The sequence below is a fragment of the Telluria sp. BA11 genome (assembly GCF_056680305.1).
On record NZ_CM155275.1, the window covers coordinates 2,414,246 to 2,471,916 of the forward strand.

The following is a 57,671-nucleotide window of genomic DNA, read 5'->3' on the forward strand; positions in this document are numbered from 1 at the left end:
ATAATTCGGTCCTCTTCGACGCAATGACAAGCGTCAGTAGACATCAACGAGATGGGCGCTTAGCTCAGTTGGTAGAGCGGATCCCTTACACGGATTAGGTCGGGAGTTCGAGCCTCTCAGCGCCCACCAAGCATCTCGACGATGGATCGAAGGCTGATCTTAGTAAAACGGAGTGGTAGTTCAGTTGGTTAGAATACCGGCCTGTCACGCCGGGGGTCGCGGGTTCGAGCCCCGTCCGCTCCGCCAGCATCACTGAAGAAGGGTCCGATTCGTCGGGCCCTTTTTCTTTTTCAGCGCGCGTTTGCGTGACGGCTTGCACACCGCTGCCACGTTATGCCCGCTTGCGCATCAACTCCCCGATTTCCACCCGATCCCGCCCCGCGCGCTTGGCCGCATACAGCGCATGGTCGGCACGCGCCATGGCCCCACCCAGATCTTCGTGCGGATCGAGCACCACCACGCCGATGCTGACCGTCATGCGGTAGGTCGGGCCGCTGGTGATGACCGTCGCTTCCCGGATCGCCCGGCGCAGCCGCTCGGCAGCCTGCACCGCCGCATCGAGATCGGCCCCGGGCAGCAGCAGCGCGAATTCTTCGCCACCCAGGCGGCCGATCGTTTCGTGCTCGCGCAGGAGCTGGCGTACGGTGCGTGCAAACACCACCAGTGCTTCGTCGCCGGAAGCATGGCCCCAGCGGTCATTGATCTGCTTGAAGTGGTCGATGTCGATCATCAGGAGGCCCAGACCGGTGCGCTGGCGCTGGGCCAGCAGGCGCGCGCCGTCGGCCTGTTCGAGAAATGCGTGGCGGTTCGGCAGTCCGGTCAGGCAATCGGTCGTGGCCAGCTTCGCCATCCGGCTGTCGTCCTTCTGCTTGCACAGCAACAAAAAGCCGAAGCCGTTGACGATCATGAGCATGTAGCCCGTCAGGTACGCCACCTGCTGGGCAGCACTGTGGTCGAGCGGCCCCTTGCCCAGCCACGCCGAAGCGACCCAGACGAGGATGGCCGTGGCGAACAGCGCATCGTTGACGCCGATGATCCGCTGCAGCAGCGACGCGCTGCGCCGGCGCAACAGTGCCCACGCCATGGCGGCGGCGAACAAGGCCACGACGGCGCCCACGAGCGCGCTGAGCTGGACGTAATTAACCCCAAGCGCTGCGCCTGCCAGCACGATGGCGGAAGACAGCAGTGTGATCGGCAACAGCACCCGGCCCCAGCGTACGAAGCCGAAGAAGACACAATAGGCCGCCATTTCAAGGGACATGGCGAGAATCCAGACGAGGCCCTCCAGCCCGGGGAAGACCGGCAAGCCCAGCACCGGACTCCCCCACCCGATCAGCTGGCTCACGCCCATGCCGAGTCGCGCCCACATCCACAGGCGCAGCCCGGCACTGGGCGCCGCGCCGTGGGTGTATCCCGCCATCAGAATCGCAAAACCGACGTTGCCGATGCCGAGTGCAAGAAGAAAAGTCTGTATATCAATCACTGCCTGTCCTTGAAAAGGCACTTGCACTCGCCTCGCCTCACCGCACACGCGGCTTTGCAAAAAAACCACTGATGTTGCCATATGGAATTATGTTACACGTTTTTCAAGACAGGTGAGCGCACGCTTGACCTACCTTATGGACGCGCCGCCACACCGCCCTGCGCACGCGACGCTTTTTGATGCGTGGCAGCATCCGATCGCGGATAATCAAACAGACAACAGACCGCACCACCCTGGAGCACGCCTTGATTTTTCGTTTTCTCAAACCCCCGCGCATGTCGCCGCGCCTGCATCGGCTCAAGAGCTCATCGCTGTTTGCAGCGCTCACGCCGCTGGAACTGAAGATCGTCGATGGCTTGCTGCACGAGCGCCGCTATTTAAAAGACGAAATCATGTTCGACGAGGGCGAAGAGGGCCAGGCGCTGTATCTGTTGATGAGCGGCCGGGTACGCATCAGCCGCCTGCATGAGGGCATGACGCAGGTCGTGGCCGAACTCGAGCCGGGCGGCTTCTTCGGCGACCTGGCGCTGCTCGACAATTCGCCCCGCAATGCCCAGGCGCGCGCTCTGGAGCCGTGCGAAGTGGCGGTGTTCTTCCGCGCCGACTTTTTGGGTCTGATGGAAACCGACGCCGTCATCGGCTACAAGATTTCGCTGGCGCTGGCGCGCCACATTGGCCTGCGCCTGCGTGAATGGATGGGCACCGGCCGGCCGCAGCTGGAAGCGCTGTGAGCACCCACCTCGACCCTGCCCACGGCCCCGAGCGCGCCGGCCCGGTCGTCTGGACCGGCATCATCGGCGGCACCTGCCTGCTGCTGCTCGTCGTCCAGAAGCTGCTGTGGCTCGCCCTGCCCTTCATTTTCGGCGCCGTCCTGTATTACATCCTGCTGGGCCCGATGCAGCGCATGGTGCGTTCAGGCTTTGGCCGCAACGCCGCCGCGCTGTGGGTCTGCACGCTGTTCTTTGCCCTGACCGCGCTGGCGCTGACGGCGGCCATGGCCTGGAGCGACGGTCCCGAAGAAGATTCGTGGGAAGCAACGATCAGCCTGTACCTCGACGGCGGCGTCGCCTTCGTGCGCAACTCCATGGGGTTACTGGAAGCGAAATTCCCGCTGCTGGCCGAGATGCGCCTGACCTCGACCGTCAACCGCGCGTTCACCAATTACACGAGCGACTTCGCGCAGAACCATCTGGGCGACATCGTCGTCGGCATCGTGACCTGGGTGCCGTCACTGTTCCTGGCGCCGTTCCTCAGCTTCTTCCTGCTGCGCGACGGTGTGCGCTTCAAGAAGTTCCTGGCGCGCGCGGTGCCGAACGCTTACTTCGAGCCGGCGCTGTACCTGCTGCACGAAGTCGACCAGACCGCGCGCCGCTACTTTGAAGGCCTGCTCAAGCTGACGGTGCTCGACACGATCGTGCTGGCGCTGGGGCTGTGGATCATCGGTGTGTCCTCGCCCCTGCTGCTGGGTCTGATCTCGGCGGTGCTGGCCTGGGTGCCGTTCGTCGGCTCGATCGCCGGCTGCGCGCTGGTCGTCATCGTCGCCTCAACCGATGCGCCGGGCAACCCGCTGATGGCCTACGGCGCCATTGGCGTGTTCGTGCTGGTGCGCCTGCTGGACGACTTCATCTTCATGCCGGCCACGCTGGGCCGCAGCCTGCACATCCATCCACTGGTCACGGTGCTGATGATCTTTGTCGGCGGCATGCTGGCCGGCGTGGTGGGATTGATGCTGGTGCTGCCGCTGCTGGGCGTGGTGATGGTGATCGGCGAGACGCTGGGCGTTCTGGTCACGCACCCGCGCCTGCGGGCGCGCCACCGTTATGCCAATTCGCTGCGCACGCGGCAGGCGAGCATGGACCTGGACATCGCGCGCGAACGGCGCGGGGCGCCAACACCGAATGCGAAATTGAAGACCAAACCGTAACGGACAACAACGCACCATCGAAAAAAAACCGGAGCACTAGGCTCCGGTTTTTTTTGTCCGTTCGAACGCGCTTACTTGCGCACGGTCTTCGGCTTGGCCTTGATGGTCGAGAGGATCGACGGCTTGACCTTCGACGGCGGCGCCATGAACGGCGTCGTTGCCGGCGTGCGGTCGGTGCGGCCGCGTGGTGCGCCGGCGCCCATCGTGCGCTTCGGCGCGCCATCGGCTGGCCGCCCTTTCGGCGCCATGCCCGGCCCGCGGCGCTCTTCGCGCAGCGAACCGCTGGCCATCTCGCCGCCCGGGGCCGGGATCAGGTGCCGGTCGCTGTTACCGATCAGGTCGCCACGACCCATGCGATACAGGCCTTCGCGCAGGATCGGCCAGTTCTCCGGGTCGTAATAGCGCAGGAACGCCTTGTGCAATTTACGCGTCTTGCCGCTCTTTGCCGTCTCGACGATTTCGGAATCCTCGGTCACCTTGGCCAGCGGGTTGCGGCGCGAGTGGTACATCGTCGTGGCCATCGCCATCGGCGTTGGCGTGAACGTCTGCACCTGGTCGAGCTTGAAGTTGTTTTTCTTCAGCCACAGTGCCAGGTTCAGCATGTCTTCGTCGGTCGAGCCCGGGTGGGCCGCGATGAAGTACGGGATCAGGTACTGCTTCTTGCCGGCTTCGAGCGAGTACTTGTCGAACATGCGCTTGAACTCGTCATAGGCGCCAATGCCCGGCTTCATCATCTTCGACAGCGTGCCCGCTTCGGTATGTTCCGGTGCGATCTTCAGCAGGCCGCCCACGTGGTGGGTGACCAGCTCTTTGACGTACTCAGGCGAACGCACGGCCAGGTCGTAGCGCAGACCGGAACCGATCAGGATCTTCTTGATGCCGGGGATCGCGCGTGCCTTGCGGTACAGCGAGATCAGCTTGCTGTGGTCGGTGCCCAGGTTGCTGCAGATCGTCGGGTACACGCACGACAGGCGGCGGCAGCTTTCCTCGATCGTCTTTTCCTTGCACGCCAGGCGGTACATGTTCGCGGTGGGGCCACCCAGGTCGGTGATGGTGCCGGCGAAGTTCTTGGTCGTGTCGCGGATCAGTTCGATTTCGCGCAGGATCGACGGCTCGGAGCGGCTCTGGATGATGCGGCCTTCGTGCTCGGTGATCGAGCAGAAGGTGCAGCCGCCGAAGCAGCCGCGCATGATGTTGACCGAGTAGCGGATCATTTCCCAGGCCGGGATGTGCGCCTTGCCATAGCTCGGGTGCGGCGCGCGGGCGTAGGCCATGTCGTAGACGTTGTCCATCTCGTCCATCGCCAGCGGCAGCGGTGGCGGGTTCAGCCAGACGTCGCGGTCGCCGTGCGCCTGCACCAGCGCGCGCGCATTGCCCGGGTTCGACTCGAGGTGGAACACGCGCGACGTGTGCGCGTACATCACCGGATCGACGCTGACCGTCTCAAAGCTCGGCAGGCGCACGACGGTCTTGGCCGCTTTTTCGCGGGCCGCGGCCTGGCGCTGCTCGCGCGTCATGATCATGATCGGCTTGACCTCGGGCTCGGGCGCGGCGTTGTCGAGCGCACAGGCTTTTGGGTCTTCCAGCGCCATCGCATACGGGTTCGGCTGCTTGTCGATGCGGCCCGGCACGTCCACGCGGGTGGAATTGTGCACGCTCCATTCTTCGTCGGGCAGCCAGCCCAGCGGCACCAGGAACGCCGTGCCGCGCAGGTCGCGGATCGTCTTGATGTTTTCGCCCGCAGCGATGCGGCGCGTCAGGTCGACCAGCGCGCGTTCGGCGTTGCCGAAGATGAGCAGGTCGGCCTTCGATTCGAACAGCACCGAGCGGCGCACCTTATCCGACCAGTAATCGTAGTGGGCGATGCGGCGCAGCGAGGCTTCGATGCTGCCGGCGATCACCGGCACGCCCGGGAACGCTTCACGGGCGCGCTGGCAATACACGGTCACGGCGCGGTCAGGGCGCTTGTTCGGCGCGCCTTCGGGCGTGTAGGCATCGTCGGAGCGGATCTTGCGGTCGGCCGTGTAGCGGTTGACCATCGAATCCATATTGCCGGCGGTAACGCCCCAGTACAGATTGGGTTTGCCCAGTGCGCGGAACGGCTCGACCGAGGTCCAGTCGGGCTGGCTGATGATGCCGACCCGGTACCCCTGCGCTTCGAGCAGCCGGCCGACCAGCGCCATGCCGAAGCTCGGGTGGTCGATGTAGGCGTCACCCGTGATCAGGATGATGTCGCACGAATCCCAGCCCAATGCGTCCATTTCGGCGCGGGACATCGGGAGGAAGGGTGCGGTCGGGGCGCGGCTGGAGCGCTTGGCGACCGTCGCAAAGAGATTGGCAGGGGAGTTCATTGCCCGGCATTGTACCGGAAAACCATTTACGGAGCATGGAAGGCCCCGAAAAATGGCTTAAAATCAATGACTTGTGGCTATTAGCCTACTATTTCAGCAGCGCAGCTCAAATGCCCATGTTCGACAGGATCTGGCCCAGTTCGCGCAAGCCGTGCTCGACGCGCGGGTGGCGGGCGGCAAAACTGGCTGCCAGCTCCTGCGTGCGCGAGCCCAGGCCATAGGTATTCGCATCGAGCTCCTGCTCGGCGCGGCGTTCGAGGACTTTCTCGATATCGCCATCGAGCTGGCGCAGCAGCGTTTCCAGTTCGACATCGGTGTCACCGGTTTCCTGCAGTTCGCGGTGCAGGGCTTTCAGGCGTGCCTTCAGGTCGGCATCGTGTTCGGGTTGCATCGTGGTCTCCGTGGATTGGTCGATTTCATTGTAAGGCATGGGGGGCGTGGGGGAGAACACGGCTGTGTGGAAAACAAAATGAACGGGGCCCCCGCCTGCGCGGGAGCCCCCATTGTCCGGCAGCGCGGAAGCCGTTAGTTACCCGTCAAGCCACGACGCTCCAGCAGCGGCTTGATATCCGCATCCTTGCCGCGGAAATTACGGTACATCTGCATCGCGTCCAGCGTGCCGCCACGCGACAGCAGCGTCTTGCGGAAATGGTCGCCGTTCTTGCGCGTCAGGCCGCCATTGGCCTTGAACCACTCGACCGTGTCGGCGTCGAGCTTCTCGGCCCACAGGTAGCCGTAGTAACCGGCCGAGTAACCGCCCGAGAACGTGTGCGAGAAATACGTGCTGCGATAACGCGGCGGCACCAGGGCAAAGTCAACCCCGGCCTTTTTCAGTGCCTGCGCCTCGAACGCCAGCACATCGGTCGGGATCTGGTTCGGCGCCAGCTGGTGCCAGGCCTGGTCCAGCAGCGCGGCGGCCAGGTACTCGGTGGTACGGAAGCCTTCGTTGAACTGCGACGACGCCTGCACCTTGTCCAGCAGCGCTTTCGGCATCGGCTCGCCGGTCTGGTAGTGCTTGGCGTAGTTGGCCAGCACTTCCGGCCAGGTCATCCACATCTCGTTGACCTGCGACGGGAACTCGACGTAGTCACGCGGCACGCGCGAACCCGAGAAGCGCGGGTACTGCACGTCCGAGAACATGCCGTGCAGCGCGTGGCCGAATTCGTGGAACGTGGTGCGCACTTCGTCGTAGGTCAAGAGCGTCGGCTCGCCGGCGGCCGGCTTCGGAATGTTCAGGTTATTGGCGATGACGGGCTTCGTGCCCAGCAGCTTGCTCTGGCTGGCCCAGGCGTTGGCCCAGGCGCCGCCACGCTTGTTCGAGCGGGCGTACGGGTCGAACGTGAAGATCGCCAGTTGCTTGCCATCGACGTCGAACACGTCGAACATGCGCACGTCTTCGTTGTAGCCCGGCAGGTCCTTGCGTTCCTTGAACGTGATGCCAAATTCCTTGGTGGCGGCAAAGAACACGCCATCGACCAGCACGCGGTTCAGTTCGAAGTACGGGCGCAGCTGGCTGGCGTCAAAGGCGTAACGCTCGGCGCGCACCTTGTCGCTGTAGAAGCTCCAGTCGTGCGCGGCGGCCTTGAAGCCACCCTTCTCCGCATCGATCACCTTCTGGATGTCGGCCGCTTCCTTCTTCGCGTTGTTCACGGCAGGCGTGGCCAGTTCGGCCAGCAGGCTGTTGACGGCGTCCGTGGTCTTGGCGGTCTGCTCTTCCAGGTTGTAGGCGGCGTGGTTCGGGAAGCCCAGCAGCACGGCGCGTTCGGCGCGCAGCTTGGCGATCTGCAGAACGGTGTTGCGGGTGTCGAATTCACCGCCACGGCTGCCGCGTGCCATCGAGGCGGCCAGCAGTTTTTCGCGCGTGGCGCGGTTGGTCAGCACCGACAGCGATGCCTGCTGCGTCGTGTTCACGACCGGCAGGACGAACTTGCCATCCATGCCGCGTTTTTTTGCTTCGGCGGCCGCGCCGTCGATGGCCTTGTCGCTCATGCCCGCCAGTTCGGCGCGCGAATCGACGACCAGCGCCGACGCGTTGGCTTCTTTCAGCGTGTCTTGTGCGAATTTGGTCTGCAGGGCGGCCAGCTGGCTGTTGAAGGCCTTCAGCTTTTCCTTGTCGGCGTCCGACAGCTTGGCGCCAGCGCGCTCGAAGTCATTGTTGTAGCGGTCCAGCAGGTAGGCCGATTCGCTGTCGAGCTTCAGGCTGGCGCGCTTGTCGTACAGCGCCTTGATGCGGGCGTACAGCTTGCCGTTCAGGCGGATTGCATCGCTGTGCTGCGACAGCTTCGGCGCGATGTCGCGACCCAGCGCGATCAGCGTGTCGTTGGTGTAGGAACCCGACAGCGTGCCGAAGGCGGTGCTGACGCGATTGAGCATGCGGCCCGAGCGCTCCATCGCCACGATGGTGTTCTCGAACGTTGGCGCCGCCTTGTTGTTGGCGATCTTCTCGATCTCCGCCGCGTGCTGGCGCATGGCTTCGGCGTAGGCCGGGGCGAAGTGCTCGTTCTTGATCTTGTCCCAGGCCGGGTAGTTGTATTGCAGGCTGCTCTCTTTGGCGAACGGGTTGCTCGCGTCGAACGGCGCAGCGGCGGTCACCGGTGCAGCAGTCGCCGGTGCAGGCGCGGCCAACGCGAAATTGGCAAAGGCGGCGCTGATGGCAGCGGCCAGGATGATATGGGTACGTTTCATGTTCTTGTGCTTTTCACGGTAAGGATAAGGTCCTGCTGACAGCCGGCGCGGGCCGGCTGTCCTGCCATCAATTCAGGCCACGGCGTTCCAGCAGCGGCTCGATGACCGGATCGCGGCCACGGAAGGCGCGGTACATCTCGACCGCATCGACGGTGCCGCCCTTCGACAGGACCATATTGCGGAAACGGTCGCCGTTCTTGCGCTGCAGGCCGCCGTTTTCCTTGAACCACTCGCCGGCATCGGCGTCGAGGCGCTCGGCCCACAGATAGCTGTAATAGCCGGCCGAATAACCGCCGCCCATCGCGTGCGAGAAGTAGGTGCTGCTGTAGCGCGGCGGGACCGGTGCGAAGTCCAGGCCCGCGTCCTTCAGTGCCTGCTGCTCGAACGTCTTCACGTCGGTCGGGATGGCTTTCGAGCCCAGCTGGTGCCAGCGCTGGTCGAGTACGGCAGCAGCCAGGTATTCGGTGGTGCGGTAACCTTCATTGAACTTCTGCGAGGCGCGCAGCTTGTCGAGCAGTTCCTTCGGCATCACGGCGCCGGTCTGGTAATGCTTGGCATAGCTGGCCATTACTTCGGGCCAGGCCATCCACATCTCGTAGACCTGCGATGGCAGCTCGACGTAGTCGCGTGGCACGCTGGTGCCCGAGAAGCGCGGGTACTTGACCTTCGAGAACCAGCCGTGGGTCGCGTGGCCAAATTCATGGAACGTCGTGCGCACTTCGTCCCAGGTCAGCAGGGTCGGCTCGCCTGCGGCCGGCTTGGTCAGGTTCAGGTTGTTGGTGATGACGGGCTTCTTGTCGAGCAGGAAGCTCTGGTCGACCAGCGAACTCATCCATGCGCCGCCGCGCTTGTTCGGGCGCGCATACGGGTCGACCACGAAGATCGCCAGGTGGGCGCCGTTTTCTTCGAACACGTCATACACGCGCACATCGGCGTCGTAGGTCGGCAGGTCGGTGCGGCGCTTGAAGGTGATGCCCCAGAGTTTGGTCGCAGCGAAGAACGTGCCTTTCTCCAGCACGTTGTCGAATTCGAAGTACGGCTTGAGCTGGTTGGCGTCAAACGCGTACTTGGCGGTGCGCACCTTGTCGCTGTAGATCGCCCAGTCCTGCGCGGCCAGCTTGAAGCCGCCCTTCTCTGCATCGATCACGGCCTGGATCTCGGCCGCTTCTTTCTTCGCGTTGCGCACGGCCGGCGCGGTCAGGTCGCCCAGCAGCTTGTTGACCGACGTGGTGTTCTTCGCCGTCTGGTCTTCGAGCGAGTAGGCGGCGTAGTTCTCGTAGCCCAGCAGCTCGGCGCGTTCGGCGCGCAGTTTCGCCAGTTGCAGCACGACGTCGCGGTTGTCGAATTCGCCGCCGCGGCTGCCGCGGATCATCGACGTGGTGAGCAGTTTTTCGCGCGTGGCGCGGTTGGTCAGCACGGCCAGCGGCGCTTGCTGCGTGGTGTTGACGACGGGGATGACGAACTTGCCTTCCAGGCCGCGCTTGGTTGCTTCGGCGGCCGCCGCGTCGATGGCTTTCTCGGGCAGGCCGGCCAGTTCGGCGCGGGTGTCGACGACGAAGGCCGAGGCGTTGACTTCCTTCAGCACGTTCTGGCTGAACTGGGTCTGCAGCGCGGCCAGCTTGCCGTTGTAGTCCTTGAGCTTGACCTTGTCGGCAGCGGACAGGTTGGCGCCGGCGCGCACGAAGTCCTTGTAGTAGCGCTCGAGCAGGAACGACGATTCGGCATCCAGGCCGAGCGTGGCGCGCTTGTCGTGCAGGGTCTTGATGCGGGCGAACAGGGCCGGGTTCAGGCGGATCGCGTCGCTGTGGGCGGCGAATTTCGGCGCCAGGTCCTTGTCCAGTGCCTGCAGCGTGTCGTTGGTGTACGAACCGGTCAGCGTGTAGAACACGGCGCGCACGCGGCCCAGCAGCTGGCCCGAGCGCTCCATCGCCACGATCGTGTTGTCGAACGTCGGCGCAGCCTTGTTGTTGGCGATTTTGGCGATTTCAGCAGCCTGCTCGCGCATGCCTTCGTCGAACGCCGGCGCGAAGTGCTCGTTCTTGATCTTGTCGAAGGCCGGGTAGCCGTACTGCAGGGTGCTCGGCTTGGCGAACGGATTCGAGGCTGGCAGCGCAGCGCTGGCCGACTTGGAAAACGCGAGGGTGGCAAAGGCAACGCCGGCTGCGATCAGCAGCAGTTTTGGACGGTTCATGGTATCTCTTGTGCGATGGGAGAAAAAGGGTAGGTCAATGGCGCAGCGCGCCGCCTGCACCGCTCGTGACGGCGCAGGCGGCGTGCAGGCATCAGTCGTTCGACGGCGTCGCAGTCAGGCCGCGGCGTTCCAGCAGTGGGCCGATCACCGGATCGCGGCCACGGAAGTTGCGGAACAGGTCCATCGCTTCTTGCGTGCCGCCGCGTGACAGCAGCGTCTTGCGGAAATGGTCGCCGTTCTTGCGCGTCAGGCCACCGCTTTCGGTGAACCACTTGACCGTCTCGGCGTCCAGGCGCTCGCTCCACAGGTAGGCGTAGTAACCGGCCGAATAGCCGCCGCCCATCGAGTGCGAGAAGTACGCGCTGCGGTAGCGCGGCGGCACCGGCGCATAGGCGACGCCCGCATCGGCCAGCGCCTTCGCTTCAAAGCTCAGCACGTCGGTGGGCACCTGGTTTGGCGTGATCTGGTGCCAGCGCTGGTCGAGCAGCGCCGCCGCCAGGTAGGCGGTGGTGGTATAGCCCTGGCCGAACTTCTTCGATGCGACGACCTTGTCCAGCAAGTCCTTCGGCATCGGCGCACCGGTCTTGTAATGCTTGGCGTAGTTGGCCAGCACTTCAGGCCAGGTCACCCACATTTCGTTGACCTGCGACGGATACTCGACGAAGTCGCGCGGCACGTTCGTGCCCGAGAATTTCGGGTACTTCACATCTGAGAACATGCCGTGCAGCGCGTGGCCGAATTCGTGGAACGTGGTGACCACTTCGTCGTACGTCAGCAGCGTCGGCTCGCCGGCTGGCGGCTTCGGAATGTTCAGGTGGTTGCCGATGACGGGCTTCTGGCCCAGCAGGTGCGATTGCGAGACGTACTCGTTCATCCAGGCGCCGCCCTGCTTGTTGCTGCGTGCGTACGGGTCAAAGATGAAGATCGTCAGCAGCTTGCCGTCGACGTCGTACACGTCGAAGGTGCGCACATCGGGGTCATACGTCGGCAGGTCCTTGCGTTCCTTGAACGTGATGCCGTATTCCTTGGTCGCGGCGAAGAACACGCCATCGACCAGCACGCGGTTCAGTTCAAAGTACGGGCGCAGCTGGCTGTCGTCGAAATTGAATTTCTCGGCGCGCACCTTGTCGGCGTACAGCGGCCAGTCCCAGCTTGCCACCTCGAATTTGCCGCCGTCTTTATTGATCGCGGCCTGGATCTCGACGGCTTCCTTCTTCGCGTTGTTGACGGCCGGCTTGGCCAGGTCGCCCAGCAGCTTGTTGACGGCGGCCGGATTGCGCGCGGTTTCCAGCTCTTGCGAATAGGCCGCGAAGTTCGGATAGCCCAGCAGCACGGCGCGTTCGGCGCGCAGCTTGGCCAGGCGCAGCACCTGCTTGGTCGTGTCGAATTCGCCGCCCTTGGTGCCGCGCTCGAGCGAGGCTTTCATCAGGCGCTCGCGCGTGGCGCGGTGCGTCAGCACTGACAGGCCAGGCTGAATCGACGTGTTGACGATCGGGATCGCAAACTTGCCCTTCTGGCCGCGCTTGGTTGCTTCAGCAGCGGCGGCATTGATCTCGGCATCGGACAGGCCCGCCAGTTCGGCGCGGGTATTCACGATCAGGGCGGCAGCATTCGCGCCCTTGAGCACGCGCTGCTGGAAGTCCGACTGCAGCGAGGCGATCTCGCCGTTGTAGGCCTTCAGCTTGGCCTGGTTGGCCGCCGACAGGTTGGCGCCGGCGCGCACGAATTCCTTGTAGTAGCGCTCGAGCAGGTGCGTCGATTCGGCGTCCAGGCCCAGCGAAGCGCGCTTGTCGTGCAGCGCCTTGACGCGCGCGAACAGCTTCGCGTTCAGGTGGATTGCATCGGTGTGCGCCGCCAGCTTGGGCGACATCTCGCGATCGACCGCGTCGAGCGTGTCGTTGGTGTTGGCGCCATGCAGATTGCCGAAGGTCGCGTTCACGCGCGCCAGCAACTGGCCGGATTTTTCCAGCGCCACGATCGTGTTGTCGAACGTCGGCGCGGCCTTGTCATTGGCGATCGCCTCGACTTCGCGCAGTTCTTCGCGCATGCCGGCAGCGAATGCAGGCAGGTAGTGCGCATCCTTGATCTTGTCGAACGCCGGGTATTGCAGCGGCAGGCTGCTGGGCTTGGCGAACGGGTTGGATGCGTCGAGGGCGGGTGCGGCAGGCGCTGCGATGGCGGAACACGCCAGCGCGACGCCGGCTGCCACGATGAGCAGTTGAGGACGGATCATGAGGTCTTTCGCTAACACTGAGGAAGGGCGCTGTCGCCAGTGGCTCGACAGCAGTGCGCTGAAGATCATAGCAGGCTTGCATGGCGCTTGTAACAATTAAAAAGTACCGCAATGTATCAATCCGCGGCCCCCGTATTGACGTGCATATGGTGAGCGCCGTGCTAGCATCGAAGCCCTTTTGCGGTCTCTGCGCGGCACCTTTCCATGACCCTTTCTTCCTCTTCCTTTGACGCCATCGTGGTTGGCACCGGCCCTGGCGGCGCCAGCGTCGCGCGTGAACTGGCGCGCGCCGGCAGCCGGGTCCTGCTGCTCGAACAGGGCGGCGCGGCGCCCCTCGCCGGCACGGTCACGCAGATGGCATCGATGGCGGCCGTGCCCGGGCGCGGCGCCTTCATCCACCGCGATGCATCGCTGCTGGTGGGCGGCACGACGCTGGGTGGCAGCTCGGCCGTCAACTTCGCCACTGCGGCAGCGCCGCCGGCGGCCTACTTTGCCGCATACGGTATCGACCTCGCTCCGAGCCTGGCCGAACTGCGCGCGGAATTGCCGCTCGCGCCCCTGCCCGATACGCTGGTCGGGCCCATGGCCACGCGCATCATGGCGGCAGCGCGCGCGGCCGGCATCGACTGGAAAAAGCTCGACAAGATGATCCGGCCGGCGCTGTGCCGCAGCGGCTGCTGGCGCTGCACCTACGGCTGCCCGTTCGGCGCCAAGTGGAGTGCCCGTGATTTCGTCGAGCAGGCGGTCGGATTTGGCGCCGTGCTGCAGGCGGCCAGCCGCGTTACGCGCGTGCTGCTGGAGGGCGGCCGGGCCAGCGGTGTCGAGGTGCGGCATGGTGGCCAGCTGCAGACGATTCACGCGCCGCTGGTGATCCTCAGTGGCGGCGGGATCGGCAGCCCGCGCATCCTGCATGCATCAGGGCTGGGGCCGCGCGATGCGCCGTTCTTCAGCGATCCGGTGGTGGCCGTGATGGGCAGCGTGGCCGATATCGATGGCGGCGCCGAAGTGCCGATGGCGGCCGGCTGGCACGACCCGGAGGCCGGCATCGCGCTGGCCGACCTGACCTTGCCGCGCCCGATGTACCAGGCCTTCGCGACGCAGGTCGGGCGCGTGGACCGCTTGTTCGCACATCGGCGCACCCTGAGCATCATGGTCAAGATTCGCGACACGATCAGCGGGCGGATCGGACCGCGCTGGGCCGACAAGCGCCTGAGCGATGGCGATCGCGCGCGCCTGCAGACGGGTGAGCGGATGGCGCGCACAATCCTGGAGGCAGCCGGCGCACGGCACGTGTTCAAGAGCTGGCATTTCGCGGCGCACCCGGGCGGCAGCGTGCGCATCGGCGCCGGGGTCGACGCCGATCTGCGCACGCGTGCGCCGGGTCTGTATGTGTGCGATGCGTCGGTGATCCCGCAGCCATGGGGCTTGCCGCCGACACTCACGCTGCTGTGCCTGGGCAAGCGCCTGGGGCAGCACCTGGCGCGTCAGGGCTGACGCACTAGTGACTCAGTAGTGCGGGGGACGTTCGTTGAGTGGCGCCTGGCCGGCGTCGCGCAGGGAGCGCAGGTGGTCGGCCAGCTTGCCGACCATTGCCTCGAGCTCGTCGATACGGCGCTCCTGGCGGTAGATGGTCTTGTTCAGCTCATCGAGCAGGTCTTCCTGCTGCGAGAGCTTGATTTCAAGATTGACGAAACGTTCTTCCTGGTCCACGGCGCACTCCGGTAAAGCCGGCATTATGCCAGCATGACCGGGTGCGCCGCGCGCCCGGCAGGTCAGGCGTAAGGAATGAAGTCCAGGCCCTTGCCGACCGTCTCGATGACGAGCGCCTGGTTTTCCGGGCTTTCGCTGAATTCGATCACCAGCTGTTCCCGGCCAAGGCGACCGATCTCCGCCGTCCAGTACAGCAAGCCGCCGGCATCGGGCTCGCGATTGAGCACGTTGTCGTACAGCTTGTAGATGAACTCTTCATTGCTTGGCGCGGCGCCATACAGCGTGTCGAATTCCGGCGCTTCCATGAAGCCGGCAGCGATCGTGGTCAGCAGCGTGCCGTTATCGAGGTGCTTGGTCCAGAAGCCCAGGCCGCCTTCGTCCGACTCGCGGCCCATGATGGCCTGGTAGAGGCGGAAGATCTTGGCCGAATTGTCGTCGATCGCCTTCCAGCCATCGTTGAACTGGATGCGCTCGACGTTGAACAGGCCGTCGACTTCGCCATTGGCGCCCGTCACCGAGTAGCCCCAGGTTTCCTTCTTGACGGCGAAGTCAGCGCGTGCGCCGCCAAACACCACGGTATCGATGCCAACGCCCGCGTCCACGGCGGTGCTACCCGCATTCATGACGATGGTGTCCGCGTTCGCCGTGCCCGCCTGGTAGCCTGGGTGCGAGATCGATACGGCAGCCGTGACCTGGCCGGCGCGGGCATTGCCGGCCAGGTCCAGCGACGTCACGATCACGTTGTAGTTACCGTTTGGCAGCGGTTGCGACGTCAGCGACCATGCGCCATTCGCGCCGACCACGGCGCTGCCGATCTTGGTGAAGTCGCCGTCGCGATACAGTTCGATCGTGGTGCCGGCTTCGCCGCTGCCGCTGAAGACGGGCTTGTTGCCGCCTGCGGGCATGGCAATATTCACGGTCGGGATCGTCGGTGGGGTGGCGTCAATGTGGAACGTGACACCGCTGCTGCCCGTCGAGACGTTGCCGGCCGCATCGGTGGCGGTGGCATAGGCGCGGTAGTTCAGGCCATCGGCCAGCGCCACGGTCGAGCGCGCGCTCCACAGGCCATTCGCGTCCGCCGTGGCGGTGGCGATGACCTGCTCGTTGAGATAGACTTTGACCGTCGCATTGGCTTCCGCCGTGCCGTTCATGCCTGGCTGGCTGCCGCGCGCATACAGGTAGCCATTCTGCGTCACGGCCATCACTGGCGGTGGCGGCGCCACGGTATCGGTTGCCACATTGGCGCGCTCGACACGCATGTCGGCAAACTGCAGCCATTCGACGTTGCGCAGCGTATCGGTGCCATCGGCCCCCGTCACCGCCAGCGCGCCGTCGGCCAGCGTGGAAAATGCATACCCACCGCGATTGCCATTGAAAATTACCGTGTCCGTGCCTGCGCCGCCGTCAATCATGTCGTTCCCTCCGTTGCCCTGCAATGTGTCGTTGAATTGGGTGCCGGTCAGGACATCGTCCTTGTAGCTGCCCGTCAGATAGCGTGCGCCCGTCGTGCTGTTGATGCCAAGCTCACCGCGCAGGCCGTCGCCGCCATACAGCCAGTTCAGTGCCGCGATGTCGTAGGGCCGGTAGGTGCTGTGCCAGCCGCCGGCGCTGGTGTACGACATGATCGTATTGCTCGTGTTGTCTTCGCTGTCGGGCAGCACGGCCAGGTTTTCATCACCGGGTTCCAGGAACGGGTGCTTCAGGCCAAGGGCATGGCCCAGTTCGTGCAGCAGGGTCTCGTAACCCTGGCCACCGACCGTCAGGTCCTGGGTCATCGCGCGCCACTCGGTGTTGTCCAGGTAGACGTAGGCATTGGCGTTGTACGCGGTCAGCGTGGTCTCGGTGCCGCTACGCTGCGACAACCAGCTGTTCAGGCCCGTCGTGTAGGCACCATCCAGGTTCAGATTGGCCAGATGAAACTGGGCGCTCGCGCCGGACGTGGTTTCCTGAAACTGGATCCCCGTCACTTGCTGCAGATAATTGAACGCCGTCCGTGCATTGGCTTGCTGGGAGACGCTGAACGTTTCCTGGCCCGTCCGGCCGCTTTCATTGCCCGAGGTGGTCGAGAACGTGTAGAACAGCACGTTGGCGTTGTTATTGCTGAGGAAGTTCCAGTCGGGTCCCTTGTCCAGCAAGGCGTCGATATGGTTCAGTCCGGTAAGCGGGGTGACGGTGATGTCGGAAGGAGTTGCCATGAATCAGTCAATAATCGTTGCAGCAAGGTAAATGCCGTGGGAATTTAGATATCAAAATCAGCTATTCCGGCAAGTATTTCTTGCTCGACACTTGAAGTCAAATAGCATTTCAATCGTGCGCACGACTTGCCGATCCATCAAGGCTTGCGCACAACGGTTTACTCTGGAACCGGCCTCGGCGTTGCCAACAAGGCTTTCAAACTTGCCAATCTTGCCTTTGGACTCAGGATTTCCGATTCCATCGGCGCGGCCTCGCCAACGTCCAGCGCCATTTCCTTGATGAAGCGCGACGGATCGCAATTGACCAGCTCGCCTGCGCGTTTGCGCCGCTTGCACCAGCTCACGTGCAGCGTGCGCTGGGCGCGCGTGATGCCCACGTACATGAGGCGCCGTTCTTCCTGGATGCGCGCCGAGATCGTTTCGATGGAGGCGTCCGGGTCGCCCTTGTGCGGCAGGATGCCCTCTTCCACGCCGACCAGGTACACGTGCGGATACTCCAGCCCTTTTGACGCGTGCAGCGTCGACATGCGCACGGCATCCTGCTCCTCGTCCTGGCCTTCGAGCATCGACATCAGCGCCACCATCTGCGTCAGTTCGAGCAGGTTCTTTTCTTCGCCATCGCGATCGCGTCCGCCACGGCCGCGGTCCTTGAGCCAGTTGGTAAATTCGAGCACGTTCTGCCACTTGGCCTGAGCTGCACGGTCGTCGAAGCCCTCGTACAGGTAATGCTCGTAATTCATTTCCTTCATCATGTCGTCGAGCACCTCGGCCGCATGGTCGCCGGCGCCCAGCGGGCCGGGCCGCGTCGCGCGGTCTTCCAGCTCGCTGATGAAGTGGCAGAAGTTGCGCACCGATCCCAGTTGCCGTTCGGCCAGCTTGGCTTCGATGCCGCCCTTGCGCGCCGCCTCGAACAGCGAGCAATTCCACTGTTTCGAGAATTCGCCCAGCACTTCCAGCGTGGCCATGCCGACCCCGCGTTTCGGCGTCGTGATGGCGCGGATGAAGGCCGGGTCGTCGTCCTGGTTGGCGATCAGGCGCAGGTAGGCAATGATGTCCTTGATCTCGGCCTTGTCGAAGAAGCTCTGGCCGCCCGACATCGTGTACGGGATGCGCTCCTTGCGCAGCGCCTGCTCCATCACGCGCGCCTGGTGGTTGCCGCGGTACAGGATGGCGAAATCGGACCAGTTGTTCTTGCGCTGAAAGTGCTCGGACGAAATCAGCATCGCGATCTGGTCGGCTTCCTGGTCGTCGTTCTGCATGCCCATCACCTTGATCGGCTCGCCCAGGCCGTGCTCGGACCAGAGCGACTTCTCGAAGATTTTCGGGTTGTTGCCGATCACGGCATTGGCCGCCTGCAGGATGCGCGTGGTGGAGCGGTAGTTCTGCTCGAGCTTGATCACGCGCAGGTCGGGGAAATCAACCTGCAGCGTTTTCAGGTTTTCAACCGAGGCGCCGCGCCAGGCGTAGATCGCCTGGTCATCGTCGCCCACGGCGGTAAACATCGGCTTCTTGCCCAGACCCGTCACCAGGAGCTTGACCAGCTCATACTGGCAGGTATTGGTGTCCTGGTATTCGTCCATCAACAGGTAACGCAGGCGGCGCTGCCAGCGGTCGCGGATCGGCTCGTTGTTGCGGAACAATTCCACCGGCAAGCGGATCAGGTCATCGAAGTCGACCGCCTGGTAGGCCTGCAGCGTGGCCACATAGCTGCGGTACACGCGCCCGGCCTGGGCTTCGTCTTCGTCGCGCGCCGCCTTGATTGCGTCTTCCGGGTCGACCAGGCCGTTCTTCCACAGCGAAATCGTGTTCTGGATGCGGCGAATTTCCTGTTTATCGGTACTCAGCGCGAGGTCGGACACGATCGTGTAGCAGTCGTCGCTGTCCATGATCGAAAACTTGTCCTTGAGCCCCACCCCGGCCGCTTCCTGGCGCAGGATGCGCACGCCCAGCGAGTGGAAGGTCGACACGGTCAGTTGCTTGGCCTGCTTCGGCTGCTTGAGCAGCTTGGCGATGCGCTCCTGCATCTCGAGCGCCGCCTTGTTGGTAAAGGTCAGGGCAGCAATCGTGCGCGGATCGTAGCCGCAGTGCTCGATCATGTAAGCGATCTTTTGCGTGATCACGCGCGTCTTGCCGGACCCGGCGCCAGCGAGCACCAGGCAAGGGCCGTCCAGATACAGCGCGGCTTCGCTCTGCGGCCCGTTGAGGCCGAACTTTGGTGCGTTTGACATGGGGAAGTTTTCGGTGGGACAGAGAGCGATTGTAACAATCTGGCGGGCGCAGCGGGCGATGGCGCGCTTCCGGCAAGGTTGGATTGCAACAAGCCGCTGTCCGGCTTTGCTGCCCGGCATCCTCCTGCGAGTCAGCCGGGGATCGGGTACCATGCGACCTTTGCCAGCGAGACGCCAAACGCGACGCTGCAGCCCCATTTTTCTGGAAATCTGCCCTATGAAATTCGAACATCTCGTCGAAATCAACGATCCGATGAACCCGCTGCTCGACACGCTCACCCGCGAGCAGTTGTGGCACGGCCTGGTGCTGCGCGCCGAGCAGCCAAAACTGTTCATTCCGCACCTGGACGCCTGCGACATCCTCGAGCGCGACGCCGGCGTCATGCGCCGCCGCCTGACCTTCGGTCCGCTGGTAATCGAAGACAAGGTCACCCTGACCCCGCTGCAGGAAGTGCATTACGACGTGCCGGCCCAGGGCGACATCGCCGCCTCGACGCTGCGCATGGTGATCGAGGCGCCGACCAGCGCCATGCTGCTGGTGCGCTTCTGCTACGACGACGGCATGGGCGAACACGTCGACCAGGCCAATGCGATGTACGACGAATTCAAGAAATCGGCGTACGAAGAAGCCGACATCGACACCGTGCGTGTCCTGCGCCAGCTGGCCGGCCAGGGCAAGCTGGCCACCACGCTGCTCAACTGATCCGGCGGCGCGGTCTACAGACCCGGCTGGGAGTCGGCGGCGAGGGTGCTGCTCTCGCCCTGCGCCAGGTTGGTGGCCAGGTCGCGCAGTGCAGTACGTACGCCTTCTTCGATGACCGGATGGTAGAACGGCATCTCCAGCATCTGGTCGACCGTCATGCGCATCTGGCATGCCCATGACAGCAGGTGGGCCAGGTGTTCGGCGCGCGGCGCGATCATCTCGGCGCCCAGGAACAGGCGCGAGCCGTACTCGGCATACACCCGCAGCATCCCCTTGTTCTGCAACATGACGCGGCTGCGGCCCTGGTTCTCGAACGACACGCTGCCCACGGCGAACTTGGGTTGGCCGCTCGCGCACAGGGCCCGGTAACTCTTGCCCAGCGTGGCGATATTCGGCTCGGTGAACGCCACCGCGATTGGCGTGCGGCGCAGGCCCGGGCGCACGTCGGGGTAACGGCCCGCATTGTCGCCGGCGATCTTGCCGTGATCGGCCGCGTCGTGCAGCAGCGGGCGCTCATTGTTGGCGTCGCCCGCGATGAAGATCGGGCTGGTGCCGCACTGCATCGTGCGCACGTCGAAGGTCGGGATGCCGTCGGCGCCCCGCTCCAGGCCGGTCAGCTCGAGGCCCAGGTCATGCACGTTCGGCGTGCGCCCGGCCGCCATCAGCACGTACTGGAAGCGTTCGCTGCTTTCCTTGCCCAGCGCGTCGCGCACGCGCAAGACGACCTCGTCGCCCTCCTGCACCGCACCCATGATTTCGCTCTGGAACGCGATGTCGACTTCTTCGCCCAGCACGCGCGCAGCGCAGCGCAGTACTTCGGGGTCGCTGATGTTGGCGATGGAGCCGCCGCGCGCGTAGAAACGCACACGCACGCCGAGGCGGCTCAGGGCCTGACCCAGTTCGAGGCCGATCACGCCGGTGCCGATCACGGCCACCGAAGCGGGCAGGTCGTTCCAGTAGAACACGTCGTCGCTGGTGACGATGCCGGGACCGACGTTCTCGAGCTGCGGCAGGCGCAGCGGCGTCGAACCGGTGGCGATGACGACGCGCCCGGCGTGGATCTCGGTATGGTCATCGACCTGCAGCGTGCACGGGCCGGTAAACCGCGCGTGGCCTTGCAGGCGGTCCTGGACCGGAATGGCTTCCACAGCCTCAAGCACGAAACCGACGAAGCGGTCGCGTTCGCGCTGGACGCGCGCCATCACGGCCGGGCCATCGATCCGCACCTCGCCGGCATGCACGCCGAACGGACCGGACGTGTGCAGCGCATGCGCCGCCTCTGCCGCGGCAATCAGGAGCTTGCTTGGCATGCAGCCGACCCGGGCGCAGGTGGTGCCGTAATGCGCACCCTCGATGACCACGGTGCGCGCGCCCTGCGCCCTGGCGGCACGATAGGCGGTCATGCCGGCGGTGCCCGTGCCAATGACGGCAACATCCACGTTCAGTTGTTTCATGGTGCTCTTTCGCTGTTGACAGGCAAAACGATACGCTATTTCACGCCGCTGGGGGCAGCACGAACCCATTCATGATGCCATCGAGCACCAGGGTTTTTCGCATCCATGCCGAGTGTATGTCGATAAATATTACATACTTCAAGTTAATAATTTAACGTCGGAAATTTTAGGTATAAGAATCAACTACCTACGATGAACTGTAAATACGGCACGATACTTGCTGCCACTTCGGGTTCACCCACCAAGGAGATCCCATGTCACTTGCTTCCTTCAACAAACTGCTTGTTAGCCTGTCGCTGTTCGCTTGCGCTTCCGTGTTCGCCGCGCCGCTGGTTGTCAATGTTGCCGGGATCCAGAGCCAGGGTGAGATCGGCGATTCCGGCAATACCGTATTGACGTATAACGTTGGCGCCAATTCGGTCATTACCAGCGTCGCCTACTCGTTCAATCTGACGGCGTTCTCCCCGAGCTGGCTGTCCGAAATCGGCCTGGCGCTCACCGACTCGGACGGCTTTGGCGGCGTTGTCTTCAACCCGGGTCTCGGCGATAACAGTCCTGGCACCGCGACCTACACGGGTTTTGGCGATCTGGTCGACCTTAACCTCGATTTCGCGGTCGGCGCCGACGGCATCCTGCGCCTGGAATTCTATGAAGACTTTGATGACTTCGCTGGTGTCGATGGCATCTGGAACTTCGGCACCATCACGTTTGGCATCGAACCCGTCAACGTGGAAGTGCCGGAACCAGCCAGCGGCCTGTTGCTGGGCGCAGGCCTGGCCATGATGGGCTACGCAAACCGTCGCCGCCAGGCGGCGCACAAGGCTGCCAGCGCAGTTTAAATATCGAGGGGGTCGACTTCGAGCGACCACTTCACGCGGGCCTTCATGGCCCGCAACGCTTCCATCCACTCGCGCAGGAAGGCCTGCAAGGCCGGGCGCGAGCTGGACTCCACCAGCAACTGGGCGCGGTCCATATTGTGCACGCGCGTCATCGTCATCGGGATCGGGTCGTTGATCAGGATCCCGTCGTGCGCCAGGCAGTCGCGCGCGCCTTCCAGGAACGCAATCGCGATCGGCAGCTCGCGCGCTTCGGCCCGCAGCAATGCCTGGTACATATACGGCGGCAGGCCCGCTTCGCGCCGTTCGTCGAGCAACTGGCCGGCGAAGCGCTCGTAATCGTGGCGCATCACCGCGCCGTACAACGGATGCTGCACGTAACGCGTCTGCACCAGCACCTCGGACGGCGCGCCGGCCCGCCCTGCCCGCCCCGCCACCTGCATCAGCTGCGCAAACAGGCGCTCGCTGGCGCGGTAGTCCTGCGAAAACAGCGCCGTATCGGGATTGAGGATACCCACCAGCGTGAGCTTCTTGAAGTCGTGGCCCTTGGCGACCATCTGGGTGCCGATCAGGATATCGACCTCACCCCGGTGCACGCTGTCGAACGCCGCCTGCGCACTGCCCTTCAGGCGCGTGGAGTCGGCATCGATGCGCAGGATGCGCGCCTCGGGGAACATCGCCCGCAAACCCTCTTCGACACGCTGCGTGCCGCGTCCCAGCGGCTGGATATCGACGTTGCCGCAGGTCGGGCACGAACGCGGGATGCGCAGTTCCAGGCTGCAGTGGTGGCAGCGCAGCCGGTTCTCGGGCTTGTGCAGCACCATGAAGGCGGTGCAGCGCGTGCAATCACTGATCCAGCCGCAGGCGTCGCAGGAGATCACCGGGGCGTAGCCGCGCCGGTTCAGGAACAGCAGTGACTGCTCACCGCGCTCCAGGCGCAGACGCAGCGCCGCGACCATCTCGGCGGTCAGGCCATCGCGCCCGCGGTCGCGCTCCATGTCGATCAGGCGCACGCGCGGCAGCACCGCATCCTGCACGGCGCGCTCGCGCAGGTCGAGCCGCGTGTAGCGCCCAGAGCGCGCGTGATGCCACGATTCGAGCGATGGCGTGGCCGAGCCGAGCACGATCGGAATGCCCAGCTGGTGTGCGCGCCAGACGGCCAGGTCGCGCGCCGAATAGCGCAAGCCTTCCTGCTGCTTGTACGACGGGTCGTGCTCTTCGTCGATCACGATCAGTTGCAAGTGGGGCAGCGACGCCAGCAGCGAAAGCCGCGTGCCCAGCACGATACGCGCCTGGCCCAGGTGCGCGGCCAGCCAGTGCAGCATGCGCTCGCCTTCGGACAGGCTGCTGTGCAGCGTGGCGAGCATCATGCCCGGGAAGCGCGCCCGGATATTGCCTTCGAGCTGCGGCGTGAGGTTGATCTCGGGAACCATGATCAGGATCTGCGCCTGCGGATCGCGCGCCAGCACCTGGGCGCAGGCTTGCAGATAGACCTCGGTCTTGCCGCTGCCGGTGACGCCCCATAACAGGAACGGTTTGAAACCGGTGGCACCGCCAATGGCGTCGGCCGCCTCCTGCTGCGCCATGTTCAGCACCGGCATGCCCACTGCGGTCGCGTCCTGCCCGGCCTCGAGCTTGGCCAGTTTTTTGAGCGCGCGCCCCAGCGCCACCGTTTTTGGCACCCGCAGGTTCTTCGGCAAGCCGGGCAACGCCACTTCGCCGAGCGGGCGCTGGTAATACTCGGCGGCGAACCGGGCCAGCGCGAGCCAGCGCCCGGACAGCGGCGCCAGCTCGCCCCGCACGGCCAGCGCATCCTTGAGTTTTTCCGGCGGCACGTCGCTGGTGGCCTTGACCGCGACGATCAGGGCCATCACCTCGCGCCGCGCAAATGACACCAGCGCCAGCTGGCCGGGCAGCGGTTCGTCCCCCGGCTGGCAGGGCCAGCGGTAGTCGAAACTGCTGTTGAGCGGCGTATCGATCACGACTTCGAGGAAGCAGTGCGGTGTGACCGGTGCTTGGTTGCTGGTTGACAATCTAGGCCCTGTGCAAATCTGTGGAGAACTTTGTGAATAGTCGGGGACTTGACCCCATCAAAGGTTTACGTTAGATCAAGTCCGGAACGATAATTCCTCAATTCAAGACAATTTTAGTCTTTGTAATCAATGACTTGAAAAACCGGTCAAAAACCTGTTAACAACCTTGACCGCATTCGGCTGCTTGTGCATAACTCTGCAATTTTCCGTGGAAAACTCGCTGCGTTGCGTCATACAGTTAAGGCAATACATGAAGTTTCACGCTAAGTACCGGTAAACCAAGTACTTTTCCCCACGCTGGCAGCGCCTGTTGATAACTTTGTGAACAAGGCCCCGAATGGCGCCGAATTCTCTTGAACAACGTTCGTGGGAAAACCAGCCAGACCGCATAACACTGGCAAAAATCGCTTACGAATCATTAACTTACAGGGAAACACGAAATGCCGAGATGTCCACAGGAAGCTTTATCGGATTTGCAGAAGTTGTGAACAAGTGATGGTGTCGGCTTGCAATCCTGCTTTCGCGAAACGAGTGCAAGCCGTGACGGGATTACTGGGCGCGCTGCTTGCGGCTGAAGCTGTGTACCGCTTCGACCATCGCTGTGACCGATTCCGGCGGGGTAAATTGCGAGATACCATGGCCCAGATTGAACACGTGACCGTGGCCATTCGATGGCGTGCCATAGGCCGTCAGCGAGCGCTCGACTTCCGCCGCGATCTGCTCCGGCGCGGCGAACAGGATCGCCGGGTCGAGGTTGCCCTGCAGCGCCACACGGTCGCCGACCAGCGCGCGGGCAGTGCCCAGATTCACTGTCCAGTCCAGGCCCAGCGCATCGGCGCCGATATCGGCCATCTGGTCGAGCCAGATGCCGCCGCCCTTGGTGAACACGACGGCCGGAATGCGCACGCCATCCTTCTCACGCTGCAGGCCAGCCAGGATCTGCTGCATGTATTGCAGCGAGAAGGTCTGGTAGGCGCCATCGGCCAGCGCCCCGCCCCACGAATCGAAGATCATCACGGCCTGCGCGCCAGCGTCGATCTGCGCGTTCAGGTAGGCGGTGACGGCCTTGGCATTGATGTCGAGGATGCGGTGCATCAGGTCCGGCCGGCTGTACAGCATCTTCTTGACCGTATGGAACTCGCGCGAACCGGCGCCTTCAACCATGTAGCAGGCCAGCGTCCATGGGCTGCCCGAGAAACCGATCAGCGGCACGCGGCCATTGATGGCGCCGCGGATCTGCGTGACGGCCTTGAACACGTAGTCGAGCGAGGCCATGTCGGGCACTTCCAGCGCATGGACCTGCTCTTCGGTGCGCAGCGGACGCTCGAACTTCGGGCCCTCGCCATCGGCGAAATAAAGGCCCAGGCCCATCGCGTCCGGCACGGTCAGGATGTCCGAGAACAGGATCGACGCGTCCAGCGGGAAGCGGTCGAGCGGCTGCAGCGTGACTTCGGTGGCGTAGTCGGGATTTTTTGCCAGGCCCAGGAACGAGCCGGCGCGCGCGCGGGTGGCGCGGTATTCCGGCAGATAGCGGCCCGCCTGGCGCATCAGCCAGACCGGGGTGTAGTCGGTCGGCTGGCGCAGCAGCGCACGCAGGAAGGTGTCGTTCTGGAGCGGGGCAAATTGTGGCATGGGAGGCATCGGTTTGATAGGCAGACGCCTATTATCGCATTCTTGGGGGCGCACTATAATGCTCGTCCACCCTTCGAAAATGCCCCTCTATGACCGTTGCCACCAGCAAACAAGCCACGCCATGCGGCGCCTGGACTTCCCCGATCACTGCTGCCGTCGTTGCTGCCGGCGCCGTGCCACTGGCGCAGCCGATGCCCGACGGCGCCGCCATCGGCTGGCTCGAGGGGCGCACCAGCGAAGGTGGGCGCATGACGCTGATGGTGCACGACGCCGACGGCACGCGCGAACTGACGCCGGCGCCGTTCAACGTGCGCAGCCGCGTGCATGAATACGGTGGCGGTGCGTACCTGCTGAGCGGTGGCGGCGCCTGGTTCTCGCACCATGCGGACAACCGCCTGTACCGGGTCGAGAACGATGGCCAGCCCGTCGCCGTCACGGCCGCCGACACCGGCCACCGCTTTGCCGACTTCGTGCTCGACGCCGGGCGCGGTCGCCTGGTGGCGGTGCGCGAAGACCATTCGCTGGGCGCGACCTACCCCGTCAACACGCTGTGCGCGGTGGGCTTCGATGGCGCCGAGACCGTGCTGGTCGAAGGCAGCGACTTCTATGCTGCGCCGCGCCTGTCGCCCGATGGCCGCCAGCTGGCCTGGCTGTGCTGGGAGCTGCCGCACATGCCGTGGGAAGGCACGGCACTGTGGCTGGGCGACGTGGCCGCCGACGGCACCATCGTCAATCGGCGCCTGATCGCCGGCGGGGCGGACGAAGCGATCTGCCAGCCCGAATGGTCGCCGGGCGGCGTGCTGCACTTCGTGTCCGATCGCAGCGGCTGGTGGAATCTGTACCGTTACGCCGCTGACGCCGTTCACGCGCTGTGCGAACGCGCGGCTGAATTTGGCGTCCCGCAGTGGAACTTCGGCGGTTCGCAGTATGCCTTCCGCTCGGAAGAACAGATCGTCTGCGCGTATATCGAGGCGGGCGTGAGCCACCTGGGCATCGTCTCCACTTACGACGGCAGCTTGATGCCGCTGGAAACGCCGTATGAAGACATCCGCGACGTGAAAGTCAGCGGCGACATCGTCACGCTGCTGGGCGGCGCGCCGACCATTGCGCCGGAACTGGCGCGCATCGACCTGGCCGGCGCGCCGCTTGAGGTGCTGGCGCACTCGATTCCACAACTGCCGGCCACGTCGTACCTGGCCGTGCCGCTGGCGATCAGCTATCCAAGCATGAACGGCCGCACCGCGTACGCCTTCTACTATGCGCCGGCCAATCCGGATTACGCGCCGCTGCCGGATGAGCTGCCACCGCTGATCGTGATCGGCCACGGCGGCCCGACCAGCATGGCGACCAGCACGCTGAAGCTCTCCACCCAATACTGGACCAGCCGCGGTTTCGCGGTGCTGGACGTGAACTACGGCGGCAGCACGGGCTTCGGGCGCGATTACCGCAACCTGCTCCAGCACCAGTGGGGCGTGGTCGATGTCGAAGATTGCGTGGCCGGTGCACGCCACCTGGCGGCCATCGGGGCGGTCGATCCCGAGCGTCTGCTCATTCGCGGCAGCAGCGCCGGCGGGCTGACGGTGCTGTCGGCACTGGCCTTCCACGACGTGTTCAAGGCCGGCGCCAGCTATTACGGCGTGTCCGACCTGGCCGGGCTGGATGCGGATTCGCACAAGTTCGAGTCGCGCTACAACGCCTACCTGACTGCGCCGCCCGAGCGCGCCCAGGCCGTGTACCGCGAACGCTCGCCGATCCACCACAGCGACAAATTGCGCAGCCCGATGATCTTCTTCCAGGGCCTGGACGACAAGGTCGTGCCGCCGCAGCAGTCCGAGAGCATGGTCGACGCACTGCGCGCGCAAAAGCTGCCGGTGGCCTACCTGACGCTCGAAGGCGAAGGCCATGGCTTCCGCAAGGCCGACAGCGTGGTGCGCACGCTCGAAGCCGAGCTGTATTTCTACCTGCGCGTGTTCGGCATTGCCGTGCCGGCCGACCTGCCCGCCATCGAGATCGAGAATCTCGACGCATGAAGGGTGGCCCACTGCTTGACAACGTGCGGGCGCAGCTGGCGGCCTGCAGCGCCGAAGAACACGCGATCCTGACGCTGCTGGCGATCGCCGGCGAGCCGATGGGCCGCCAGCGCATCCTCGAGCACATGCGGGCGCTCAATGCCCCGCTGCCGGCCGCGCAATGGGCCGATGAACTGGCGCGCCTGAAAGCAGAAGGCCTGCTGGTCGACGCCAACGAACGCGGGCTGGCACTGGCCCCGGCGGCCAGCTGGCCCGTGCTCGACTTTGCCCTCGACAGTGGCCTGTTCGACGTCGTCGCGGGTGCGTATGGCGCGGTATCGACCGTGCGCCGCGACTGGCAGGGCCACCTGATGCTGCGCAGTTACCGCCAGGGCCTGGCCCTGCTGCGCATTGCGCTGCTGACGCGGCAAGACATCGATGTTGTCACGCCGCTGCTCGACGCCTGCCTGGCCTGCCATGAAGCGAGCTATCTGCATCCGCTGGTCGATGTCTGCGCGCGCCCGTTCACGCCGGCGCTGATCGAGCGCATCCACCCGCGCCTGCTTGAGACCGTGCTACACGTCCTGGTCGTGCATGTGCGCAGCGAGCCGGCGCTGGCCCCGGCGGTACGCGCCTGCGCCGAGGGCTACATCACGCGCAGCAGCCCGGAAAGCCTGCTGCGCCGCGCGCTGGGCGAGCACTACATCCTGTGCGGGCGCCTGGACGATGCGCTGGCGCTGGTGGCCGAGATGACCGATTCACCGGGCCTGTTCCTGCGCAGCGTCGTGCAGCTCTTGCGCGACGATGTGGACGGCGGCCTGGCGGGCGTCGAAGCAGCGCTCAAGCAGCTGCGACGCGAGACCGGCAAGCGCAAGGCCACCTTCAGCGGCCATTGCGCGCACATCGCGGTGGCCGCCCTGCTGCGCAGTACCGAACCCGCGCACCGCAAGCTGGCCGATGCCTGGCTCGAGATCGAAACACGCGCCGTGCAGCGGCCCGACAACGCGGTCTGGTTCCAGCTCGGCATGCTGCACGAAATCCGGCGCGGCACCGTCGACGCCGGCCTGTTCGCCACCCGCAGCTGGGAACTGTCGCTGGAACCGACCGTGTTCCGCGCGCTGATCCACTACTGGCTGGCGCTGCCCGCGTTGAACAGCCAGCGCGCGCGCCTGGAAGACATGCTGGCGCAATCCGAACTGGCCGGGTTCGACCTGTGGTCGGCGCAGCTGGCCGGCGTGCTGGCGCAGATGGGCCAAGCGGGTTATCTGATTCACGAGGCGCGCGCGGGTGAACTGCGCCAGCGCCACCGTCTGCCCGACATGGCGCTCTGGTTCACACGCGAAGAGCCGTGGGAGCGCCAGCTCAATGCGCTGATCAACCTGCAGCCTGCCCTCACCATGGAGCAGGTCAAGGAATCGCGCCTGGTCTGGCTGATCCGCCACGACCCGCACCTGGGCGTGCAGGAAATCGAACCGCGCGAGCAGAAGCGCGATGCACAAGGCGCCTGGAGCCGCGGCCGCGCGCTGGGCCTGAAACGCCTGGCCGAAGAAGGCGCGCAGCTCGAGTTCCTCACGGCGCAGGACCTGCAGGCGATCAATGCGATTGCCGGGCGCCGTTACTACGCCGGCAGCGGCATCCGCTTCGAGCTCGAAGTGCACAAGGCGCTCGCTGCCCTGGTCGGCCACCCGCTGTTGTTCTGGATGGCCTCGCCCGGCACGCGCGTCGAGCTGCTGCCGGGCGAGCCGGAACTGCTGGTGAAAAAACAGGGCGACAAGGTGTCCATCGCGCTGCACCCGCCGATCGACAACGAAGACGGCGACGTGGTCATCACGCTCGAGACGCCCACGCGCCTGCGTCTGGTGCGCATCAACGATGAACACCGCCGCATCGCCGCCATCGTCGGCGCCGGACTGGACGTGCCGCTGTCGGCCGAGCGGCGCGTGCTGCGCGCCATCGGCGCGGTGGCGTCCAGCGTCACCGTGCAGTCGGACATCGGCGCGAGCAGCGCCGACATCGAGACCGTGCCGGCCGACGCGCGCATGCACATTCACCTGCGTCCCTACCAGCAGGGCTTGCGCATGCAGTTGCTGGTGCGCCCGCTGCCCGCCGGCGCCTACTACGGCCCCGGCGAAGGCGCCGCCAGCGTGATTGCCGATGTGGATGGCATCCGCACCGAAGCACAGCGCGACATGAACGCCGAGCGCGAGGCCGAACGTCAGCTCGTCGGCGCCTGCCTCGTGCTCGAACAGGGCGAGCAGGAACACGGCGAATGGCTGCTCGGCCAGCCGATGCTGGCACTCGAACTGGTTGAGGAACTCAGGGAATTGGACCCGGCCTCGATCGTCGTCGCCTGGCCAGAGGGCGAATCATTCCGCGTCACCAAAAAAGCGACCTCCAAATCGGTGCGGGTGCAGATCCGGCGCGAGCGCGACTGGTTCGCCGCCAGCGGCGACATCGTCATCGACGAAGGCCGCGTGATGAGCCTGCGCACGCTGCTGGAAAAGCTGCGCGAAAGCGGCAGTCGGTTTGTCGCGCTGGGCGAGAACGATTACCTGGCCCTGTCCGATGAACTGCACCGGCGCCTGATGGAACTGGGCGCGTATGGCGAACTGCATGGCGATGGCATCCGCACCCACGCGCTGGCCAGCTTCGCGCTGGGCGAACTGGCGGGCGAAGCCGGCAGCGTCGACGGGGACACCGCCTGGCGCGCGCACCTGGCGCGCATGGCCGACAGCGCCGCCTTCACGCCCACGCTGCCCTCGACCTTGCAGGCCGAGTTACGTGACTATCAAGTCGACGGCTTCGAGTGGCTGGCGCGCCTGGCCCACTGGGGCGTGGGCGCTTGCCTGGCCGACGATATGGGCCTGGGTAAAACGCTGCAGGCGCTGGCGCTGCTGCTCACGCGCGCCAAGGACGGCCCGGCGCTGGTGGTCGCGCCGACGACCGTGTGCCTGAACTGGATCGACGAGGCGGCGCGCTTTGCGCCGACGCTGAACCTGAAACTGTTCGGGCCCGGCGAGCGCGCCGCGACCGTCGACGACACGGGGCCGTTCGACGTCGTCATCGTCAGCTACGGCCTGCTGCAGCAGGAAGCGGCGCGCTTCAAGGGCCGCCGCTGGCACAGCATCGTGCTGGACGAAGCGCAGGCGATCAAGAACATGCACACCAAGCGCTCGCAGGCCGTGATGGCGCTGCAGGGCGACTTCCGGATGGCGGCCACCGGTACGCCGCTGGAAAACCACCTGGGCGAATTGTGGAACCTGTTCCGCTTCATCAATCCGGGTCTGTTAGGCAGCGCCGAACAGTTCCAGCTGCGCTTTGCCGGCCCCATTGAAAAAGCCCAGTCCGAGAAAGTAAAGGACCGGCGGGCCGAAGTCGCCGCCCGCGCGCGCCTGCGGCGCCTGACCGCGCCATTCATCCTGCGCCGCACCAAGGCGCAGGTGCTGGCCGAACTGCCGCCGCGCACCGAGATCGTGATCCCGGTCGAACTGAGCGCCGAGGAAAGCGCGCTGTACGAATCGCTGCGGCGCCAGGCGCTCGACAAGCTGGCTGCGCTCGAAGCGCCCGAAGGCCAGAAGTCGATCGAGATCCTGGCCGAGATGATGCGGCTGCGCCGCGCCTGCTGCAATCCCGAGCTGGTCGCGCCCGGCGCTGGCATCATCAGCAGCAAGCTGGCCGCGTTCGCGCGCCTCACGGCCGACCTGATCGAGAACCGGCACAAGGTGCTGGTGTTCAGCCAGTTTGTCGACCACCTGACGCTGATCCGCCAGCACCTCGACGCGCAGGGCGTGCGCTACCAGTACCTCGACGGGTCCACGCCGATGCAGGAACGCAAGAAGCGGGTCGACGCGTTCCAGGCGGGCGATGGCGACATGTTCCTGATCAGCCTGAAGGCGGGCGGCGTGGGCATCAACCTGACGGCGGCCGACTACGTGATCCACATGGACCCGTGGTGGAATCCGGCGGTGGAAGACCAGGCCTCGGACCGCGCGCACCGGATGGGGCAGCAGCGGCCGGTGACGATCTACCGGCTGGTCGCACGCGGCACGATCGAAGAAGGCATTGTCGACCTGCACCGCCACAAGCGCGACCTGGCCGACAGCCTGCTCGAAGGGACCGAAATGGCCGCGCGCATGTCGCCAGCGGATATGCTCGACATGCTGCGCACGGGACTGGGCAGGTAGCGCTGCCTTGATAGAACAGTAATATTGCACTTTGTCCCGTTCGTGTCGGAATGTTTCATCCGTCCGCAAACGGCGGGTTTGGTGCTAACCTGCACGCGATTCGCGCCGTTGCGGATCACGAATTCACACTTGTTACAGGGCCGAATACGATGATAAAAACGAAAATCGCGCTGGCAGCCGTGCTGGCCTGCTTCGCACTGGCGCCGGCCAGCGCCGTCGCTGCCAAGCCAGCCAAGAGCAAGGCCAAATCGACCAAGGTCGTCAAGAAATCGACCAAGGCCAAGAAGGCCGTCGTCGGCGCCGCCGCCATTGGCGCGACCGCCGCTGCCGCCAGCAAGAGCGCCAGCGCCAGCGATAATGCAGCGCCAGCAAGGGCCAGCGAAGGCCGCCTGGATCGCCGCATGTCCACGCTGAGCATGCAGTACCTGACCGCGCTGTGGCGCGTCGACCCGGAAGGCGGCATCTATGTCGGCAAGTTCGACCAGGCCGCGAACCTGACGCTGCCCGACCCTGCCACCCGCGCCAAGCAGCTGGCCTTTGCCAACGAGTGGCTGGAAAAGTTTGGCAAGCTCGATCCGAAGCAGCTTTCGCCACGCTACCGCACCGACCTGGTGCTGCTGCTCAACAAGCTGGAAAAAGACCGCTGGGCGTTGACCACCTGGCGCGAGTTCGAGTGGAACCCGTCGGCCTACAACATCGCCGCGCCGCTCGACCTGATCCTCAATACCGATTACGCGGCCAAGCCGCAGCGCCTGCGCACGATCCTCAAGCGCCTGACCGACGTGCCGGCTTATTACGCAGCGGCGCAGGCGTCGATCAAGACGCCGACGCGCGAGCACACCCAGCTGGCGATCAGCCAGGCGCCGGGCACGCTGGCGGTGCTGGCCGACCTGGGCAAGGCGGCCCAGGAATCGATCCTGACCACGCAGGAAAAGACCATCTTCGCGCAGCGCATCGCCAATGCCGGCACGGCGGTGCTGGGCTACGTCGACTTCTTGAGCGACATGGAAAAGCGCCAGGCCGCCAATGGCCAGGCCCGGCCGTTCCGCATCGGCAAGGCGCTGTACGAGCAGAAGTTCGCGCTCGACATCCAGTCGTCCAGCAGCGCCGAGCAGACCTACCGCAAGGCTCTGGCCACGCGCGAAGAGCTGCTCACGCACATGGACAAGATCTCGGACGAACTGTGGCCGCGCTACATGGCCGGCGTGACCAAGCCAGCCGAGCGCTTCCAGAAGATCGGCATGATGATCGACAAGCTGTCCGCCCGTCACGTCAAGCGCCAGGACTTCTTCACCGAGATCCGTCGCCAGATCCCGCTGCTGCAGGACTGGGTGATCAAGCATGACCTGCTGACGCTCGACCCGAGCAAACCCCTCGAAGTGCGCGAAACGCCGATGTACCAGCGCGGCGTGGCCGGCGCCAGCATCGATGCGCCGGGCCCGTACCGCTCGAAAGACAAGACGTACTACAACGTCACGCCGATGGACAGCCTGACGGATGCCCAGGCCGAGAGCAGCCTGCGCGAGTACAACGAGTGGATCCTGCAGATCCTGAACATCCACGAAGCGATTCCGGGCCACTACGCGCAGCTGGTGCACGCGAACCGTTCGCCGTCACTGATCAAGTCACTGTTCGGTAATGGCGCGATGGTCGAAGGCTGGGCGGTCTACGGCGAGCGCATGATGCTCGAATCGGGTTATGGCGACAACGCGCCCGAGATGTGGCTGATGTACTCGAAGTGGAACCTGCGCAGCGTGACCAACACGATCCTCGACTACAGCGTGCACGTGAACGGCATGAACCAGGCGCAGGCAATCGACCTGCTGACGCGCCAGGCCTTCCAGACGCGCCAGGAAGCCGATGAAAAGTGGCGCCGCGCCACGCTGACGTCGGTCCAGCTGACCAGCTACTACAGCGGCTACGAGCAGATCATGGAACTGCGCGAGCGTCGCAAGGCGCAACTGGGCGAGCGTTTCAACCTGAAGGCGTTCCACGATCAGTTCTTGAGCTACGGCAATGCGCCGGTCAAGATGATTTCGGAATTGATGCAGTAAAAGTGTGAAGGGGGCGGCACCTCAAGGTGCCGCCCCCCGGATCGGGACGGGCGTTTGTTACGCCGTTTCTTCGGGTGCGCGCGTGGCGCGGGCGAACATTGGTGCAACCATCAGGCCCAGCTCGTAGAGCAGGCACATTGGAATGGCCAGCGCCAGCTGGCTGACCACGTCCGGCGGCGTGACGATCGCCGAGATGACGAACGCGCCGACGATGACGTACGAGCGCACTTCACGCAGCTTCTCGATCGGCACGATGCCCATGCGCACCAGGATCACGACGACCACCGGCACTTCGAACGAGGCGCCGAACGCCAGGCACATCGACATCACGAAATCGAGGTAGTTTTCAATATCCGGCGTAACCGCAATCGACGTCGGCGCAAACGCGCTGATGAAGTGGAACACGCGCCCGAACACGAAGAAGTAACAGAACGCCACACCGCCGATGAACAGCAGCGACGATGAAATCACGAGCGGCATCACCAGGCGCTTTTCGTGGGCATACAGACCGGGGGCGATGAAGGCCCAGGCCTGGTAGAACACCCAGGGCAGCGCCAGGATGAAGGACAGCAGCAGCGTGACCTTCATCGGCACAAGAAACGGCGAAATCACGCCGGTGGCGATCATGGTCGAGCCCGGCGGCAGCGACGCAATCATCGGCGCGGCGATCAGGTCATAGATCTGGGACGGGCCAGGCCACGCCATCAGCGCGGCGCACACGATCGCAATGCCGATCGAGGCCTTGACCAGGCGGTCACGCAGCTCGACGAGGTGCGAGATGAAGGTATCTTCGCCGGCGGCTTGTTCAGTCATCAGCTAGGCGATCAGAAAAAAGTGGTAGTGGAATTCGTGCCGGCACCGGGACGGTACTTGCGCACGCGGGCTGCGCCCGACATCACATGGCGCTTGGTGCCATGGCGGTTCTTGTACCAGGCCGGCACGCTCGACGTGCGCACCAGCTTCTTGCGACGAAAGTCCTTGGCCTTGCGGTCGATGTCGGCCACGGTGGGCGTGATGACATGCGCGCTTTCATGCGAGCCGCGCTCGTCCCACAATGCCTCGACTTCATCGACGTGGCTGGTCACGGACGAGCCGAATTCGCTCGTCGCCGATTCGACATCGTTCTTGAACGACTGCGCGCGGTCCTGCACTTCCTTGTGCAGGTTGCGCAGTTCGTCGAGTTCGATTTCACGGCTGACCTCGGACTTGATGTCATGCAGGTAACGCTGGGCACGCCCATAGAGCGTGCCAGCCATGCGCGCCACCTTGGGCAGCTTTTGCGGCCCGATCACGATCAGCGCGACAACGCCGATGATCGCGATTTTCGACAGTCCAAGATCGATCATGAGGACGCCGGGTTACAGGCGGGTCTTGTCGCGGGCTTCCACGTCGATGGTCGACTTGTCGGCCACCTGCTGCGTTGCCTGGACACGGGCGGCTTCTGCTTCGGCAGCGCGCTCTTCGTCACCCTTGACGCCGTCCTTGAAGCCCTTGACGGCCTTGCCCAGATCGGAACCCATATTGCTGATCTTCTTGGTGCCGAAAATCAGCATCACGACCACCAGCACGATGACCCAGTGCCAAATACTCAATCCACCCATGTTGTTCTCCTGATGGCGCCTGGCGCCTGAAAAATTAGTGATGCGCAAACTGCATATACACCGAGTATATGCGATGCGGGAACCCGTTGCTCCCAATCGAACTTAACCCAAGCTTAGACGCTGCCTACAGCCCCAGCCCGCGCCACGGACGCGGCCCGCCGTACATATGCAGATGCAGGTGATACACCTCTTGCCCGCCATCCGGACCGGCATTGATCAGCGTCTTGAAACCGCCGCTTGGCTTGCCATCGGCATCTGTCTTGACCGCAATACCATTTTGCTCGGCAAGTTTCGGCGCCAGCGCCAGCATCTTGCCCAACAGCGCCGCATGTTCATCGGTGCAATCGGACAACGTGGCCACATGCACCTTCGGAATCACCAGCAAATGCACGGGCGCTGCCGGATTGATGTCCTTGAACGCCAGCACGTCATCATCTTCATAGACGATGGCGGCCGGAATCTGCCTGGCAACGATCTTGCAAAAAATGCAGTTATCCATTCGGTCTCCAGATGATTACATTGCATGACATGCAAGCGAGCACGGGCATCCTATCAAGGCTCCATGACATCGGCATGACGACGAGGGACTGATTATGACACCGGTTCGGTCGCTTGGCACGCCAGCCCTGCACGCGGGCCGGCGTGCAGGCTCAGGCGTCGGTGCGCGCGGCTTTCTCGTCCAGCCCCGACACGCCTTCGCGCCGCGCCAGCTCGTCGAGCACCTGCTGCGGCGTGAGGTCGAACTTGGCCAGCAGCACCAGCGAGTGGAACCACAGGTCGGCGCATTCATACAGCACCTTGGCGGCGTCGCCATCGACGCGGGCGTCCTTGGCGGCCATCACCAGTTCGGTGGCTTCCTCGCCGATCTTTTTCAGGATGGCGTCGTCGCCCTTGGCGAACAGCTTGGCGACATACGATGCAGCCGGGTCGCCGCCATTGGCGGGTTTGCGCGATTCGATCACGGCCGCGACGCGGGCCAGGGTAACGCTCATGGGGTCTTCTTGTCTTTTGAGTAAATCGTGTCGGGGTCCTGCAGCACCGGCTCGACGCTGTGCCAGTCGCCATTGTCGTACTTCTGGAAGAAGCACGAGTGGCGCCCGGTATGGCAGGCAATCCCGCCGACCTGCTCGATCTTGAGCAGGACGACGTCTTCGTCGCAGTCCAGGCGGATCTCGCTCACCTTCTGGATGTGGCCGGACTCTTCGCCCTTGTGCCACAACTTCTTGCGCGAACGGCTCCAGTACACGGCTTCGCCCGATTCGACAGTGCGGGTGAGCGCTTCGCGGTTCATCCAGGCGAACATCAGCACATCGCCGCTGGTCGCCTCTTGCGCGATGACGGGCACCAGGCCCTGTTCATCCCAGCGCACCTTGTTGAGCCATTTGGCATTCGTTGTCATTGCGTTACTCCAGGCGCATCGGGATACCGCGATCGTGCATGAAGCGCTTGGCTTCCCCGACCGTGTGCTGCCCGTAGTGGAAAATGCTGGCCGCCAGCACCGCGTCGGCGTGGCCCTGCAGGATGCCGTTGGCCAGGTCTTCCAGGCCACCGACGCCGCCCGAGGCGATCACGGGGATGCCCACGGCGTCGGATACGGCGCGGGTCAGGCCCAGGTCGAAGCCCGATTTGGTGCCGTCACGGTCCATCGATGTGAGCAGTAACTCACCGGCGCCGAGGCTTTCCATCTTGCGCGCCCATTCGACGGCGTCCAGCCCCGTCGCATTACGTCCGCCGTGGGTGAAGACTTCCCAGCGGCCCGGCGCGATCTGCTTGGCGTCGATCGCCACCACGATGCACTGCGAACCGTGCTTGTGGGCGCAGTCGAACACCAGTTGCGGATTGGTGACGGCCGACGTGTTCATGCTGACCTTGTCGGCGCCGGCATTGAGCAGCCGGCGCACGTCTTCCACCTTGCGCACACCGCCACCGACGGTGAGGGGAATGAACACGGTCGAGGCAACGGCTTCGATGATCGGCAGGATCAGGTCGCGGCCATCGCTCGAGGCGGTGATGTCGAGGAAAGTGATTTCGTCGGCGCCTTGCGCGTCATAGCGGCGCGCGATTTCGACCGGGTCGCCGGCGTCGCGCAACTCGTTGAAGTTGACGCCCTTGACGACCCGGCCGCCGGTGACGTCCAGGCAGGGGATGATGCGTTTTGCGAGCATGGAATCAGGCGCCAGCGCCTTCGGTCAGTTCATCGGCGCGATCCTGGGCCGAGGCCAGGTCGAGCGTGCCTTCATAGATCGAGCGGCCGCAGATCACGCCCTCGATGCCTTCGTCCTGCACTGCGCACAGCGCTTCGACGTCGGCCAGCACGTGCACGCCGCCCGAGGCGATCACGGGGATCTTCACCGCGCGCGCCAGCTTGACGGTCGCGTCGATGTTCACGCCGCCCATCATGCCATCGCGGCCGATGTCGGTGTAGACGATCGATTCGACGCCGTAGCCTTCGAATTTCTTGGCCAGGTCGATCACTTCGTGGCCCGACATCTTGCTCCAGCCGTCTGTGGCGACCTTGCCGTCGCGCGCGTCCAGGCCAACGATGATGTGGCCCGGGAAGGCGCCGCAGGCATCGTGCAGGAAGCCCGGGTTCTTCACGGCGGCGGTGCCGACGATGATGTAGCTGATGCCGTCATCCAGGTAGCGCTCGATCGTGTCGAGGTCACGGATGCCGCCGCCCAGCTGGACCGGGATCTCGTCGATGCCGTTGTCTTCAGCGTATTCCTGCACGATCTGCAGGATCGACTTGATGGCCGATTCGTTCTTTGGTTTGCCCGCAAATGCGCCGTTCAGGTCGACCAGGTGCAGGCGCCGCGCGCCCTGCTTGAGCCAATGCAGCGCCATTTCGGCAGGATCTTCGGAAAACACGGTGGCGAGTTCCATATCGCCTTGTTGGAGGCGAACGCAGTGACCGTCTTTCAGGTCGATGGCGGGGATCAGCAGCATGGTCGTTGTCGGTAGAGTTAACGGGGATTGAACAGAACGAATTTAACGCAAATGCGTCAGGGATTCCAGTGAATGAAATTGCGGTACAGGCGCAAGCCCGCTGCCGCACTTTTCTCCGGGTGGAACTGGGTGGCGACGATATTATCGCGGCCAACGGCGCAGCAGAACGGGCCGCCGTAATCGGCTTCGCCGATCACATCATGCGCGTTTTCGGGCGCTGCGTAATAACTGTGCACGAAGTAAAAATAGCTGTTGTCGTCGACGCCGTCCCACAGCGGGTGGGCGCGCGACTGGCGCACGCGGTTCCAGCCCATTTGCGGGACCTTGAAGCGCGAGCCGTCATTCTGCAATTTGCCGTCCAGCTGAAAGCGCACGACCTTGCCCGGCAACAGGCCCAGGCCCGGCGTGCCGCCGTTTTCTTCGCTGGCGTCGAACAGCATCTGCTCGCCCACGCACACGCCCATGATCGGGCGCGTCCTGGCGGCGCGCAGCAGTGCATCTTCGAGGCCCGATTCACGCAGGCTGCTCATGCAGTCGCGCATGGCGCCCTGCCCCGGCAGCACGATGCGGTCGGCAGCATCGAGATCGGCGGCCGAGCTGGAAACGAGCACGTCGGCTTCGGGCGCGGCGGCGCGCAGCGCCTGGACCACCGAGCGCAGGTTGCCCAGTCCGTCGACCACAACAATTTTATTGGCCATGTCGCGTCACGCCTTACAGGCTGCCCTTGGTCGACGGGATGATGCCGGCGGCGCGTTCGTCGAGCTCGCTGGCCATGCGCAGCGCGCGGCCAAATGCCTTGAACACGGTTTCGCACTGGTGGTGGGCGTTCACGCCGCGCAGGTTATCGATGTGCAGCGTCACGCCCGCGTGGTTGACGAAACCGCGGAAGAATTCGCCGGTCAGGTCGACGTCGAACGTGCCGATCATGGCGCGCGTGAACGGGATGTGCATTTCCAGCCCCGGACGGCCCGAGAAGTCGATCACGACGCGCGACAGCGCTTCGTCCAGCGGCACGTAGGCGTGGCCATAGCGGCGGATGCCCTTGCGGTCGCCAATGGCCTTGGCCACGGCCATGCCGAGCGTGATGCCGGTGTCTTCGACCGTGTGGTGCGCGTCGATGTGCAGGTCGCCCACGGCTTCGACTTCGAGGTCGAACATGCCGTGACGTGCGATCTGGTCGAGCATGTGGTCGAGGAACGGCACGCCCGTGTTGAGCTTCTGGCGGCCGGTGCCGTCCAGGTTGATCGAGACGCGGATCTGCGTTTCGTTGGTATTGCGGGTAATGTCGGCGGTACGGGTCATTGCTCGGGCGCTTTTCAAGGTACGTAACTACGGGACGCTACTACAGGGAAGCCTTCAGGGCGGTCAGGAACTGGTCGTTTTCTTGCGGCGTGCTGACCGTGACGCGGATGCAGTTGGCCAGCAATGTGTGCATTTTACTCAAATTTTTGATCAGGACCTTCTCGCCGTGGAGAAGCTTGCAGGCGCGCTCGGCATCGGGCACGCGCAGCGCGATGAAATTGGCGGCCGACGGGAACACTTCCACGCCCGGCAGGCCAGCCAGTTCTGCGGCCAGGCGGGTGCGCTCGACATTGAGCAGCTCGGCCTGGCGGTCCAGCACATCCAGATGCTCGAGGGCGAATTCGGCCGCCACCTGGGTCAGGATATTCACGTTGTACGGCGGGCGCACCTTCTCGAATTCGGCCAGCAGCGGCGCCGCCGCCGCCATGTACCCGAGGCGGATGCCGGCCAGGCCGAGTTTGGACAGCGTGCGCATCACGACCAGGTTCGGGTGCTGCGGCAGGCGGTCCATGAAACTGACCTTGGCGAACGGCTGGTAGGCTTCGTCGACGACAACGACGCCATGCTCGCCGAGCGCCGTGATGATCGCTTCCATGTCGGCAGCATCGTACAGGTTGCCGGTCGGGTTGTTCGGGTACGCGAGGAAGACCAGCGACGGCTTGTGCTCGTCGATGGCGGCCAGCATGGCCGGCAGGTCCAGCGAAAAGTCGGGCTTGATCGGCACGCCGACAAAATCGGCGCCGGCAAACTGCGCCGAGCGCGAAAACATCACGAACGCCGGCACCGGCGCCATCACCACGGCGCGCTTGGATCCGTCGCGTTCCTGGCGCGCAATGGTGGTCGCCAGGATCGTGATCAGCTCATCCGAGCCATTGCCGAGCAGGACGTCGTAGCCGGCCGGGATGCCCAGTTTGGCGCAGATGGCGTCCTTCAGCGTGCGGTACGACGGCACCGGATAACGGTTCAGCGCCGCGTCGGCCAGGCGCGCGCCCAGCTGCGTGCGCAGCTCGTCCGGCAGCTGGTACGGGTTTTCCATCGCGTCGAGCTTGACGTAGCCGATCGAGTCCGGCACGTGGTATCCGCCCACGGCGCGCACGTCGGCGCGGATGGTGTTCTCGATCAGTTTGGCGATGTCGGTCATAAAGTTTCTTCCGTGGAGAGTGTGGCCATGGCGGCCTTGGCCGCCTTGCGTTTTTTTGCCCCGGTCATTGGCACCTCCGGCGCTGCCAGGCGCTCGTGGATGATGGCGCAATACGCGGGATTGAGTTCAAAGCCGGTGTACTGGCGCCCGAGGCGCTTGGCGGCGATGGCCGTCGTGCCGCTGCCCATGAACGGGTCGAGCACGATGCCGCCCGGCGGGCACGAGGCCTTGACCATGCGCTCGATGATCTCGAGCGGCTTTTGCGTCGGATGGTCGGCGCGCTCCGGATGCTCGCGGTGCAGGCGCGACACGCTCCAGACGTCCTTCGGGTTGTAGCCCACTTCGAGCCACTTGGCACCGATGAAGATCGAGCGCGAGCGGGCCTTCTTGGTCGCGGCGTCATACGGGATGCGCACGGCGTCCAGGTCGAAGTAATAATCCTTGCGGTTGGCGAAAAAGCCGATGGTGTCGTGCACCGACGAGAAGCTGCGCACGCTGCCGCCCATCGACGGCACCCGGCGGTCCCAGATGATCTCGTTCATCATCGTCATGCGTTTTTTCAGCATCACGAAGATCTCGGGCGCAAAGCGCCACGTGAGAAAAATGTACAGGCTGCCGTTGGGCTTGAGCTTCGGCACTGCCGCGTCGATCCACTGCTCGGTCCAGGCCAGGTAGGCCTCGACGCTTTGCTGGTCCGACGCGTTGCCGTAGTCCTTGCCCAGGTTGTACGGCGGGTCAGTCAGGATCAGGTCGATGGACCCGTCCGGGATGCGCGCCAATCCTGACAGCGCATCCTCGCAGAATACCTGGTTGACCCAGTCGCTCATGATGCCTGGGGTGGGACTGGATCGAGCCGTAGTTCCGCGCTGCGCGCGTGCGCCTGCAGGCCTTCGCCATACGCCAGCGTGGCCGCAACCTTGCCCAGCGTTTGCGCACCCGCTTCGCTGACCTGGATGATCGACGAGCGTTTCTGGAAATCGTACACGCCCAGCGGCGACGAGAAGCGCGCCGTGCGCGACGTCGGCAGCACGTGGTTCGGGCCGCAGCAATAGTCGCCCAATGACTCGGACGAGTAACGGCCCAGGAACATCGCGCCGGCGTGGCGGATTTTATCAGCCCACTGTTGTGGATCTTCAGCCGAGATTTCGAGGTGTTCGGCCGCGATGCTGCTGGCGATCTCGCACGCCTCATCCATGCTGCGCACCTTGATCAACGCGCCGCGGTCACCCAGCGACGTCGTGATGGTGGCCGCGCGCGGCATCGTCGGCAGCAGCTTCTGGATGCTCGCTTCGACCTTGGCGATATAGTCGGCATCAGGGCACAGCAGGATGGCTTGCGCCAGTTCGTCGTGCTCGGCCTGCGAAAACAGGTCCATTGCGATCCAGTCCGGATCGGTGGTGCCATCGCACAGCACGAGAATTTCGGACGGGCCCGCGATCATGTCGATGCCGACCGTGCCGAACACGCGGCGCTTGGCGGCGGCGACATACGCGTTGCCGGGGCCGACGATCTTGTCGACGGCCTGGATGGTCTCGGTGCCATACGCCAGCGCGCCAACGGCCTGTGCGCCGCCAATGGTGATCACGCGCGTGACGCCGGCGATTGCCGCTGCAGCCAGCACCATCTGGTTCTTCACGCCGTCCGGCGTCGGCACGACCATGATGATTTCCTTGACGCCGGCCACGTGGGCCGGAATCGCGTTCATCAGGACCGACGATGGATACGCCGCCTTGCCGCCCGGGACATAGATGCCGACCCGGTCCAGAGGCGTGACGCGCTGGCCCAGCACGGTGCCGTCAGGCTCGGTGAAGGTAAAGCCGGTCGACGATTCCTTCTGGCGCTCGTGGTACACGCGCACGCGGTCGGCCGCCACCTGCAGCGCGGCGCGCTGGTCATCGGGCAGCGCAGCCAGCGCCGCTTCCAGCTCGCCTTGGCCGATGTCGAACTGCGCCATCGAGGTCGCGCCACCGTTCGGGATGCGGTCGAATTTGTTCGTGTACTCGAGCACGGCGGCGTCGCCCCGCGCTTTTACATCGCGCAGGATGCCGGCCACGGCCAGTTCGATGGCGTCGTCGGTTTCGGCTTCAAACGCGAGCAGCGCGCTCAGCGTGGTGGCGAAGTCGGGTGCGGTCGAATCGAGCTTGCGGATCTGTACTGCCATTTTGCGTCTAGCCTTTTGCTTTGGAGGCGCGTTCGAACGCGTCCAGGATCGGTTGCAGGCGCTCGCGCTTGAGCTTGAGCGCAGCCTGGTTGACCACCAGGCGCGAGGAGATGTCCATGATCTTTTCGACTTCGACCAGGTTGTTGGCACGCAGCGTGCCGCCGGTCGAGACCACGTCGACGATGGCGTCGGACAGGCCCACCAGCGGCGCCAGTTCCATTGAGCCATACAGCTTGATCAGGTCGACGTGCACGCCCTTGCGGGCAAAGTGCTCGCGCGCCGTGTTGACGAACTTGGTCGCCACGCGCAGGCGCGCGCCCTGGCGCACGGCGCTTTCGTAGTCGAAGCCCGCGTTGACGGCCACCGACATGCGGCATTCGGCGATGCGCAGGTCGATCGGCTGGTACAGCCCTTCGCCGCCATGCTCGAGCAGCACGTCCTTGCCGGCCACGCCGAAATCGGCAGCGCCGTACTGGACATACGTCGGCACGTCGGAGGCGCGCACGATCAGCACGCGCACGCCCGGGTCATTGGTCGGCAGGATCAGCTTGCGCGAGGTTTCCGGGTTTTCCAGCACCTCGATCCCGGCGGCCGACAGCAGCGGCAGGGTGTCTTCGAAGATGCGGCCCTTGGACAGCGCCAGGATCAGCTGGGTCTCGTCCGTATTGCTGGTAAAAGTCATGGTGATTCGATGTGATTACTTGATGCGGACGATGTCGGCGCCCACCGCCGACAGCTTCACTTCCATGCGGTCGTAGCCGCGATCGAGGTGGTAGATGCGGTCGATCAGCGTCGTGCCTTCGGCGGCCATGCCGGCAATGACGAGCGAAGCCGAAGCGCGCAGGTCGGTCGCCATGACCGGTGCACCGATCAGGCGCGTGACGCCGTCGATGAACGCAGTATTGCCGTCGGTCGTGATCTGCGCGCCCAGGCGGTTCATCTCTTGCACGTGCATGAAGCGGTTCTCGAAGATCGTCTCGGTCACGCGCGAAGCGCCGGCGGCGATCGTGTTGACGGCCATGAACTGCGCCTGCATGTCGGTCGGGAAGCCCGGATACTCGGTCGTGCGGAACGACACCGGCTGCGGGCGACCGTCCATCTTGGCGCGGATGGTGTCCGCGCCGACGGTCAGTTGCAGGCCGATTTCGCGCAGTTTATCAAGCGCCACGTCAAAGATGTCGGTGCGGGTATTGGTCAGCTGGATGTCGCCGCCGGTGGCCGCGACGGCGCACAGGAAGGTCGCCGCTTCGATGCGGTCCGAGATCACCGCGTGGCTGGCGCCGTGCAGTTCCGGCACGCCCTGGATCACCAGGCGGTCGGTGCCGATGCCCTCGATCTTCGCGCCCATGGCCACCAGCAGGTTGGCCAGGTCGGTCACTTCCGGCTCGCGCGCGGCGTTTTCGAGCACCGTCTCGCCATCGGCCAGCGTTGCGGCCATGAGCAGGTTCTCGGTGCCGGTCACGGTGATCATGTCGGTGCGGATGCGCGCGCCCTTGAGCTTCGTGGCCCTGGCGTGGATGTAGCCGCCTTCGATCGTGATCTCGGCGCCCATCGCGCGCAGGCCCTGGATGTGCTGGTCGACCGGGCGCGAGCCGATGGCGCAGCCACCCGGCAGCGACACCTTGGCTTCGCCGAAGCGTGCCAGCAGGGGGCCCAGCACCAGGATCGAGGCGCGCATGGTTTTCACCAGTTCGTACGGCGCGACCAGATTGTTGATCGCGCTGCCGTTCATGGTGACGTGTTCGTCGTCCAGATCGATTTTCAGGCCAGTGGTTTCCAGCAGCTTGAGCATCGTGCGCACGTCATGCAGGCGCGGCACGTTGGACAGGTGCAGGTCGCCTGCAGTGAGCAGGCCCGCGCACAGGATGGGCAGCGCCGCATTCTTGGCGCCGGAAATCGCGATGTCACCTTGCAGGCGTTTGCCGCCGACGATCTGGAGCTTGTCCATGATTAGCCTTTGAATTCTTCAGGGGTCAGGGTTTTCATCGACAGCGCGTGGATTTCCTCGCGCATGCGGTCGCCCAGCGCGGCGTACACGATCTGGTGGCGCTGGATCGAGCGCTTGCCGACGAACGCCGGCGAGACGATCACCGCTTCGAAGTGCTGGCCGTCGCCATTGACGGTCAGGTGGGTGCATTCAAGGCCGGCGCTGAGATAGCCGTGTATCAGTTCGGGTGTGGTGGCCACGATAACTCCAAAAATTTTTAGTGGCGCAGCTTGTAGCCGCGCTTGAGCAGGTTGATCGCCATGGCCGTCAGCACCGCGAAGAACACGGACACGATGGCCAGGCTGGTCCACGGCGACACGTCGGACTGGCCGAAGAACCCGTAACGGAACCCGTCAATCATATAAAAGAACGGGTTGAAATGCGAGACGGCCAGCCAGAATGGCGGCAGTTTTTGTACCGAATAGAACACCCCGGCCAGGAACGTGGCCGGCATGATCAGGAAGTTCTGGAACGCGGCCAGCTGGTCGAATTTTTCGGCCCAGATGCCGGCGATGACGCCCATCGTGCCGAGAATGGCCGCGCCCAGGATCGCGAACACGACGATCCACACCGGCGCCACGAACGTCAGGTGCGCGAACCAGGCGGTAATCGCAAACACGCCGGCGCCGACGGCGATCCCGCGCAGCACCGCCGCGCCGACATACGCCGCCAGGATCTCGGCGTGCGACAGGGGCGCGAGCAGGATGAACACCAGGTTGCCGCTGATCTTGGACTGGATCAGCGACGACGACGAATTGGCGAACGCGTTTTGCAGCACGCTCATCATCACGAGGCCGGGAATCAGGAACGACGTGTAGGCCACGCCTTCGAGCATCTCGACCCGGCCGTCGAGCACATGGCCGAAGATGACGAGGTACAGCATGGCGGTGACGACCGGCGCGGCGACGGTTTGCGTGGCCACCTTCCAGAAGCGCAGCGACTCTTTGTAGAACAGGGTACGGAACCCGATGGAGAACAGATTCATTGTTTACCCTCTTCCATGATCTGGATGAAGATGTCTTCCAGGTCGGCCTGCTGCAACTGCATCTCGTCGATCACGGCGCCCGCTTCGCGCAGGCGCGCCAGGATCGGCTCGACGTCGGCGTAGTCGTTCACGCGCAGCGTGTATTTGTTGTTGCCGTTATTGGGTTCGTCGTGCGACACGAGCGGACGCAGTTCAGCCGGCAGCGTGCCGGACTTCAGATGCACGACCAGCTGCGAGCCCGAGACGCGGCGCAGCAGGGTGCTCATCGTGTCGAGCGCCACCACATTGCCCTGCTTGAGCATCGCCACGCGCTGGCACATGGCCTGCGCTTCTTCGAGGTAGTGGGTGGTGAGCACCACCGTGTGGCCGCCTTCGCGGTTCAGGCGCGCGATGAACTTCCACAGCGTCTGGCGCAGTTCGACGTCGACGCCGGCGGTCGGTTCATCCAGCACGATGACGGGCGGACGGTGCACGAGGGCCTGCGCCACCAGCACGCGCCGCTTCATGCCGCCCGACAGCGCGCGCATGTTCACGTCGGCCTTGTCGGTCAGGTCGAGGTTGTGCATCACTTCGTCGATCCAGCCATCGTTGTTGCGGATGTCGAAATAGCCCGACTGCAGGCGCAGCGTTTCGCGCACCGTGAAAAACGGATCGAACACCAGCTCCTGCGGCACGACGCCCAGGCGCTTGCGCGCTTCGCGAAAATCGGTCACGACGTCGTGGCCGTGGATTTTCACGCTGCCGGCGTCGGGCCGGATCAGGCCCGCGATGGTGGAAATGAGGGTGGTCTTGCCGGCGCCATTCGGGCCCAGCAGGCCAAAAAACTCGCCCTCTTCGATGGAAAGGGACACGCCCTTGAGCGCCTTGAAGCCTTTGTAGCTCTTCTCGACACGGTCAATCTGGATTGCAGTCATGCGAAATGGGAGGCGCGACGCGCGATAGTCAAAACAAAACGGAGGCCGGCTGGGGAACGCACCAGGACCGTGCAGGGAAACAGTCCATTATAGGTGAAATCGCAATGTCAAGCGGGCCAGGCAGAGAAACCCGGCAGGACGCCGTGGGGGCAGGATGGCGAAGCGAAGAAAAAAAACGGGCAGCCGAAGCTGCCCGTATTCATGCTGGTGCGACCAGCGTGTCGACCCCGTACAGGGACGCGAGCTTGCGCACGTTCTCGGGCACGTTGATGAACGTGAGCCGGTGCCCGGCGCTCAGCGCGCGGCGCTGCCAGGCCAGCAGCAGGGCCACACCCGACGAATCGGCCGACTTCACGCCGGCCAGATCGAACACGGTCTCACCAAGACCGATCGCCGCCTCACCCTGCGCCAGCGCCAGGCGGGCGCTGTCGAAGGTCATGGCATCGATCGTCAGCATGGGATTTGCCTCAGCCATTACTTGCCCGGCGCTGCCAGCGGCTTGGACGCCAGTTGCGCATTGCGGTCGGCCAGGCGCTTGATCAGGCCATCGATGCCGCTCTTGCTGATCTCGCTGTTGAAGGTGCTCTTGTAGGTTTCGACCAGCCAGGCGCCCAGGATGTTCACGTCATAGATCTTCCAGCCACTGCCTTCCTTGGCCAGGCGGTAGTTCAGCGTGATTGGCTCACCGCGCGCGACGTTGACCTGCGAGCGCACCTCGACATCGGTATCGGTGGCGGCGGCGCGCATCGGCTTGAACTCGACGGTTTCGTTCTTGATGGTCGACAGCGCACCGGAGTACGTATAGACCAGCAGATTGCGGAACTCGGTGGTCAGGCGCTTTTGCTGCTCTGGCGTGGCGGTGCGCCAGTGACGGCCAGCAGCCTGCTGCGTCATTTTTTCGGCATCGACGTACGGCAGGATCTTGGTATTGACCAGGCCCATGATCTTGCTGCGGTCGCCCGACTGGATTGCCTTGTCGTTCTTGACGCTGTCGATCACTTCGGCGCTGATGCGCTTGACCAGCACGTCCGGCGCTTCGGCGCTGGCTGCCGGCTGGGCGATCACGCTCGTGGAAAAGGCAGCGGTGACTGCGGCGGCGGCGATCAGGTGCATGAATGGCTTCATCGTATTCCTTTCAACTTACTTCGTTTCGGAAGGTGCTGGCTCGGCGACGTCATCAGCCTGGCGCGGCACATTGCCGTCGTAGACCTGGCTCTGGCGGCGCTGCAGATAGCCGTCGCGCAGGAACTCGTAGCGGTCCAGTGCGGCGTCGTCCATCAGGCCCGAGGCGTCGAGCAGCGTGGCGCGTTTGTCGATGATGCGAACGCCCGTACCCACATTGCGCCAGTTGACCGGCGTCTTGTAAGTCCAGATGTCGCCCGCGAAATCGGCTGGCAATGCTGCGGTATCACGTACCGTAGATGGGCCCAGAAGCGGCAAGATCAAGTACGGACCGCTCGGTACGCCCCATTTGCCCAGGGTCTGGCCGAAATCTTCGTTGTGCTTCTGCATGCCGGCTTCGGACGCGATGTCCAGCAGGCCGAAAATGCCGAAGGTCGAATTGACCGCCACGCGGCCGAAATCGGTCGCGCCGGCTTCGCCCTTGCCTTGCAGGAAGTTGTTGATCGAGCTCCAGGCATCCGACAGGTTGCCAAAGAAATTGTTCACGCCCGTCTGGGCGAAGCCCGGTACGACCTTCTTGTAGGCGGTCGCGGTCGGCTTGAGCACGGTGCGGTCAACGGCGTCATTGAACGAGTAAACGGCGCGGTTATAGCCTTCGAGCGGATCCTGTGGATTGTTCGCGGTCGTCGCGCAACCGGTCAGGACCAGGACAGCAGCGGCGGCGGCACAGAGACGCACGTGCGAAAGCGAGTTGGTGTAGTTCATTAACTACCTTCCTTTCCATCAGCAGCCTTGCTGTAGATAAATTGATTGATCAAGTCTTCGAGGACTGTCGCCGACTGGGTACGGATGATGCGGTCGCCCTCGGCCAGATTGTTCGTGTCGCCACCGGCTTCAATGCCGATGTATTGCTCGCCAAGCAGGCCCGCGGTCAGAATCTTCAACGAACTATCTTTTGGAAATTTATAGTCGGTATCCAAATCGAGGCGCACAGATGCCTGGAAACTCTTGTCGTCAAAGGCAATCTCGCCCACGCGGCCGACCACCACACCGGCGCTCTTGACGGGTGCCTGCGGCTTGAGGCCGCCGATATTGTCAAACCGGCCGCTGACGGAATACGTCTGCCCGAACGACATGGACTTCAAATTGCCGGCCTGGAAAGCCAGGAACAGCAGTGCAGCCAAGCCCAGCAGCACGAACAGGCCAACCCAGACGTCGATAGTTTTGCGATGCATTTTATTACCCTAAAACCGTGTTAGTTATTTATTGAACATCAGGGCGGTCATGACGAAGTTCAGCCCCCAGACCAGCAGCGATGCGATCACGACAGTACGCGTGGTCGCACGCGAGACGTCTTCCGGCGTCGGCTGGGCCTGGTACCCCTGGAACAGGGCAGTAAAGGTCACGGCGATGCCAAAGATAAAGCTTTTAATCACGCCGTTCAGTACGTCAGCGCGCACATCGACGCCAGATTGCATCTGGGCCCAGAAAGAACCTTCATCCACGCCGATCAATTTCACGCCGACGAGGTAGCCACCCATCACGCCAACGGCCGAAAACACCGTTGCCAGCACCGGCATGGCGATCACGCCTGCCCAGAAACGCGGCGCCAGCACCCGTTGGACCGGATTAATCGCCATCATTTCCATGGCCGACAATTGCTCGCCCGCTTTCATGAGGCCGATCTGCGCCGTCAGCGAGGTGCCGGCGCGGCCGGCGAACAGCAGCGCGGTAACGACCGGACCCAGTTCGCGCACGAGCGACAACGCGACCACCTGGCCCAGCATCTGCTCGGCGCCGTACTGGTTCAGCGTGTAATAACCCTGCAGGCCCAGCACCATGCCGACAAACAGGCCGGACACGGCAATGATCACCAGCGAATAGTTACCGATGAAGTGGATCTGCTCGGAAATCAAACCCGGGCGGCGGAACGCGCCTGGCGAGACACGCAGGATGCTGAGGAACGAGCGGATGGCAAAGCCGAGACCGGCCAGGCCTTCGCGCACGGTACAACCGATGTAACCGAGGAAACGGGCGATCATGTGCGCGCTCCCAGGCCCAGGTCGTCGGCCAGCGTCTTGCCGGGATAGTGGAACGGCACCGGACCGTCCGGCTCGGCGTTGACGAACTGACGCACGTACGGGTCGGTCGACACGCGCAATTCGGTCGGTGTGCCTTCCGCAACAATCTTGCCAGCGGACATGAAGTAGACGTAATCGGCAATCGCGAAGCACTCTTTTACGTCGTGCGAGACGAGGATCGAGGTCGAGCCAAGGGCGTCGTTCAGGTTGCGGATCAGATTGGCGGTCACGCCCATCGAGATCGGGTCGAGACCGGCGAACGGTTCGTCGTACATGATCAGTTCAGGATCAAGCGCAACGGCGCGCGCGACGGCCACACGGCGCGCCATGCCACCCGAAATCTCGGCCGGCTTGAGGCGGTGCGCATTGCGCAGGCCCACGGCGTTGAGCTTCATGAGGACGAGGTCGCGGATGAGTTCTTCGGGCAGGTCGGTGTGCTCGCGCAGCGGAAACGCCACGTTATCGAACACCGACAGGTCGGTAAACAGTGCGCCAAACTGGAACAGCATGCCCATGCGCCGGCGCAGGCGGTACAGCCCCTGCGTATCGAGGCTGTGCACGACTTCGCCGCCAATGCGGACTTCGCCACGCTGGGGGCGAATCTGGCCACCGATGAGGCGCAACACCGTCGTCTTGCCGCAACCGGACCCGCCCATGACAGCAATGAGCTTGCCACGTGGGAAATCCATGCGCAGATTCGACAGAATGGAACGCTCACCGTAAGCAAAATGCAGATCGCGGATTTCGACTAGGTTCGACACAGCATCATTTGAGGTTAGGGAATCCGGTATTGTAGTGCAGAAAGCTATTTACCCGCTTGAGGGACCCGATTTTACCCCCGGCTGGCGACGTGACATTACAACACTAATAACTGTTCAGTCAGCTATTTAACGTTGTAAGCGATTGTTTTCATTGGATTATGCATACATGACAATATTGCGATTCCTTGTTAGGAATCAATATAATTGAAACATATTTACATAAACCGTACGATACAGGCCGCGTGATAGGACAACAGCGTGCCAGGCTATTTTGCATCGCAGCATCCAATTGGGGATAGCTTTACGAATTAGCAAGTGACAGTTTATAAATAGTTTGTCATGCATTTGTCGCCGGATTGTCTGCAAGCCGGCGAACATGGCGGTCGCATTGCACGACCGCCATTGACCATATGTCTTAGCGTGGCAAGACAGATGCGCCCATCAGGAACTCATCGACCGCGCGCGCGCATTGACGGCCTTCGCGGATTGCCCACACCACCAGCGACTGACCACGCCGCATGTCGCCCGCCGTAAATACTTTCGGATTCGACGTCTGGTAAGCCAGGTCGCCCTCGGTCGTGGCGCGCGCATTGCCGCGCGGGTCTTTCTGTACGCCGAACGCATCGAGCACCTGCTGCACGGGCGAGACAAAGCCCATCGCCAGCAGCACCAGGTCGGCTTTCAGTTCGAACTCGGAATCCGGCACTTCCGTCATCTTGCCGTCCTTCCATTCGACGCGGCAGGCGATCAGTTTTTCCACCTTGCCGCCCTTGCCTTCCAGGCGCTTGGTCGCCACCGCCCAATCGCGCTCGCAACCTTCTTCGTGCGACGACGAGGTGCGCAGGCGCGTTGGCCAGTAGGGCCAGACCAACGGCTTGTTTTCGTGCTCCGGTGGCTGTGGCAGCAGTTCGAATTGCGTCACCGACGCTGCGCCGTGGCGGTTCGAGGTGCCGACGCAGTCCGAACCGGTGTCACCGCCGCCGATGACGATCACGTGCTTGCCGGTGGCCTTCAACTGGTCCTTCAGCTTGTCGCCGGCGTTGACGCGGTTTTGCTGCGGCAGGAAGTCCATCGCGAAGTGCACGCCCTTGAGCTGGCGGCCCGGCACCGGCAGGTCGCGCGGCTGCTCGGCGCCGCCGGCCATGATTACGGCGTCGAATTCTTTTTCCAGGTCTTCCGGGAAGATGGTGTCGCGCGCCATATTGCTGACGGCTGCCGGAAAGTCCTTGCCAATCAACACACCCGTGCGGAACGTGACGCCTTCGGCCTGCATCTGCTCGACGCGGCGGTCGATCAGGTCCTTTTCCATCTTGAAGTCGGGGATCCCGTAGCGCAGCAGGCCGCCCAGGCGATCGCTCTTCTCAAATACCGTCACGTCGTGGCCGACGCGCGCCAGTTGCTGGGCCGCGGCCAGGCCGGCAGGCCCCGAACCGACGACGGCGACCTTGCGGCCCGTACGATGTTCGGGCGGCTGCGGCACCACCCAGCCGTGCTCCCAGCCGGTGTCGATGATCTTGCGCTCGATCGACTTGATGCCCACCGGGTCGTCGTTGATCCCGAGCGTGCAGGCCGACTCGCACGGCGCCGGGCAGATACGGCCGGTGAACTCGGGGAAGTTGTTCGTCGAGTGCAGGTTCTCCAGCGCGTGGCGGTAGTTGCCATGGAAGACCAGGTCGTTCCAGTCCGGGATGATGTTGTTGACCGGGCAGCCCGTGTTACAGAACGGGATGCCGCAATCCATGCAGCGCGCGCCCTGCACCTTCGCCTGCGCGTCGGTCAGCGTGATGACGAATTCCTTGTAGTTCTTCAGACGCGCGACCGGTTCGAGATGATCCTCTTCCTGCCGTTCGAATTCCATGAAGCCGGTAATTTTGCCCACAATATTTTCCTTGGTCGTTGGTCCGCGGCTGCTTACGCGGCCTGATCGATCTTGTCGTTCGCTTCTTCCATGCTCGAGAAGTGCATCTCTTCGAGCGCGCGCTTGTAGTCGGTCGGGAACACCTTGACGAACTTGCTGCGGCTGTTGGCCCAGTCGTCGAGCAGGTTGCGCGCACGCGTGCTGCCGGTGTACTTGAAGTGGCGCTCGATCAGGCGGCGCAGGATCGCTTCGTCCGACTCGCGCTCGCTGGTGCGCGACTGGCTGTGCCAGGCTGCCGGGTCGGTCTGGTCCTTCGACGCCAGCACCCGCTCCAGGTTGACCATCGTCGTGTTGCAGCGCGCTTCGAATTCGCCTTTCGGGTCGTACACGAAGGCCACACCGCCCGACATGCCGGCGGCGAAGTTGCGGCCCGTGTCGCCCAGCACCGCCACGGTCCCGCCGGTCATGTATTCGCAACCGTGATCGCCGCAGCCTTCGACGACGGCCGTGGCGCCCGAGTTGCGCACCGCGAAGCGCTCGCCGGCCACGCCGTTGAAGAAGGCTTCACCCGAGATCGCGCCATACAGCACGGTGTTACCGACGATGATGTTGTCGACCGCCCAGCCACGGAACTCGGTGTTTGGCCGCACGATGATGCGTCCGCCCGACAGGCCCTTGCCGACATAGTCGTTGCCTTCGCCGACCAGGTCCATCGTGATGCCGCCGGCCAGGAAGGCAGCAGCGGACTGGCCCGCCGTGCCTTGCAGCTGGATGTGGATCGTGTCGTCCGGCAGGCCGGCATGGCCGTAACGCGTGGCGACTTCGCCCGACAGCATGGCGCCGACGGTGCGGTTCAGGTTCTTGACCGGCGAGATGAACGAGACGCGCTCGCCCTTTTCCAGTGCCGCCTTGGCTTGCGCGATCAGCTTGTGATCGAGCGCTTTATCCAGGCCATGGTCCTGGCCTTCGGTGTGGAACAGGGCGCGCTGGCTCTCGACTTTCGGCTGGTAGAAGATGTTCGAGAAGTCCAGGCCCTGCGCCTTCCAGTGGCCGATCGCCTTGGATTTGTCGAGCAGGTCGGCGCGGCCAATCAGTTCGTCATAGGTGCGGATGCCCAGCTGCGCCATGATCTGGCGGGCTTCTTCGGCAACGAAGAAGAAGTAGTTCACCACGTGCTCGGGTTTGCCCTGGAATTTCGCGCGCAGCACTGGGTCTTGCGTGGCCACGCCCACCGGGCAGGTATTCAGGTGGCACTTGCGCATCATGATGCAACCTTCGACCACCAGTGGCGCGGTGGCAAAGCCCACCTCATCGGCGCCCAGCATCGCCGCGATGACGACGTCGCGGCCGGTGCGCATCTGGCCGTCCGCTTGCAGGCGGATACGGCTGCGCAGGCCATTGAGCACCAGCGTCTGCTGGGTCTCGGCCAGGCCCAGCTCCCACGGCGTGCCGGCGTGCTTGACCGACGACAGGGGCGAAGCGCCCGTGCCGCCATCGTGGCCGGCGACGACGATGTGATCCGCCTTGGCTTTCGAGACGCCGGCAGCGACCGTGCCGATGCCCACTTCCGAAACCAGCTTGACCGAGATCGAGGCGCGCGGATTCACGTTTTTCAGGTCGTGAATCAGCTGGGCCAGGTCTTCGATCGAATAGATGTCGTGGTGCGGCGGCGGCGAAATCAGACCGACACCCGGTACCGAGAAGCGCAAGCTGGCGATGTACTCGGACACTTTATGACCCGGCAGCTGGCCGCCTTCGCCTGGCTTGGCGCCCTGCGCCATTTTGATCTGGATCTGATCGGCCGAGTTCAGGTATTCGGCAGTGACACCAAAGCGGCCCGACGCCACCTGCTTGATTTTCGAACGCAGCGAGTCGCCGTCTTCGAGCGGAATATCGACCACGACGCGGCCATCGCCCAGGCGCGACGCCAGCGACTCGCCCTTCTTGATCGCGATGCCCTTGAATTCATTCATGTAGCGCGCCGGATCTTCGCCGCCCTCGCCCGTATTGCTCTTGCCGCCGATGCGGTTCATCGCGATGGCCAGCGTGGCGTGGGCTTCGGTACTGATCGAGCCGAGCGACATGGCGCCGGTCGCAAAGCGCTTGACGATGTCCTTGGCCGATTCGACTTCTTCGATCGGGATCGCCTTGTCGCGGTCGATCTTGAATTCGAACAGGCCGCGCAGCGTCAGGTGACGGCGCGTCTGGTCGTTGATCAGCTGCGCGTATTCCTTATAGGTCGAGAAGTTGTTGGCGCGCGTCGCGTGCTGCAGCTTGGCGATCGTGTCCGGCGTCCACAGGTGGTCTTCACCGCGCACGCGGAAGGCATACTCGCCGCCGACGTCCAGCGCATTGGCCAGCACCGGATCGGCGCCAAAGGCCAGCGCGTGCAGGCGCAGCGCTTCTTCGGCCACTTCGAACAGGCCAATGCCTTCGATGTTCGACGAGGTGCCCTTGAAGTACTTGTCGACCAGCGATTTGTTCAGGCCCACGGCCTCGAAAATCTGCGCGCCGCAGTACGACATGTAGGTGGAGATGCCCATTTTGGACATCACCTTCATCAGGCCCTTGCCGACGGCCTTGATGTAGTTGTAGCTCACCGTCTCGGCCGACAGTTCCTGCGGCAGGCCATGCGCCAGCTCGGCCAGCGTTTCAAGGGCCAGGTACGGGTGCACGGCTTCGGCGCCGTAACCGGCCAGCAGCGCAAAGTGGTGCGTCTCGCGCGCCGAGCCGGTTTCGATCACGAGGCCGGCGGAGGCGCGCAGGCCGCGCGCTACCAGGTGCTGGTGCACGCTGGAGGTGGCCAGCAGCGCAGGGATCGCGACCAGGTCGGGCGACATGCGGCGATCCGACACGATCAGGATGTTGTGGCCCGACTTGACCGCATCGACCGCTTCGGCGCACAGCGAGGCCAGCGAGGCTTCGATGCCCTCCTTGCCCCAGGCGACCGGGTAGCAGATGTTGAGCTCATAGGCCTTGAACTTGCCGCCGGTGTGCTGGCCGATATTGCGCAGGCGCGCCATGTCGTCGAAGTTCAGGATCGGCTGCGCGACCTCGAGACGCATCGGCGGGTTGACGTTGTTGGTGTCGAGGATGTTCGGCTTGGGGCCGATGAACGAGACCAGCGACATGACCATGCTTTCGCGGATCGGATCGATCGGCGGATTGGTCACTTGCGCGAACAGCTGCTTGAAGTAGTTATACAGCGGCTTGAGTTTGTTGGACGTGACGGCCAGCGGCGAGTCGTTGCCCATCGAGCCGGTGGCTTCTTCGCCCAGCACCGCCATCGGCGCCATCAGGAACTTCAGGTCTTCCTGCGTGTAGCCGAACGCCTGCTGGCGGTCGAGCAGCGTGAGCGCCGGCTTTTCGCCCTGCGCATCCTTCGCGCGGCCAGCGGCCAGCTGCGACTCGGTCAGCTTGATTTCATTGAGCTTGATGCGCACCGACTTGATCCACGCCTTGTACGGCTTGGCGTTGGCATAGGTGTCTTTCAACTCTTTGTCGTCGATGATGCGGCCGGCTTCGAGGTCGATCAGGAACATCTTGCCCGGCTGGAGGCGCCACTTCTTGACGATGCGCGATTCGGGAATCGGCAGCACGCCCGATTCGGACGCCATGACGACCAGGTCGTCCTCGGTGATGACGTAGCGCGCCGGGCGCAGGCCGTTGCGGTCGAGCGTGCCGCCGATGTGGCGGCCATCGGTGAAGGCCATCGCAGCCGGGCCGTCCCACGGCTCCATCATCGCTGCGTGGTATTCGTAGAAGGCGCGGCGGTTGTCGTCCATCGACGCGTGATTTTCCCAGGCTTCCGGGATCATCATCATCATCGCCTGGGCGATCGGGTAGCCGGCCATGATCAGCAGTTCGAGCGCGTTGTCGAAGCAGGCGGTGTCGGACTGGCCTTCATAGATCAGCGGGAACAGCTTGTTCAGATCGTCGCCCAGGACAGCCGACTTGAGGATGCCTTCGCGCGCGCGGGTCCAGTTGAAGTTGCCCTTGACGGTATTGATCTCGCCGTTGTGGGCGATCAGGCGGTACGGGTGGGCCAGCGGCCACTCAGGGAAGGTGTTGGTCGAGAAGCGCTGGTGGACCAGGGCCAGGGCCGAGATGCAGCGCGGATCCTGCAGATCCTTGTAGAACACGCCCACCTGGTCGGCCAGCAGCAGGCCTTTATAGACGACGGTGCGGGCCGACATCGACGGTACGAAGAATTCCTTGCCGTGCAGGAGTTTGAGAGCCTGGATCGCGTGGCCGGACGATTTGCGGATGACGTACAGCTTACGTTCAAGTGCATCGGTGACCATGATGTCCGGGCCGCGGCCAATGAAGATCTGGCGAATCACCGGCTCCTTGGCACGCACGAACGGCGACATCGGCATCGTCGCATCGACCGGCACGTTGCGCCAGCCGAGAACGACCTGGCCTTCGATGCGCACGGCGCGTTCGATCTCCTGCTCGCAGGCGATGCGCGACGCATGCTCTTTCGGCAAGAACACCATGCCGACGCCGTACTCGCCAGGTGGCGGCAACTCGACGCCCTGGCGCGCCATCTCGTCGCGGTAGTACTGGTCGGGAATCTGGATCAGAATCCCCGCCCCGTCGCCCATGAGCGCATCGGCGCCCACGGCGCCCCGGTGGTCGAGGTTCTTCAGAATCAACAGACCCTGTTCAACAATCGAATGACTCTTGTTGCCCTTGATATGGGCGATGAAGCCAACACCGCAAGCATCGTGTTCATTGGCGGGATCATACAAACCTTGGGCAATCATGCGACATTCTCCACATCTTTACGGGATCGAATGCCGAGAATAGTGCAATGCAAAATCCCCCGTCAACCTCAATAATTAGGGTCAGAGTCGAATTGTTTGACAACTTTTTGAGAAAGACGATAATTGGGGACAGAGTCA

46 protein-coding genes and 2 tRNA genes are annotated in these 57,671 nt (G+C 63.9%); 10 read left to right on the top strand and 38 right to left on the bottom strand.

Annotated features, from left to right (window positions below; all coding sequences use genetic code 11):
- Positions 1–53 precede the first annotated feature (53 nt).
- Both AC1MGT_RS10525 and AC1MGT_RS10530 read left to right on the top strand, forming a co-directional pair.
- Positions 54–129, top strand: a tRNA-Val gene (locus AC1MGT_RS10525).
- A 40-nt stretch (positions 130–169) separates the two neighbouring features.
- Positions 170–246, top strand: a tRNA-Asp gene (locus AC1MGT_RS10530).
- An 85-nt stretch (positions 247–331) separates the two neighbouring features.
- On the opposite strand, the gene AC1MGT_RS10535 is transcribed toward AC1MGT_RS10530, so the two are convergent.
- Positions 332–1,483 (bottom strand): GGDEF domain-containing protein, encoded by a 1,152-nt coding sequence (locus AC1MGT_RS10535; protein ID WP_499504124.1) that lies wholly within the window; start codon positions 1,481–1,483, stop codon positions 332–334.
- A gap of 245 nt (positions 1,484–1,728) precedes the next feature.
- Here AC1MGT_RS10535 and AC1MGT_RS10540 point away from each other — a divergent pair, with 245 nt between their 5' ends.
- A complete protein-coding gene (locus tag AC1MGT_RS10540; protein WP_221290483.1) occupies positions 1,729–2,214 on the top strand; it encodes a cyclic nucleotide-binding domain-containing protein in 486 nt (161 codons plus the stop codon).
- Positions 2,211–3,407: an AI-2E family transporter gene (locus AC1MGT_RS10545; protein WP_258836798.1), complete on the top strand. Its 1,197-nt coding sequence runs from the start codon at positions 2,211–2,213 to the stop codon at positions 3,405–3,407. Before AC1MGT_RS10540 ends, AC1MGT_RS10545 begins: the two co-directional genes overlap by 4 nt.
- 71 nt (positions 3,408–3,478) lie before the next feature.
- Here the strand turns inward: AC1MGT_RS10545 and AC1MGT_RS10550 are convergent, their stop codons facing one another.
- The 5 genes from AC1MGT_RS10550 to AC1MGT_RS10570 form a co-directional block, all read right to left on the bottom strand.
- Entirely contained in the window at positions 3,479–5,758 is a 2,280-nt protein-coding gene (locus AC1MGT_RS10550) for a YgiQ family radical SAM protein (RefSeq protein WP_499455991.1), read from the bottom strand.
- A gap of 106 nt (positions 5,759–5,864) precedes the next feature.
- Positions 5,865–6,149, bottom strand: coding sequence for a DUF4404 family protein (locus AC1MGT_RS10555; protein ID WP_183555162.1), 285 nt, complete (start codon positions 6,147–6,149; stop codon positions 5,865–5,867).
- A 134-nt stretch (positions 6,150–6,283) separates the two neighbouring features.
- The gene (locus tag AC1MGT_RS10560) at positions 6,284–8,443 is read right to left on the bottom strand and encodes a M3 family metallopeptidase (RefSeq protein ID WP_499504125.1); all 2,160 of its coding nucleotides are present in this window, start codon (positions 8,441–8,443) and stop codon (positions 6,284–6,286) included.
- A 67-nt stretch (positions 8,444–8,510) separates the two neighbouring features.
- Positions 8,511–10,634, bottom strand: a complete 2,124-nt coding sequence (locus AC1MGT_RS10565; RefSeq protein ID WP_499504126.1) for a M3 family metallopeptidase — start codon at positions 10,632–10,634, stop codon at positions 8,511–8,513.
- 91 nt (positions 10,635–10,725) lie between these two features.
- The gene (locus AC1MGT_RS10570; protein ID WP_332531295.1) at positions 10,726–12,867 is read right to left on the bottom strand and encodes a M3 family metallopeptidase; all 2,142 of its coding nucleotides are present in this window, start codon (positions 12,865–12,867) and stop codon (positions 10,726–10,728) included.
- A gap of 204 nt (positions 12,868–13,071) precedes the next feature.
- Here AC1MGT_RS10570 and AC1MGT_RS10575 point away from each other — a divergent pair, with 204 nt between their 5' ends.
- A complete protein-coding gene (locus tag AC1MGT_RS10575) occupies positions 13,072–14,361 on the top strand; it encodes a GMC family oxidoreductase N-terminal domain-containing protein (protein WP_499504127.1) in 1,290 nt (429 codons plus the stop codon).
- A 12-nt stretch (positions 14,362–14,373) separates the two neighbouring features.
- Here the strand turns inward: AC1MGT_RS10575 and AC1MGT_RS10580 are convergent, their stop codons facing one another.
- The 3 genes from AC1MGT_RS10580 to AC1MGT_RS10590 all read right to left on the bottom strand — a co-directional run bounded on the left by AC1MGT_RS10580 (position 14,374) and on the right by AC1MGT_RS10590 (position 19,000).
- On the bottom strand, positions 14,374–14,577 hold the full coding sequence (locus AC1MGT_RS10580) for a SlyX family protein (RefSeq protein WP_183555154.1): 204 nt from the start codon (positions 14,575–14,577) through the stop codon (positions 14,374–14,376).
- Between the two features lie 62 nt (positions 14,578–14,639).
- Positions 14,640–16,772: a DUF4214 domain-containing protein gene (locus AC1MGT_RS10585; protein ID WP_499504128.1), complete on the bottom strand. Its 2,133-nt coding sequence runs from the start codon at positions 16,770–16,772 to the stop codon at positions 14,640–14,642.
- 158 nt (positions 16,773–16,930) lie between these two features.
- Positions 16,931–19,000, bottom strand: coding sequence for a UvrD-helicase domain-containing protein (locus AC1MGT_RS10590; RefSeq protein ID WP_183555152.1), 2,070 nt, complete (start codon positions 18,998–19,000; stop codon positions 16,931–16,933).
- 217 nt (positions 19,001–19,217) lie between these two features.
- Here AC1MGT_RS10590 and AC1MGT_RS10595 point away from each other — a divergent pair, with 217 nt between their 5' ends.
- On the top strand, positions 19,218–19,703 hold the full coding sequence (locus AC1MGT_RS10595; protein WP_332531292.1) for an SRPBCC family protein: 486 nt from the start codon (positions 19,218–19,220) through the stop codon (positions 19,701–19,703).
- Between the two features lie 14 nt (positions 19,704–19,717).
- Here AC1MGT_RS10595 and AC1MGT_RS10600 read toward each other — a convergent pair whose 3' ends face one another.
- On the bottom strand, positions 19,718–21,157 hold the full coding sequence (locus AC1MGT_RS10600; RefSeq protein WP_499504129.1) for a dihydrolipoyl dehydrogenase: 1,440 nt from the start codon (positions 21,155–21,157) through the stop codon (positions 19,718–19,720).
- A 254-nt stretch (positions 21,158–21,411) separates the two neighbouring features.
- Between AC1MGT_RS10600 and AC1MGT_RS10605 the strand changes: the two genes are divergently transcribed.
- Complete coding sequence (locus AC1MGT_RS10605; protein ID WP_499504130.1) at positions 21,412–21,996, top strand: PEP-CTERM sorting domain-containing protein; 585 nt, start codon at positions 21,412–21,414, stop codon at positions 21,994–21,996.
- On the opposite strand, the gene AC1MGT_RS10610 is transcribed toward AC1MGT_RS10605, so the two are convergent.
- A complete protein-coding gene (locus AC1MGT_RS10610; RefSeq protein WP_499504131.1) occupies positions 21,993–24,026 on the bottom strand; it encodes a primosomal protein N' in 2,034 nt (677 codons plus the stop codon). The two genes, AC1MGT_RS10605 and AC1MGT_RS10610, sit on opposite strands and share 4 nt — an antisense overlap.
- Positions 24,027–24,575: 549 nt before the next feature.
- Entirely contained in the window at positions 24,576–25,658 is a 1,083-nt protein-coding gene (hemE, locus tag AC1MGT_RS10615) for a uroporphyrinogen decarboxylase (RefSeq protein WP_183555148.1), read from the bottom strand.
- Between the two features lie 89 nt (positions 25,659–25,747).
- Here hemE and AC1MGT_RS10620 point away from each other — a divergent pair, with 89 nt between their 5' ends.
- From AC1MGT_RS10620 to AC1MGT_RS10630, 3 genes are all read left to right on the top strand, one after another.
- Positions 25,748–27,688, top strand: coding sequence for a dipeptidyl-peptidase 5 (locus AC1MGT_RS10620; RefSeq protein WP_499504132.1), 1,941 nt, complete (start codon positions 25,748–25,750; stop codon positions 27,686–27,688).
- Positions 27,685–31,851 carry an SNF2-related protein gene (locus tag AC1MGT_RS10625; protein WP_499504133.1) on the top strand — a complete coding sequence of 1,389 codons (4,167 nt, stop codon included), beginning with the start codon at positions 27,685–27,687 and terminating at the stop codon, positions 31,849–31,851. The genes AC1MGT_RS10620 and AC1MGT_RS10625 overlap by 4 nt, the downstream gene beginning before the upstream one ends.
- Before the next feature lie 149 nt (positions 31,852–32,000).
- Positions 32,001–33,905 (top strand): DUF885 domain-containing protein, encoded by a 1,905-nt coding sequence (locus AC1MGT_RS10630; protein ID WP_499504134.1) that lies wholly within the window; start codon positions 32,001–32,003, stop codon positions 33,903–33,905.
- Between the two features lie 57 nt (positions 33,906–33,962).
- Here AC1MGT_RS10630 and tatC read toward each other — a convergent pair whose 3' ends face one another.
- From tatC to AC1MGT_RS10760, 26 genes are all read right to left on the bottom strand, one after another.
- Positions 33,963–34,718 carry a twin-arginine translocase subunit TatC gene (gene tatC, locus AC1MGT_RS10635; protein WP_499456012.1) on the bottom strand — a complete coding sequence of 252 codons (756 nt, stop codon included), beginning with the start codon at positions 34,716–34,718 and terminating at the stop codon, positions 33,963–33,965.
- Between the two features lie 11 nt (positions 34,719–34,729).
- A complete protein-coding gene (gene tatB, locus AC1MGT_RS10640; RefSeq protein WP_499504135.1) occupies positions 34,730–35,251 on the bottom strand; it encodes a Sec-independent protein translocase protein TatB in 522 nt (173 codons plus the stop codon).
- Positions 35,252–35,263: 12 nt separating this feature from the next.
- Positions 35,264–35,506 carry a Sec-independent protein translocase subunit TatA gene (tatA, locus tag AC1MGT_RS10645; protein ID WP_183555135.1) on the bottom strand — a complete coding sequence of 81 codons (243 nt, stop codon included), beginning with the start codon at positions 35,504–35,506 and terminating at the stop codon, positions 35,264–35,266.
- Between the two features lie 124 nt (positions 35,507–35,630).
- Positions 35,631–36,005, bottom strand: a complete 375-nt coding sequence (locus AC1MGT_RS10650; protein ID WP_499504136.1) for a histidine triad nucleotide-binding protein — start codon at positions 36,003–36,005, stop codon at positions 35,631–35,633.
- Positions 36,006–36,156: 151 nt separating this feature from the next.
- A complete protein-coding gene (locus tag AC1MGT_RS10655; RefSeq protein ID WP_258836813.1) occupies positions 36,157–36,498 on the bottom strand; it encodes a phosphoribosyl-ATP diphosphatase in 342 nt (113 codons plus the stop codon).
- The gene (gene hisI / locus AC1MGT_RS10660) at positions 36,495–36,905 is read right to left on the bottom strand and encodes a phosphoribosyl-AMP cyclohydrolase (RefSeq protein ID WP_183555129.1); all 411 of its coding nucleotides are present in this window, start codon (positions 36,903–36,905) and stop codon (positions 36,495–36,497) included. Before hisI ends, AC1MGT_RS10655 begins: the two co-directional genes overlap by 4 nt.
- Positions 36,906–36,909: 4 nt before the next feature.
- Positions 36,910–37,671, bottom strand: a complete 762-nt coding sequence (gene hisF, locus AC1MGT_RS10665) for an imidazole glycerol phosphate synthase subunit HisF (RefSeq protein WP_183555127.1) — start codon at positions 37,669–37,671, stop codon at positions 36,910–36,912.
- A gap of 4 nt (positions 37,672–37,675) precedes the next feature.
- Positions 37,676–38,452 (bottom strand): 1-(5-phosphoribosyl)-5-[(5-phosphoribosylamino)methylideneamino]imidazole-4-carboxamide isomerase, encoded by a 777-nt coding sequence (gene hisA, locus AC1MGT_RS10670; RefSeq protein WP_258836814.1) that lies wholly within the window; start codon positions 38,450–38,452, stop codon positions 37,676–37,678.
- A 56-nt stretch (positions 38,453–38,508) separates the two neighbouring features.
- On the bottom strand, positions 38,509–39,150 hold the full coding sequence (gene hisH, locus AC1MGT_RS10675) for an imidazole glycerol phosphate synthase subunit HisH (RefSeq protein WP_332531281.1): 642 nt from the start codon (positions 39,148–39,150) through the stop codon (positions 38,509–38,511).
- Positions 39,151–39,163: 13 nt separating this feature from the next.
- On the bottom strand, positions 39,164–39,754 hold the full coding sequence (gene hisB / locus AC1MGT_RS10680; RefSeq protein WP_183555121.1) for an imidazoleglycerol-phosphate dehydratase HisB: 591 nt from the start codon (positions 39,752–39,754) through the stop codon (positions 39,164–39,166).
- 40 nt (positions 39,755–39,794) lie between these two features.
- Positions 39,795–40,895, bottom strand: a complete 1,101-nt coding sequence (gene hisC, locus AC1MGT_RS10685) for a histidinol-phosphate transaminase (RefSeq protein WP_258836815.1) — start codon at positions 40,893–40,895, stop codon at positions 39,795–39,797.
- Complete coding sequence (locus AC1MGT_RS10690) at positions 40,892–41,722, bottom strand: DNA-methyltransferase (RefSeq protein WP_499504137.1); 831 nt, start codon at positions 41,720–41,722, stop codon at positions 40,892–40,894. Before AC1MGT_RS10690 ends, hisC begins: the two co-directional genes overlap by 4 nt.
- Positions 41,719–43,056, bottom strand: coding sequence for a histidinol dehydrogenase (gene hisD, locus AC1MGT_RS10695; RefSeq protein ID WP_499504138.1), 1,338 nt, complete (start codon positions 43,054–43,056; stop codon positions 41,719–41,721). The genes AC1MGT_RS10690 and hisD overlap by 4 nt, the downstream gene beginning before the upstream one ends.
- Positions 43,057–43,063: 7 nt before the next feature.
- A complete protein-coding gene (gene hisG, locus AC1MGT_RS10700) occupies positions 43,064–43,738 on the bottom strand; it encodes an ATP phosphoribosyltransferase (RefSeq protein WP_183555113.1) in 675 nt (224 codons plus the stop codon).
- Positions 43,739–43,753: 15 nt separating this feature from the next.
- A complete protein-coding gene (gene murA / locus AC1MGT_RS10705; RefSeq protein WP_499504139.1) occupies positions 43,754–45,004 on the bottom strand; it encodes a UDP-N-acetylglucosamine 1-carboxyvinyltransferase in 1,251 nt (416 codons plus the stop codon).
- A 2-nt stretch (positions 45,005–45,006) separates the two neighbouring features.
- Positions 45,007–45,243: a BolA family protein gene (locus tag AC1MGT_RS10710; RefSeq protein ID WP_183555109.1), complete on the bottom strand. Its 237-nt coding sequence runs from the start codon at positions 45,241–45,243 to the stop codon at positions 45,007–45,009.
- Between the two features lie 17 nt (positions 45,244–45,260).
- Positions 45,261–46,028: an ABC transporter permease gene (locus tag AC1MGT_RS10715; protein ID WP_183555107.1), complete on the bottom strand. Its 768-nt coding sequence runs from the start codon at positions 46,026–46,028 to the stop codon at positions 45,261–45,263.
- On the bottom strand, positions 46,025–46,942 hold the full coding sequence (locus AC1MGT_RS10720; protein ID WP_499456024.1) for an ABC transporter ATP-binding protein: 918 nt from the start codon (positions 46,940–46,942) through the stop codon (positions 46,025–46,027). The genes AC1MGT_RS10715 and AC1MGT_RS10720 overlap by 4 nt, the downstream gene beginning before the upstream one ends.
- A gap of 199 nt (positions 46,943–47,141) precedes the next feature.
- The gene (locus tag AC1MGT_RS10725) at positions 47,142–47,399 is read right to left on the bottom strand and encodes an STAS domain-containing protein (protein ID WP_499504140.1); all 258 of its coding nucleotides are present in this window, start codon (positions 47,397–47,399) and stop codon (positions 47,142–47,144) included.
- A gap of 17 nt (positions 47,400–47,416) precedes the next feature.
- Entirely contained in the window at positions 47,417–48,067 is a 651-nt protein-coding gene (locus AC1MGT_RS10730; RefSeq protein ID WP_499504141.1) for an MlaC/ttg2D family ABC transporter substrate-binding protein, read from the bottom strand.
- Between the two features lie 15 nt (positions 48,068–48,082).
- The gene (locus AC1MGT_RS10735) at positions 48,083–48,829 is read right to left on the bottom strand and encodes an MlaA family lipoprotein (protein ID WP_499504142.1); all 747 of its coding nucleotides are present in this window, start codon (positions 48,827–48,829) and stop codon (positions 48,083–48,085) included.
- Entirely contained in the window at positions 48,829–49,299 is a 471-nt protein-coding gene (gene mlaD / locus AC1MGT_RS10740) for an outer membrane lipid asymmetry maintenance protein MlaD (RefSeq protein ID WP_332531270.1), read from the bottom strand. The genes AC1MGT_RS10735 and mlaD overlap by 1 nt, the downstream gene beginning before the upstream one ends.
- A gap of 24 nt (positions 49,300–49,323) precedes the next feature.
- Complete coding sequence (mlaE, locus tag AC1MGT_RS10745; protein ID WP_332531269.1) at positions 49,324–50,106, bottom strand: lipid asymmetry maintenance ABC transporter permease subunit MlaE; 783 nt, start codon at positions 50,104–50,106, stop codon at positions 49,324–49,326.
- On the bottom strand, positions 50,103–50,906 hold the full coding sequence (locus AC1MGT_RS10750; protein ID WP_332531268.1) for an ABC transporter ATP-binding protein: 804 nt from the start codon (positions 50,904–50,906) through the stop codon (positions 50,103–50,105). The genes mlaE and AC1MGT_RS10750 overlap by 4 nt, the downstream gene beginning before the upstream one ends.
- A gap of 415 nt (positions 50,907–51,321) precedes the next feature.
- Positions 51,322–52,785, bottom strand: a complete 1,464-nt coding sequence (locus AC1MGT_RS10755) for a glutamate synthase subunit beta (protein ID WP_499456029.1) — start codon at positions 52,783–52,785, stop codon at positions 51,322–51,324.
- A gap of 32 nt (positions 52,786–52,817) precedes the next feature.
- Entirely contained in the window at positions 52,818–57,533 is a 4,716-nt protein-coding gene (locus AC1MGT_RS10760) for a glutamate synthase-related protein (RefSeq protein WP_499504143.1), read from the bottom strand.
- Positions 57,534–57,671: the final 138 nt, after the last annotated feature.

Coding starts and splice junctions, on each gene's coding strand:
- AC1MGT_RS10550 (WP_499455991.1), bottom strand. CDS start 5,758: ATGAACTCCCCTGCCAATCTCTTTGCGACGGTCGCCAAGCGCTCCAGC.
- AC1MGT_RS10555 (WP_183555162.1), bottom strand. CDS start 6,149: ATGCAACCCGAACACGATGCCGACCTGAAGGCACGCCTGAAAGCCCTG.
- AC1MGT_RS10560 (WP_499504125.1), bottom strand. CDS start 8,443: ATGAAACGTACCCATATCATCCTGGCCGCTGCCATCAGCGCCGCCTTT.
- AC1MGT_RS10565 (WP_499504126.1), bottom strand. CDS start 10,634: ATGAACCGTCCAAAACTGCTGCTGATCGCAGCCGGCGTTGCCTTTGCC.
- AC1MGT_RS10570 (WP_332531295.1), bottom strand. CDS start 12,867: ATGATCCGTCCTCAACTGCTCATCGTGGCAGCCGGCGTCGCGCTGGCG.
- AC1MGT_RS10575 (WP_499504127.1), top strand. CDS start 13,072: ATGACCCTTTCTTCCTCTTCCTTTGACGCCATCGTGGTTGGCACCGGC.
- AC1MGT_RS10585 (WP_499504128.1), bottom strand. CDS start 16,772: ATGGCAACTCCTTCCGACATCACCGTCACCCCGCTTACCGGACTGAAC.
- AC1MGT_RS10590 (WP_183555152.1), bottom strand. CDS start 19,000: ATGTCAAACGCACCAAAGTTCGGCCTCAACGGGCCGCAGAGCGAAGCC.
- AC1MGT_RS10595 (WP_332531292.1), top strand. CDS start 19,218: ATGAAATTCGAACATCTCGTCGAAATCAACGATCCGATGAACCCGCTG.
- AC1MGT_RS10600 (WP_499504129.1), bottom strand. CDS start 21,157: ATGAAACAACTGAACGTGGATGTTGCCGTCATTGGCACGGGCACCGCC.
- AC1MGT_RS10605 (WP_499504130.1), top strand. CDS start 21,412: ATGTCACTTGCTTCCTTCAACAAACTGCTTGTTAGCCTGTCGCTGTTC.
- hemE (WP_183555148.1), bottom strand. CDS start 25,658: ATGCCACAATTTGCCCCGCTCCAGAACGACACCTTCCTGCGTGCGCTG.
- AC1MGT_RS10620 (WP_499504132.1), top strand. CDS start 25,748: ATGACCGTTGCCACCAGCAAACAAGCCACGCCATGCGGCGCCTGGACT.
- AC1MGT_RS10625 (WP_499504133.1), top strand. CDS start 27,685: ATGAAGGGTGGCCCACTGCTTGACAACGTGCGGGCGCAGCTGGCGGCC.
- AC1MGT_RS10630 (WP_499504134.1), top strand. CDS start 32,001: ATGATAAAAACGAAAATCGCGCTGGCAGCCGTGCTGGCCTGCTTCGCA.
- tatC (WP_499456012.1), bottom strand. CDS start 34,718: ATGACTGAACAAGCCGCCGGCGAAGATACCTTCATCTCGCACCTCGTC.
- tatB (WP_499504135.1), bottom strand. CDS start 35,251: ATGATCGATCTTGGACTGTCGAAAATCGCGATCATCGGCGTTGTCGCG.
- tatA (WP_183555135.1), bottom strand. CDS start 35,506: ATGGGTGGATTGAGTATTTGGCACTGGGTCATCGTGCTGGTGGTCGTG.
- AC1MGT_RS10650 (WP_499504136.1), bottom strand. CDS start 36,005: ATGGATAACTGCATTTTTTGCAAGATCGTTGCCAGGCAGATTCCGGCC.
- AC1MGT_RS10655 (WP_258836813.1), bottom strand. CDS start 36,498: ATGAGCGTTACCCTGGCCCGCGTCGCGGCCGTGATCGAATCGCGCAAA.
- hisI (WP_183555129.1), bottom strand. CDS start 36,905: ATGACAACGAATGCCAAATGGCTCAACAAGGTGCGCTGGGATGAACAG.
- hisF (WP_183555127.1), bottom strand. CDS start 37,671: ATGCTCGCAAAACGCATCATCCCCTGCCTGGACGTCACCGGCGGCCGG.
- hisA (WP_258836814.1), bottom strand. CDS start 38,452: ATGCTGCTGATCCCCGCCATCGACCTGAAAGACGGTCACTGCGTTCGC.
- hisH (WP_332531281.1), bottom strand. CDS start 39,150: ATGGCCAATAAAATTGTTGTGGTCGACGGACTGGGCAACCTGCGCTCG.
- hisB (WP_183555121.1), bottom strand. CDS start 39,754: ATGACCCGTACCGCCGACATTACCCGCAATACCAACGAAACGCAGATC.
- hisC (WP_258836815.1), bottom strand. CDS start 40,895: ATGACCGACATCGCCAAACTGATCGAGAACACCATCCGCGCCGACGTG.
- AC1MGT_RS10690 (WP_499504137.1), bottom strand. CDS start 41,722: ATGAGCGACTGGGTCAACCAGGTATTCTGCGAGGATGCGCTGTCAGGA.
- hisD (WP_499504138.1), bottom strand. CDS start 43,056: ATGGCAGTACAGATCCGCAAGCTCGATTCGACCGCACCCGACTTCGCC.
- hisG (WP_183555113.1), bottom strand. CDS start 43,738: ATGACTTTTACCAGCAATACGGACGAGACCCAGCTGATCCTGGCGCTG.
- murA (WP_499504139.1), bottom strand. CDS start 45,004: ATGGACAAGCTCCAGATCGTCGGCGGCAAACGCCTGCAAGGTGACATC.
- AC1MGT_RS10715 (WP_183555107.1), bottom strand. CDS start 46,028: ATGAATCTGTTCTCCATCGGGTTCCGTACCCTGTTCTACAAAGAGTCG.
- AC1MGT_RS10720 (WP_499456024.1), bottom strand. CDS start 46,942: ATGACTGCAATCCAGATTGACCGTGTCGAGAAGAGCTACAAAGGCTTC.
- AC1MGT_RS10725 (WP_499504140.1), bottom strand. CDS start 47,399: ATGCTGACGATCGATGCCATGACCTTCGACAGCGCCCGCCTGGCGCTG.
- AC1MGT_RS10730 (WP_499504141.1), bottom strand. CDS start 48,067: ATGAAGCCATTCATGCACCTGATCGCCGCCGCCGCAGTCACCGCTGCC.
- AC1MGT_RS10735 (WP_499504142.1), bottom strand. CDS start 48,829: ATGAACTACACCAACTCGCTTTCGCACGTGCGTCTCTGTGCCGCCGCC.
- mlaD (WP_332531270.1), bottom strand. CDS start 49,299: ATGCATCGCAAAACTATCGACGTCTGGGTTGGCCTGTTCGTGCTGCTG.
- mlaE (WP_332531269.1), bottom strand. CDS start 50,106: ATGATCGCCCGTTTCCTCGGTTACATCGGTTGTACCGTGCGCGAAGGC.
- AC1MGT_RS10760 (WP_499504143.1), bottom strand. CDS start 57,533: ATGATTGCCCAAGGTTTGTATGATCCCGCCAATGAACACGATGCTTGC.